The sequence below is a fragment of the Acetobacterium sp. genome (genome assembly GCF_030652775.1).
Lineage (GTDB): Bacteria > Bacillota > Clostridia > Eubacteriales > Eubacteriaceae > Acetobacterium.
Window position 1 is genome coordinate 1 of the sequence record NZ_JAUSPS010000096.1, and the last position, 52,466, is coordinate 52,466.

Here is a 52,466-nt window from a genome sequence, read left to right on the forward strand (position 1 = left end):
GGAAGAATTTCATCGCGGCTTTTTTAGATTTAGTGTTGGCATAGAAGATGTTGAAGATATCATTGCAGATTTGGAGCAAGCATTAGCTAAGACGGGATTATAATAAGATGAAATATGTTTAAAATCGGCGAAGGACGTTATCGCAGTTTATAAAAATGACTTAATAAAACAGAAATGTTTTATTAAGTCATTTTTGATTACAGCGTTTCGTTCATACTGCCGGTTCGGTAGCCTTTTAAATCAAGGCTGATATAAGTGAAACCAATGGTTTTAAAACGATCATGAATTTTATTTCGGTTATCCTTATCCAATAAGACATCAAAACCGGTTTCATCGGTTTCGATCCGGGCCAGGTCACCATGATAGCGAACGCGAACCTGATGAAAACCCAGATCAAGAAGATATTGTTCCGCCTGGTCGATCATGTGCAGGCGATCAGGGGTAATGTTCTCGCCATAGGGGAATCGGGAAGACAGACAGGCAAAGGACTGTTTGTTCCAGGTTGGCAGGTTCAATTCCTTTGACAGCTGACGGATCTCTTCCTTGGAAAGATTGGCAAATCTTAATGGACTTTTCACACCCAACTCGGTTACTGCTAAAAGACCCGGTCGGTAATCACCATCATCATCGGTGTTGGAGCCTTCAACAACGAAGTTTAATTTCTGAAGTGCCGCAATTTCTTTGATTTTGGTAAAAAGCTCAGACTTACATAAATAGCAGCGGTTTTTGGGATTATGGGAAAAACCCTCGATGTCCAGCTCTTCCGAATCAATAATAAAGTGATCGGCTCCCAATTCTTCGGCATAAGCGGTAGCTTCCAGTAATTCGCGCTTGGGAAAACTTTCAGACCGAGCTGTAACAGCGACTGCTTTTTTCCCTAAAACGTCATAGGCGACCTTGAATAAAAATGTCGAATCAACGCCACCCGAAAAGGCCACTGCGACACTTTCAAGTTCGGCTAAGTAGTCCTTCAATGCTTGGTATTTATTAGTCAGGTTATTCATAACACACTCCTTAAATGTAATCATAGTAACTATATATGATTAATATTTTATGATATTTTAAACTCGTTGTCAAGCTTGATTATGGGGAATAAATGGCATAAATCAGCGAACTATATAATGTTACAGCCAGCAGTTTAAGAACCAATGAAATAATTGCAAATGAAAAAATTAGAATTCAATTCTATTAACAGAGGTCATTTATAGTAGGATCAATGTGAATGGTCTTGAATTTCTTTCCCGATGTTGATAAAAACATTTAAACATGTATACTATAATCAATGGTTTAATGAATTGAACCATTGAACGGAGGATTAGACTTGAAAGACATGAGCAAAGAGCAAAAAGCACTCATCGAGAATTTTAAAGACTGCCAACCACTGCTCACCGCTATCGGTGACGATACACGGCAGCTCATTATTGTGGCAATTATGGAAAGTGGGTGCTACCCCGGAATTAGGGTAGGGGACATTACCAAAAAAGTCAATCTGTCCCGACCGGCAGTATCCCATCATATAAAAATTCTTATGGATGCAAAAATTGTTAATGTCAATAAGCAGGGAACCATGAATTTCTATTATCTAGATCCGGGAAAAAGTTGGTTGCTGGATTTAAAAACATTGGTGGAGCATATTGAACTGTTAATGGAGCAATGCAATTAGTCTTGAAATACGTGAACAATAAACAATAAAGGAGAAGAAGATGATATTTTATTTTACAGGAACAGGTAACTCGTTGTATGCGGCAAAGAAGATTGGTGATGAGCTGGGAGAAGACCTCATTGACATAACCGCTGCCATGAAAGAGAAATCATTTAGTTACAGGCTTTCAAGCAATGAAAAAATTGGTTTTGTTTTTCCCGTTTACTTTTATGGAGTGCCTTCAATTGTAGTCGACTTTATAGCTGAGTTAAAAATTGAAAAAAATCTGGAAGCTGGATTAAAACCTTATGTATTTGGCGTGATGACATGCGGTGGTGGTATGGGTGGAACCCCGAAAATGCTGCAAGAGCTGTTGGAAAAGCATGAATTACCTTTGACTGCAGCGTTTGAACTCAAGATGGCCAGCAACTACATTATGATGTACCAGCCAACTGGTCCTGACCTGCAAAAGAAAATACGGATCTCAACAGATAAAAAATTAGTAGATATTATCGCCGCCATTTCAAAAAACAAGAAGGAGGATAGTGGTAAGCGAAAAAAAACACTTTTGACCAGCGTAGCCTATCCGCTTTATCTGCATGGCCGAAAAACAAGGCTTTTTTATGCCGATGAAAAGTGTAATGGCTGTGGAAAGTGCACAAGAGTCTGTCCGGTTTCTGTCATTCAAATGGAAAATGACAAACCGGTTTGGATGGCGAAACAATGTACCCACTGCTCAGCCTGTATTAACCGCTGTCCTCAGGAAGCGATTCAGTATGGTAAGAAAACGCTAAAGTGGCGACGATTCGAAAATCCGATCCTAAAATAATTAAGAAACCATAAAAATATTCGTCTTCGTTCTTGACAGTTTGAACCATTACAAATAAAATGAGAGATATAGAATAAAATGATATTTAATTAAGACGGATTCTATATTGAGGTGTTTGTTTTTGGCAAAAAACAGAAAGTTCAAAACGAGGAAGAAAAATGGAAGCCAATATAAAAGATCGAATTAAAAAACTGTTAGCCCTTGGCAGAAGTCCCAATCCCAATGAAGCAAATTATGCTATTTTAAAAGCCAAAAAGCTGATGGTTGAATATAAATTTACAGAACGGGATTTATTAAGATATGATGAAAAGCCTATTAAGGTTGATAGTAATATTTATTATACCACCCGCCGGGAGCATTGGATGACTGGTTTGGCTGATGTCATTTCTGAGAATAATTGTTGTGTTTTCTATATGATCACGCCGCCTGAAACCCAACGGCACTACATCATTTTTCATGGATATGAAGAGGATGCCCTAATCTGCAGCAGTATTTTTGCCTATGCAGTTGATTGTGTGCGCTCTCAATTGAAGGCGATTAAGAAGGTTATGAAACTCGACGAAAAGCCAGATACCATTATTAACGAAGCCTGCGAAACTTATGGCAAAGGGTTTTATGAGGGGTTAGACGATGCTTATACGATTCAGGATTTTGAGCACCAGGAATGGGGTCTGGTGATGACTGTCCCGCCGGAAGTTAAAGAAATTCTCGAACCAATGGAGCATGCCCAACATAAAGAGAAAAACCATGAGGATCACTATTCTTTTTATGCTCAAGGCTATCGGGAAGGCAAAGTATTCACAGCCCTAAACAAATTGGAAGATGTAAAAGAAGATGTAGTGTAATTAGGTACTTAGTTAAAAACCAGTGGCACACTGAAAATATGTCACTGGTTTTTTCTATTTCATATTGATGGATTAGTATGTTATGTTAAAATAGATAAATATCGTCAGAAAATTAAAACTGGTGAGACAGAATAGGAGCTATATATGAGTAAAAATATCAAGAGCAGTGTTGTTTTCAAAAAGACGCGACTCGATAATCTACAGGAAACACTGATCATCCTGTTTGGCGAAATCAGAGGCCGACATTATTTTGACAAGGCTGCCTTTATTCTGGAAAATGAACTGAAAACCATGGATGATCGGGGTAGCAAAGCTATCAATAAACATTTAAGTACAGCAATTCTGCCTGGTTATGCCTGTTATCGAGGACTGATCGATTGTGGCGTTTCCAAAGAAGTTGCTTACGCTATTGTTGAAGAAGAAATTGCAGCGTCGGCGCTTCGAATGGGAACCATTTCCGAGCTGCTGAGAGGGCTGCCATTTGCCTATCCGTTATTTAAGCTATTGATTAAACCGATCATGAAACGGGGATATCCGCAGGAAGGATGGACCATTAACTGGAAAGAATTGAGCCGGGAGCGAATCTATTTTCACATTACCACCTGTTTATACTGTGAGGAACTTTCGAAAAGAGATGCTCTGGAGCTTTGTCCGGCATTTTGTAATTCAGATCATGTCGCCTATGATCCTTTAGCACCGAGAATTCATTTTCGGCGGAAATGGACACTGGCAACCGGAAATGAATTATGTGATTTTTGCTTTAAGAATGGAAAAATAGCGAGCAAAAAAGCCCGTAAATCTCGAAGTTAGAAGTGTTAGTCCGTTAGTAGCAGAAATAAGATACTTGCAATTTTTGTTTATCAGAGCGTTAATTGGATAAAAATAGAAGAAAAGCCAATAGATCTACCGATTAGGAGAATGATTGATGAAATTCAAGTATAAGATCGTAGCCCTATTTGTCACGGCCATTGTTTTTATCAACCTGGGAATCGGTATTTATGCGGTTAACAGTATGCAACAGAAAGTTCTGGGAGCTGCCCAGGAAAAGCTGTTAAGTGATGCCGCATTGGGAAATGCCCTGATAGAACAACAATTTCCTGGAGAGTGGGTTGTTAAAGAAGGGGCGTTATTCAAAGGCACCATTAAAATGAATGATAATTTCGAAATCGTAGATAAAATCGGTGAGTTGACTGGTGACACAGTGACGATTTTTCAGGGTAGTACCCGGGTATCGACCAATGTTAAAGATGAAGAGGGCAACCGCGCCATCAATACTCAAGCCACTGATGTGGTTAAAGCAACGGTGTTAAATGACGGAGAAACTTATATCGGAAAAGCAAATGTGGTGGGTGTCTGGAACCAAACGGTTTATCAGCCGATTCGAAATGCCAATAATGATGTTATTGGAATCTGGTACGTCGGGATACCAAATACAATTTATGACCGCTTGGCGGCGGATTTCAGAAATATGCTGATTTTATTTTCCGTTGTTGCAATTTTACTTGCAAGCATTGTGATATGGATTGTCACAGACCGGATGACCAAACCACTGGTGATGTTGGAAAATGTGACAAATAAGGTGGCCCAGGGTGATTTGACACAAAAAATCGAAGTCGTGAAAAGCAAAGATGAAATTGGTACTCTGGCATCGGCTTTTGAGCGGATGATCGGAAATATGCGGTCAGCTTTAACAAGAATCGCTAATTCTTCGGAAGAAGTAACCATGGGTGCTCAAAACATATCGACGGCCAGCACCTCATTGTCAATTGGAGGGACAGAACAGGCCAGCTCGATTGAAGAATTAACGGCTTCTATCAACGAGATTTACGAACAGACAAGAGTCAACGGCGAGAGTGTGGAGGCTGCCATTAGTTTGGTTGGCAGTGCTCAGATCAAAGTAAATAGCGGCGATCAAGAAATGCAAAATATGATTTTGTGCATGGATGATATCAACGAGTCATCGCAAAATATTGGAAAAATTATTAAGGTTATTGATGAAATTGCCTTTCAAACTAATGTCTTAGCCTTGAACGCCAGTGTTGAAGCTGCTCGAGCCGGGGAACATGGAAAAGGGTTTGCCGTTGTCGCCGGAGAGGTCAGAAGCCTTTCGATCCGAACAACGGATGCGGTCAAACAAACCAGCAGTTTGATTGAAGCATCGGGAAAGAATGTCAAAATTGGCATTGAGGTAGCTAATCGGATGTCAGAAGCTTTAGAAGAAATAAAGTCCAGCATGAAAGCAGTCGAAAATCGGATCGAAGCAGTTGGTCAGGCATCGGAGATGCAAACCCAGAGTATCCATGAAATTAATTCAGGCATCAACATTATTGCCGGTGTGGTTCACACTAATTCGGCAACCTCGAAACAGACAGCCGCTGCCAGTGAAGAGCTCTTCAATCAGGCAGAAATACTGAAAAAGCAGACCAGTCAGTTTAAACTCCAATAGACAATTATCAAAACTTAAAAAAGAGAGACTCAGAGATTGGATCATCTGAGTCTTTTTGTTTTGGTGATTTAAAACGTTATTTTAATTTTTCGACCATTTCCAGTACTTCCCAAAGTGATTTGCCCGATTCCTGAGCGATTTTTTTGACATCCTCATATTCCGGGGTAGCCCGGGTAATATCACCCTGCTGGGACATTTTGATGGTGACCTCACCGAGGGGGGTCGCTATCTTTTTAAAATGCCGGTGCATGCAGGTTCGCTCCACCGGAAATTTGCGAATACCGATGGTGGAGGTTTCTTTTAGAATGATTTCCTCAATCAGTGGTAACTTGGCTTCACTGCATAAGACGGTGAGATGAATGCCTGGGCGGTTTTTCTTCATATATACCGGGGTGTAGAAGGCATCGAGGGCGCCGTTTTGCAGTAAAACTTCCAATACATAGCCAGCCATTTCGCCGGTCATATCATCAACATTGGTTTCCACAACCATAATGGTGTTGGATTCGGATTTTCGCCCCTGAATGATCCGCAGGGCATTAAGTACCCCGAAGTCCTTTCCGCCAAACCCGTATCCAGTCTTTTCCGGGATAAAACTGGGGGTGGTGGCAGAGTAGGTAGCCAGCTCAGCCAGAATGGCAACCCCGGTAGGAGTGGCCGATTCGCCATCAATCGCCTTGGAATACATTTCAAAATTAGATTCGCAGAGGATTTCAGCGGTGGCCGGAGCAGGCACTGGCAGGAGTCCGTGGGCACAGCGAACCCAGCCACTGCCGACATTTATTTTGGAACCATAAACCAGATCCGGTTTTAGCGTATGGTAACAGATGGCGGCCCCGACGATATCAACAATCGAATCGAGAGCGCCGACCTCATGAAAATGAACCCGTTCAACGGGAACATTGTGAACCTTACCTTCGGCCACCGCCACCCGCATAAAAATAGCCAGCGCAGTGGTTTTTACCTCATCCGAGAGAGTCGATTTTTCGATGATTTCTTTAATATCGTTAAAGTGCCGATGATGGTGCCGGTCAGCTTCCAGGATGACATGACAGCGGGTGCCGGAAATCCCTTTTTTCATGGTGGCTTCTGCTTCGATGCGAAACCCGCTGAGATTCAGCTTTTTTAGTTCGGCGTCAAGGTAAAGCGGATCAATACCCAGATCAATAAAGGCACCTAAAACCATATCCCCACTAATACCGGAAAAACAATCGAAAAATAAAACCTTCATGGACAATTCTCCTTCTTTGGGCCACGCCCTGATGAAATACGATTATGTGATAATTCGTTTTTATAGATTATAGCTTGTTAATTTTTGACGCCATACAGGCAGCCCCAAAACCATTGTCAATATTGACAACACCAATCCCGCTGGCACAGGAGGTCAGCATCCCCAGTAACGCCGAGATGCCGCCAAAGCTGGCGCCGTAACCGATACTGGTGGGAACAGCGACGATGGGTTTATCGGTAAGACCACCGACCACTGAGGCCAGAGCCCCTTCCATCCCGGCAACCACAATAATCACCTTGGCATGATTGATAATCGGGACGTTGCCAAGTAGCCGATGGATGCCAGCCACCCCGACATCATAGAGCCGTTTGACCTGATTGCCCATGACCATGGCGGTAATGGCTGCCTCTTCAGCAACCGGAATATCTGAGGTTCCGGCAGTAACTACGAGAATGTAGTCATCGGTGGTTTTATATTCTTCCCGTTTGACAACGACCGAACGGGCTTCTTCGTAATAAATGGCATCAGGGGTAATGGATTTAATGGTGTCGAAGACATCCCGTTCTGCTCGGGAAGCGAGGATGTTACCGGTGGATCGTTCCATCATGTTTTCGACAATTCCCTTGATCTGGTTCAGGGTTTTCCCGGGACTGTAAATCACCTCGGGATAACCATTTCGCAGCTCCCGGTGGTGGTCCACCTTAGCATAGGAAAGGTCTTCGTAGGGCAGCGTTTTAAGCAGTTCCAGTGCGGTATGAATCTCGCATTCCTGGTTTTTGACGTCTTCCAATAATTTTGTTAATTGATCTACATTCATAATTGTCTCCATTACTGCTGATGAGTCAGCAAAATATTAAAAAATTTCGTTATAGGGTCTGAATATAATTGGTCATTTCTGCTAAGGTCAGGTAGTTGCGGATCAGGTTGGTATTCATTTTAATACCATAGGCCTTTTCGAGTTGATGGATCAGATCAATGAGACCAAGCGAATCACCGCCAAGATCAAAGACAAAATGACTGTCCAGTGAAATCATCGCCGGGGAAATCTTCAGAATACCTGCCCAGTAATCGGCCATCTCTTTATAAAGGCCTTCAAGTGTAGACTCCGAGATGCTGCCTAACGGGATGGCCTGATCGTAGTCACTATAGTCGCCGTTTTCCCAGGCAATAGCCAGAGCCAGACGGTTTGTTTTGCCCGAGGTGGTCTTGGGAATTTCGTCAATGATCACACCCCAGGTGATGGGAAGCTGCCAGGTGGCAGAAATGGCCTGGCCGGCGCAGGTTAAAATCTCTGGGTTTTTGGAATCACTAAAGAGAATCAGACAGTTTTCCTGAGCGATCCGATCTTTGCCCTGAACGACAATCAGGTTGGTATTTTCGGGTAAGGCCTGCTTGGCGGTCTTTTCCAGATCCGAGACCAGATAATTTTCACCGTTGACGATAATAATATCTTTGTAGCGGCCAAAAATATTTAACCAGCCGTTTCGAAAAAAGCCCAGATCGCCGGTGTTAAACCAACCATTTTGATCCACTCCGGTAGGGGTATTTTTGTTTTTTGAATAATAACTTTGCATGACATTGGTGCCGCAAATATGGATGAGACCCAGGTATTCCGGTTCCAGAATATTTCCGGCCAGATCTTTGATGACCACTTCGTTGCATTCATCCAAAACACCCACCGACATGCGGCCGATGGTATCATCATCGGGGTCACAGAAGAACAGCTTTTCGCCAATGGCGATGCCGCTGCCTAGAAAATAATCCATCCGGAAGGGCGAACCATAGGGGGTGTAGGCTACGCCCATGGTGGTTTCGCTGAGACCGTAGGCCGGTTTCAGGGTATCCCGGATCCAGCCCATTGCGGCTGTCTGAGCTTCGAAGGCGGTTAAGGAAAGGGGATTGACATCCTCGCCACCGCAAAAACAGATATAAACGGTGGCGAGATTCACCGCCCGATGCTGTTTAATGCCGACCTTAAGCAATAGTTCGATGCCAAACAGGGCCGCTCCGGTGACGGTGGCGGAAAACTGTGAGAGTTTTTCCAGCCAACGGTTGGGGTTTTGCACAAACTGCAGCGGGCTCATTAAATATTGGGGGAAGTTGTTGACAATCGGAACCAGATGATAGCCGACAAAACCAAAACAGTGGGATAGCGGCAGCCAGCTTAAATAGCGTTCCTGAACCTTTTCCCGGACGATGATACTGCTGGCAATGCCGCCTTCTAACAAGTTGCGGGTGGTTAGAACGGCGCCTTTAGGAGCCGAAGAGGTGCCAGAGGTAAACTGAATCATCCCGGGATCAGTGTCGCTAACGGAAACGATAGTTCCCGGGGAGGCTTCGGCCAAAGCCCGAAACATCAGCAGGTTATTTTCGAAGAGGGTGGTTACCCCTTCTAAATCACTGACAATAATGGGATTTTCCAGTGAGGACAGCACACTTTGCAGGTAAGCCCGGGATTTTTCATCCTGAGCCAGGGGCAAGATGGCAGGAACCATGCCGCCCAGGATGCCCGCCCAGAAACAGGTGATCTGGGCCTGGATGCTTTTTAGCTGAAACACCAACAATGATCCTTTTTTAAGACCATAAGACTGATAACCGCCGAGAACTTTTAGAGCATCCTCAAAAAGCGCGGCATAGGTCTGAGTGAACTCCTGGCCATCGGCCTCCAGATAAGTGATGGTCACATCACTGTTTTTTAGCTTGATAAACGAGTCTTGTATATTCATGGAAGTCTCCTCAACAATTCTGTCTGATTCGTACTAGATCATGGTATAGCCACCATCGATGGCAATGGTTTGCCCGATGATATAATCACTGCCCGACGAGCACAGGAAAGAAATAATCCCAAAAAGGTCTGCTTCGGTGCCCAATCGTCCGGCAGGGGTATTCTTAGTGTGTTCAGTGAGGGCATATTTGGGGAAGTTTGATTTAGCCATGTCGGTTTCGATAACACCGGGGGCAATAGCATTAACCTGGATATTAAGACGGGCAGCTTCCCGAGCCAGGGCTTTGGTAAAAGCAATGACGCCGCCTTTAGCGGCAGAATAATGGGTAAAACCCAGTCCCCCAACCCGGCCGGCGATGGAAGCAACATTAATAATCTTGCCTCGTTTCTGTTTTTCCAGGACTTTGTAAACTGCATGGGTGGCGATGAAGGTTCCGGTTAAATCGATGTCGATTACCGCTTTCCAGTCTTCTAAGGTCATGGCACTGAAGGTTTTGACCGGGAAGATCCCGGCATTATTGATCAGGACATCGATTTTGCCGTAGGTTTCCATGACAATGTTGACCATTTTGATGGCATCTTCTTCGGAAGATATATCGCATTGCACGGCAATGCATTTGGTGGGAAGTTTTTCGGCAGCGGCTTTGGCTGTTTCGATATTACGGCCGATAATGACAATATTGGCTCCTTCATTGCTGAGATATTCAGCAAATGAATAACCAATTCCCCGGGAGGAGCCAGTAATGATAATAACCTTATCTTGATGAATCCCTGCCATGGCCTTAGCCCTCAATTTCGCCGATGATCTGGCCGACCAGAACCCGGTCATCTTCTGCGGCCAATGTCGCAGAAAGAACCCCATCGGCTGGTGATTCGATATAGATGGAAATCTTATCAGTGGCTGCTTCGGCGATGTTATCGCCTTTTTTTACAGTGTCGCCAATAGCGACAAGCCATTGTCTTAAATTGATTTCTTCAGCGCCTTCGGCAAATTCGGGGATAGCAATTTCGTATTTCATTTTGGTTCTCCTTTAATTTTAAATTTAATTAAGCACCGCCACATGACTAGGCATGGGCTGGTACGACAGGGTGTTTTTGATCAATATTTAATTCGGTGATGGTTCGTCTAGACGTTTGGGTACCAAACATCTCATCAAAAGCCAGAATAAACTGATCTCGCAGATCAGGCAGGGTGACGGAGGGGCATCCGCAGACTGCCAGGGAGGTTATGCCCTTATCTTCAATTCCGCAAGGGATGATAGCCTTAAAATGTTCGAGGTTGGGGTTGACATTAATGGACATGCCATGGAGGGTAACCCCGTGGGATACCGCAATGCCTAAAGCGGATATTTTTCTATCCTCACCGGTCCCGGGTTCTGTCACCCAGACACCGCTGCGCCCTTTGATGCGTTTGCCTTTCAACTGATAATGGGCCAGCAGATTGATCACCACCTGTTCCAGACAGCGGACATACTGGTGAGCGCCCTTAACATACTGGTCAAAGTGCAGGATCGGCGAAACGATGAATTGACCGTTGCCATGATAGGAGATATCACCACCCCGGCTAACCGCGGTCAGGGCAATGCCCAGATCCAAAAGTTCAACAGGGGTCAGGAGCAGGTTCTTTTCATGAGTGCCCCGACCCAGGGTAATAATAGGATGATTTTCCTGGAAAAGCAGGGTGTCCGGCCAGGAACCGTCTACACATCTTTCGTGTAGCTGTTCCTGGACGATAAAGGCTTCTTCATAGGAAATCAGTCCCAGGTCAATCCAAGTGAGTTCCTTTTTCATGCTCTAATCCTCCAGGTGGTACTGTTTCATTTTGCGGTATAGGGTACTCCGGGAAATACCGAGGTACTCAGCCGCTTTCTTGCGTTCGGGAAAAAGCGCCAGGGCTTTTTTGATGGTGGTGAGTTCCATGTTTTTTAAATCCACATTGGGTTGCTCGGCGGTTATCTTAATAGTTTTTGGCGGCGGTGGGGGCTCTTCTTTCGGGGTCAGTTCGGCATTGAGATTCGGCAGATAACTGGAAATAAAATAGTTATCAATACGATTGGTTTCAGTGAAATTGACCGCCTGTTCGATGGCATTTTTAAACTGCCGCACATTGCCCGGCCACTCATATTCCTGCATGATGGCGATGGTGGAGGGGTGGAGCGGTTCAATGTATTTGCCGCAGGCCTGGGTGATGTCATTGAGAAAAAACTCAGCCAGAATCGGAATGTCCTTTTTTCGTTTCCGCAGTGGTGGAATATTTATTTGCAAAACATTCAGCCGATAGTAAAGATCTTGGCGAAACCTCCCCTTTTTAACTTCTTCGGCAAGATTTTTATTGGTGGCCGCAATCACTCGTACATCAATGGGAATATCTTTATCTCCGCCAATACGCTGAATATATCGCTCCTGTAAAACTCGCAGCAGAATGGTTTGGGTGTTGATGGGCATTTCGCCGATTTCATCGAGAAAAATGGTGCCGCCCTTGGCCAGTTCGAATTTTCCGATCTTACCGTGTTTACTGGCTCCCGTGAAAGATCCTTCTTCATAGCCAAAAAGCACACTCTCGATCAGGCTTTCGGGAATCCCGGCACAGTTTATGGCAATAAATGGTTGATCAGATTGACAAGCGTTGTGAATCGCCTGGGCAAACATTTCTTTACCGGTTCCGCTTTCGCCTTCCAAAAGCACGGTTGCGCTGCCTTTGGCGGCAATTTGAGAAAGATGGAGTGACCGCAGCAGATCCGAGCTGTCGCCGATGATGTCGTCAAAGGTAAAGCGGGTCCCTTTTCGCTTGGCCTTATCAGAAACCTGGATGGTCTTATCCATATCCTTCAGCGTTGCAACAGCTCCGGCAATGGTGCCATTGTCATGAAGGATCAGCTTGCTATTGATTAGGCAATTGATTTTTTTGCTTTTGGTAATAATGTGTTTATCTTTTTCTTCAAAGGCTGGCGGGACATTTCCGTTATGATCCAAAATCGTTTCGCCGTCCATAATCTCCAGAATGTTTTTTCCGTAAGATTCAAAGGTGGTAGTTTTTAAAATTTTGGCGCCCTGAGAATTGATACCGATGATTTTGCCCTTGACATCCACCGCAACCACGCCATCGGTCATGGAGTCGATCACTGTGCTCAGATAGTGGTTGGTTAAATCAACCTGGCGATGGGATTCGGCAATACAAAGCTGTCGGGATATCGCTTTGGTGGCGGCAACTACCATCCCTAAGGTATGGGGGTAGGCCATTTCTTTGGGCCCGGCCATATCCATAACGCCCAGCAGTTTGCCGTTGGCATCGAGAATAGGTGCGGCTGAACAGGTCAGTTCGTGATAACATTCATAGTAGTGCTCAGCGCCGATAACCTGAATCGGTTGAAGGAGATCAATGGCTAAACCGGTGGCATTGGTTCCGGCCATGTGTTCGTTCCAGATACTGCCCCTGACCAGATTTTTGGTGAAGGCTTCCCTGAGAATAGCTTGATCGCAAATCAGTTCCAGAATAACCCCATTGGGATCGGTGAGGGTTGTCGAAAAACCAGATTTGTTCACAAATTCCTGTAATTCAACCATAAAGGGAATACTGACATCCAGAAGAATATGATTCTGTTCCAGTCGCTTTCGGAAGTTCTCTTCACTGACTGTTGGGGTACGATTCAAAGCCCGGGGATCAAGCCCAGCTTTATGACAACGCAGCCAGGAATCAATGATCGGTTTGCGGACATGATTGCCGATGTTTCCGGAAAACACAAAGTCTTCCCAGGTTCTTTTGATTAGATCAAAGTCAGCAGACAGTTTCAAAGCGTTCACGCTCCTTTGTTAGAGTTGTTTTTTATTTAGAAGCTGCTTGCTGTTGCTGAAAAGATAAATAATCGGCATCAGGGGAGCGACCCCTGATGCCGGTTGGAAAATCTATTTACCAGCAGCCAATTTCTGAAGATCAGCATTGAGTTGAGCGAAAATATAAACTGGCGCACAGCCGGGGTAATAAGTAACTGATTTGGCTAGCGCAGCTCCTTCTTTTACCTTATCAACAGAGGGGAAGAGTTCCCAGCAATCGCCGCAAATAAAGACGTTTTTGCCAACACAGATTTGCGGATCGAAATCGGGTACGCCGCCAGCGATAACGACTACTTCACCAGATTTTGCCAGGAATTTGTTCATGTCAATACCACTTAAAGCAAATGAGTCGAGAGCCCCACGAACATTAACAAAACAGCCGGGACAGGTTTGCTGCATTACACAGGTTAAACCGGCATACATACCAATGGGGTCGCCACCGGGACGTCGGAAATGTTTCATAACCGATTCGATCGAGTTACCAACAACATCGATTTTGGCTAAATCGATTTCGCCCTGGCCTTCGGTTCCGGCACAGCGAATGGCAGGAATTTCCATCGGTTCAAAGCCCATAATCGAACAGGCAACCGAGTCAACGGCAACGGTATCGGTTCCGGCGATCATTAAGTTCATTTCAATGGGCGAACCAGCGTGAGGTCCCTGACCCTCCATCCCGATAACCGAGTCAACAATGGTGAGATCGGCATGACGGATTCTGTACATATCAGCCATTTTCTGGCCCAGTTCGATCCGATGAGCACCTTGCTGTTGATCATTGGGATGACAGTTAGGGATGATCCCATTCCAGTTTTTAAGGCCTAAGGTAACGGTTCCAGCTAAATGAACCTTCATTTTTGGTAGGTTGATGACCACATCGGCATCCAGGAAAGGTTTAAAGACCGTGGCATGTTTAAATAATTTTGCCCCTTCGATTTCCACCGCAACAACATCATGTTCATCAAAATAGATGACTTCATCAGCACCGCCAAGTTTGGCTGCTTCTTCCATTTTCGAATCTTTGAAGGCAGGTTTGGCTCGGCCAACATGCATCCCTAATGATGGATTATCACCAACGACTACTTTTCCGGCCTTGGAGTTTTTCTTTACATAAGAAACAACAGCTTCAATGGTTCGCGGATCAACGACGGCGTGGCTTTCTGGCGGCGCCTGGAAAGCAAGGTTTGGTTTAATTAAGACAGTATCGCCTTCTTTGATGATAGTATCAAGGGAACCTATTGCTAATTCAACTGCTTCGGCAACAGCGGCTTCAATTTTTCGAACATCCTCTTCAATACGAACATATTTTCCGCCCATGAATGAGGCATTGCCTTCTGGTTGTGCAACCTTTACAACAGATACTTTTGTTTTACTCATGATAATCTCCTTTTGGTATAGTCACCATATATTTGTCCATAAGCATGGACGTACAGTTATATACCCGCAATAATCATGCCAAAACAATGTGTCCCAGAAAAAACCTAAAACCGAGATTCTTAATGTGTTATTGGTGTGTCATGTGTCAAAATCGGACATAGTAGTGTGTCATTATAACACGTGACACACGAATTAAGCCTTAATCAAAAAAGAGATGGTAAACTGAGTTTCAAATTAGTAGTATTCGATGGGAATGTTTTTTGTTATAATCTTATGATATGAGGTATTATATACTAAGTAGAAAAAATTACCGATGCGAAAGTTTGGCGTTTGGTTCATAATACTTTTGTAATTTAATTAAAATAAGAAAGTGAGGATAATATGCGTAAAGTTTTATTGTTAAACGGTAGCCATAAATCCGCTAAAAGTTTTACCATGATCATAGCCGAGCAATTTGTATCAGGGCTGATTGAATATGATCCGGAGACGGTGGTCGAAACCGTTGATTTAATCCAGAAGAATATTAATGCATGTACGGCGTGCCATTCCTGCTGGACCACCACACCAGGTGAATGTGTTTTCCAGGACGACATGACGGAACTTTTTCATCAATATGAGGATGCTGACATTGTGATCTGGGCCACCCCGCTCTATCATTATGGGATTTCCAGTGCCATGAAAAAATTTATGGAGCGAACCCAACCAGCGCTGCTGCCATTTATTGACAATGAGGGTGGCGGAACCTACGGACATCCGTTCCGGAATCCGGAAAAAATGGAGGCTAAAAAGCATGTGCTGATCAGCACTTGTGGCTTTCCGTCGACAAAAAACAATTATGAAGGGGTGGAAGAACAGTTTAATAATCTCTTCGGAAAAGACAAGTGGGAAAAGATAATTTGTGTCGAAGGTGAGCTTCTGGGTATTCATCAGTTAGATAACCTGACTGGTCCATATCTGGATTTGGTTAAAATTGCCGGTAAGGAATATGGCGAAAATCTGAGCATCTCTCCAAAAGTCCGGGAAGGTCTGTCAAAACCATTTGTTGAAACACCGACCTATCTCCAGACAACGAACCTGAGTTGGGGAGTCGACGATACCCGCATGAAGGATTCTGACGGCGGGCTGATTGCCTGGAATTATATGAAAGAAATTCATACAGCCTTCAACCCCAAGGTACGTCCAAAAATGAATGCGGTTCTGCAGATTGATTTTACTGATATTAAAGAACGCTATCAGTTTGTAATTAAAGACGAAACCTGCACTCTGCTGCGCAATGATTTTGCCAGAGAAACAACCGTCATTAACATCAATCTCACCACCCTGGAGCGGATTTTAGAAGGTAAGATAGACGCCGCCCAATCGTTGCTGGAGAAAAAATATTCGGTTGTTGGTGATATGCGATTGTTTAACGCCTTTCTCGATGGACTTTTTGGTCCGGTTAATCTGAATCCGGAAAAGAAAAAAAAGCTGGTTCCGATCAGTTTTAAGAATACCCCTTATTGGTTTTTTCTGGCCTTGTGCCCATGGATTTTCTGTTTTCTATTAGCAGATTACAGTCCGCTGATGGGGGTGGTAATTCCATTGATGCTCAGTGGAATTTTATGCGGCATCAAGCGGGGCGCCGATCTGGTTTATTTTGAACGAGCCACCCTGTTGACGTTTTCGCTGCTGGGTTTAACAGTGGTGACCTTTGGGTCGGATTATCAGGGAAACACCTTTGCTATTATCGGGTATTTTGCCCTGGCTCTGATCTGGGTAATTTCTACCCTAAAAACAGTTCCCTTGACAGCCGATTACACCCATTATTTTAATGGCCGTAATGCCCTTAAGAACGTTTTGTTCTTGAGGACCAACCGATTGTTATGTTATGTCTGGTCGCTGGTCTTCCTGGCTCAGGCGGGACTGGCCTTATGGCTCAATACAACGGTGCTGATCAATTTCGCAGCGATGATTCCGATCCTGTTAAGTGTACCAACCTTTGCGTTTTCGCTCTGGTTTTTAAAATGGTACCCCAGCGATATGGCTAAACCCAGATAAGCGTTTCACGGAAATTTTGTCGTGACACCATGGATTCAAAATAGGAGTTGAAATGTTAACACTGGATAAAATATACCACGCATCATTTACACTAAAAAAATATATTCGCCCGACGGATTTGATTCACGCCCCTAAAATATGTCCGGACAGCGATATTTATTTAAAAACAGAAAATTTGCAGATAACCGGCTCGTTTAAGGTTCGAGGAGCTTGTTATAAAATATCCCAGCTCAGTGAAGCAGAAAAAGCGAAGGGGGTGATTGCCTGCTCCGCTGGCAATCATGCGCAGGGGGTGGCCATGGCGGCAGCCATTAATCATATCAAAGCCCTGATCTGTCTGCCCGACGGAGCTCCAATCTCCAAGGTGGAAGCGACCAAAGCCTATGGTGCCGAGGTCTGTCTGGTGGAAGGCGGCTATGACGAGGCCTATGCAAAAGCTTTGGAACTTCAGGCTGAGCGGGGCTATACCTTTATCCATCCCTTTGATGATGAGTTTGTTATCGCTGGTCAGGGAACCATTGGTCTAGAATTGCTTGAAAGTTTGCCGGATCTGGATGCGGTGATCGTTCCGATTGGCGGCGGCGGATTGATTTCTGGCATTGCCTATGTGCTCAAGTCCTTAAAACCCGATGTGAAAGTTTATGGGGTGCAGGCCTGTGGTGCTCCCAGCATGCAGCAGTCGATTTTGGAGAAAAAAATCTGCCGACTGCCCCGGGTATCAACTATTGCCGATGGAATTGCGGTGAAAGAACCGGGAGAGCTGACATTTAGTCTGTGCAGTGACTTCGTCGATGAGATTGTCACTGTCACCGAAGACGAAATATCAACCGCTATCCTGACCTTAATCGAACAGCAAAAACTTATTGCTGAAGGAGCAGGAGCGGTATCAGTGGCTGCTGCCATGTTTGGTAAACTGCCGATTAAAGGTAAAAAGACGGTTTGTATCGTATCCGGAGGGAATATTGATGTAACAATTTTGTCACGGATCATTAAACGGGGTCTATTGACCTCTGGCCGCACCTGTTCCTTTAATATCGAGCTTTTAGATAAGCCGGGACAGTTAAAAAAGGTATCTCAGATTATCGCCGACCTCGGTGGAAATGTCATCTCGATCCACCATGAACGGAGCAACGAAGGCTCAGATATCAATGGCTGTTTTTTGCGAATTGAATTGGAAACAAGAAATTACGAACACATTCGCGAAATTCGGGAAGGTCTGGTTCAAGGCGGATTCAAATTACAGAATTAAAATGAAAAATTATGTTTTATTATTGATTGGTTATAAAAAAACGGGGTATAATTCAACCGATAAGTGTTTAGCATCTGTTTATCGTTGGTGTGCTTTTGAATCAAGGGGGAATCTTTTGAAAAAGAGCACACTGAGATAAATCTGATCGCAACTCAGCAATAAAAATTAGTTCATTATATTTTAAAACAGGAGGAGAAAAATGTTAACCAATATCAGTGAAGATTTAAAGAAAATATTTTTGTTTGGCGTCGGAGCGGTGGCAGTAACAGCCGAGAAATCCAAGGTTCTTATTGATGAGCTGGTGGAAAAAGGTGATCTCACTGTCCAGCAGGGGAAAATTCTCAATGAAGAATTAAAACATAATATCAAAGAAACCATTAAAGATACCGTCACGGTCAACGTGGTTAAGTCAGAAACACCTCCCTCAGCGGATACCGTTGTGGAAGGTCTGGATAAGATGACGCCTGAAGAGATTCAGAAAATCAAAGACAAGCTGGATGCCATGACGGCAGCACAAACGGCGGAAAAAGAGATCATCGAGGTTTCAGATTTAGAAGAAAATGTCAGTGAAAAGGAAATCGATGAACTTAAGTGATTCTGGTACACGAGTAAAAGATATAGCAAAAAATCCAATGGATACTAATGGAAAACGGCTGAAGAAAATAGTATCTATCCTGGTAAAACACGAAATAACCAAAGGGTTGACCCCGGAAAAACTTCGACTCATCATTGAAGATCTGGGGCCAACCTTTATTAAAATTGGCCAAATTATGTCGATGCGCCGGGATATTTTTCCCAGCGACTATTGTATTGAACTTGAAAAACTGCGGTCACAGGTGACGCCGATGCCCTTTGATGAATTCATCCGAATTATTGAAGAGGAGTATGAATGCCCGGTGAACGAAGTTTTTCGCACGATTAATCAAGAGCCGCTGGGATCGGCTTCGATCGCTCAGGTGCATGCCGCCGATTTGCTCGATGGCGCTAAGGTAGTCATCAAGGTTCAGCGCCCGGGGATCTATAAGGTCATGGCTCAGGACGTGGTGCTGTTAAACCGAGCCACCGGGATTCTCAATGTCGCCAGTGGCATTGGCGACGTGGTGGATTTTAAAATGATCCTTGATGAAATGTGGAGCACCGCTCAGCAGGAAATGGATTTTCTCTTCGAGGCCAAAAATGCGCAACTGTTCAGCGAACTCAATGCCGAAATAAAATATATTGGCTGTCCCAGAATTTACAATCAGTTTACCACCGCCAAGGTTCTGGTCATGGAAGACATTGTCGGCATTGAAATTGATGAAAAGAAAGCACTGCAGGAGGCCGGCTACGATCTCCAGGAAATTGGCATCAAGCTGGCCGAAAATTATGTTAAACAGATTATTGATGATGGCTTTTTTCACGCTGATCCCCATCCCGGAAACATGTTTATCCGGGATGGCCAAATCGTTTGGATTGATCTGGGGATGATGGGAAAACTGTCCAAACGGGAGATGGGGCTGTTAAGGCGCAGTGTCAAAGCCGTGGCGATCCGGGATGTTGAAAGTCTGGAAGGGGCGATTCTTTCTCTGGGTGTCCACAAAGGCAAGCGAATCAACCATTCGCTTTTATATGAAGCCATCGATCGGATGCTGGATGTTTATGGCACTGAAGAACTCAGCAACATCAATATGGGGCGATTCCTGGAAGAAATATTGCGGATTGCCGCCGAAAATCACATTGGCATGCCCCGCGGCATCAGTATGCTCAGTCGCGGGATGATCACCATTGAAGCGGTGATTGCGGAAATATCTCCCGATGCCAATTTTGTCCGGATTATGGCCAACCACATGGCCGGACAGCAGGTCGCCAATTTTGATCTGAATAATTTTATGGAAACCAACAGACGGAAAATACTAATCTCCGGAGAAAAAGCCATTAGCGTACCGGGGCAGATTTCTGATTTTTTAAGTCTGGCCAATAAAGGACAATTGAAAGTGAACCTCGAAGTCATGGGTTCGGACGAGCCCCTGGCCGAAATCGATCAGATGGTGAATAAGATCGTGGTTTGTATCATACTGGCCGCCCTTTTAATCGGCTCCAGTTTCATTGCCACCACCGATATGACGCCCCAATTTATGGGAATCCCGGCGTTAGGAGCATTGGGTTATTTCACCTCGATTATCTTAAGTCTGGCATTGATGTTTTCCATCCATCGAAAGAAACGAAAACGCTGAATAGTGGCATGCTTATTTTAAATAGATGATTTAGATAAGATCAACAACGTAAAGAATAAAGCTCAAAATATTGTTCGAGGAGTACTCGCGAATCATACTTAAAATGATTTTTTGTTGTTTCTTTATAAATTTAGATTAGAATGGTTTGTTTTGGGTAAGAATATAATAAGTTCTAAAATGAGCTAATTTATTTTTATCAAGAAGGAGAAGAAAATGAAAAGAAATGTAATTTTAGGATTGTTGCTAGTTCTTGCGATACTGATTTCAGGTTGTACGCAAACTTCGACAACCACAGAAAAAAAGGATTCAGAAACAACAGACGTTGTCACCACCGCCTCGGTTGTCAATACCGAGGATGCCTTTATTAAAGCCATCAGTAAGGATGGAACTTGGATTATTGCCACCCTCGGTGATTTAAAAATTGATTCCGATCTGGTTCTGGATGGTGACTTTGTCAATGGTAAGAAAGATGATGCCGGAAATGACATTGTACAGCGAAAGATTGGTCTCTATACTCAGGATGAAGCTCGAAATGTCACTGCCAGATTCACCCTGACGGCACCTAAGATCACCATTAATAGTCCCAAAGCTAGTATTGAACATGGTACTTTTGTCGGTGATGTTTACGTAACAGCCTCTGATTTCCAGCTTAAAGACCAAAAAATCGAAGGGAATTTGTATTTTACAAATCCCGAAGCCCAGGCGACCTTTAAAATGGATGCAACAAGTTCAGTTACTGGCGTTCAGGAATTAAAGCAATAGTAGTAATTGTTTAACATTTCACAATAAAAATTTTGGGTGCCTCTAAATTGAAGTGTGAAATACATCAATTTGGAGGCTTTTATTTAGTTAAGCAAAAAATTATTATGAGAATAGTAAAAAAATGCATTGTGAAATAAAGAAATCAAATGCGAGATTTATTTGAAATAATAAGTAAAATCCGGAGGTGCATTATGGAAAAGAATATTATTATATTAGGAGCCGGATATTCGGGGATTCTAATTGCAAAAAAGCTTGCCAAACGTTTAAAAAGCCAGACGGATATTAAAATTACCTTAATCAACAAAAAAAGCTATCATACCATGCTTACTGAGCTGCACGAGGTGGCCGCAAATCGAGTTGAAGAAGATAGTATCCGAATCAGCATAAAACGTATTTTTGAAGGCCGAAATGTTGATGTAAAAGTGGATACGATCACAGCGATTGATTATGAAAAGAAACAATTAACGGGAAAAAAATCCAGCTATAGCTACGATTATCTGGTTCTGGCTTCCGGTTCACAGCCAACTTTCTTTGGTATTTGTGGGGCTGAAGAGTATACCCATCAGCTATGGTCCTATGAAGATGCAATTAAGCTAAAAGGACATATCTTTGAAATGTTCACAAACGCTTTGCAGGAAACGGATCAAGCAGAAAAACAGAAACTGCTTAGTTTTTATGTTTTAGGGGCAGGGTTTACCGGCGTTGAAATGGCCGGAGAACTTGCTGAATGGGTACCAATACTCTGTAAAGAATTTGAAATTGATCGTGAGATGGTAAAAATTACCTTGGTCGATATGATGGACAGAGTCGTCCCTAATTTATCAGAGGCACTTTCAGAAAAAGCAAAAAGACGATTGGAAAAAATGGGCGTGGAAGTAAGGTTGAAAACAGCTGTTGATTGCATTGGAGCAGACTTCATTGGTCTCAAACAAGCCGAACAGCATGTTGAATTACCGACAAACACGGTGGTCTGGGCGGCTGGCATCGAAAGTTCAGACATTGCCAACCAGGCTGTTCAGCTTACTCAGGTTGGCCGCGGCCGAATTAAAACCGATGAATTTCTCAGAGCTGAAGGAAAAGATGACGTTTTTATCGCCGGGGATAATATGTTCTATATTCCTGAAGGTGAATCGTCACCGGTGCCGCAGATGGTTGAAAACTGCGAACAATCGGCAGCTACTGTCGCCGATAATCTAACCAGTGTCATTACCGGAACCGGGAAGATGGAAAAATATACCCCCCATTTCCACGGCGTAATGGTCAGTATCGGCGGACGTTATGGGATTTCTTATGTCGGAACCGACAAAAAGAAATTTGCCTTACCTTCGTTCCTTTCGCAATTTGTGAAGCATTTTATTAATATAATTTACTTTATCCAAATTTTGGGATGGAATAAGGTCTTTAGCTATATCCGCCATGAGTTCTTTACCATCCGAAATTGCCGGAGTTTCGTTGGTGGCCATTTTTCAAATCGGACGCCCAGTTTTTTATTAGTGCCCCTGCGAGTTTTCTTAGGTGCATTTTGGGTCTATGAGGGCATTAAGAAAGTCAATGAAGGTTGGCTCCAAAAGCCGATGCTGACACCGTTTTTTAAAGGCGCAAATGATTTGTATTACTCGATTCTCCAGGCTGGTACTGGCGGCGGCGATGCGGTATCAAGTGCCACTGCGGCCGGATCGGGTGCTGAAGTGGCCGGAAATCTGCTCATCAATTGGAATATCCTAGGGCTCTTTAAAATTATTGTGATTCAGACATCGGATATTGCCATTAAATTGCAAATGGGTCTTATGGATTGGTTTACAAGCACAGTGATTTTAAGTAGTGCGAGCTCAGAAGTGTTTTTTCAGTCCGTGATCGTCTATTCTGAAATACTGATTGGAATCTTGCTGATTGTAGGTCTGTTTACCACCATTACCGCCTTATATTCAATCATTCTCCAGGGGATGTTTGTGACAACTACAGGGCTTTATCTGAGTACATGGTGGATGATTTTTGCTGCAGTGGCTGTTATTTTTGGCGGAGGGAGCGTATTCGGACTTGATTATTATGCAATACCCTGGTTAAAAGAGCACTATAAGAATATCAAAATCGTCCGAAAACTATATATTTATCATGATTAAGAGAGAATTATCACCAAGATTAGACTACCAATCTTCCCTTGAAGCAGTCAGACTATTGATCAATGAGACCTTATTAGATACCGATGAATTAATCCAGGCGATGATGCAACACTTGACATTGGGAGTTGGAAAAAATTTAAGAGCGATGTTATTACTGGGGTCGGCAATGGATGAAGAAGGATTCGTTTCACAGGATGCTGTTATTGCTGGAGCGGCAGTCGAAATTCTTCACCTTGCCACCCTGGTTCATGATGATATCATCGATGAGGCGGATATCAGACGGGGACAAGCCAGTCTGCAAAAAAAGTTTGGTAAAAAAGAAGCGGTAATCTGTGGCGATTACCTCTTTTGTATCGCGATTGCCATGGTGTCTGAGATTTCAAACCATTATCCCGAAAAGCTGAAAGAATTTACCCACGCCATGACAAAAATATGTTTAGGCGAACTGCGTCAATTTAAACATAATTCAGATACTGATCTGAGTGTTATAAATTATCTGAAAATAATTGCCGGCAAAACTTCGGCGCTCTTTTCGCTGGCGATGTATTCCGGAGCCATCATTAATGGAAGCAGTGATAAAGAAGCCCGTTTTATGGGGCGGATTGGTCACAATATGGGACTGGCTTTTCAGATCTTGGATGATTGTGCAGATTATGAATCCGATGTTGAGGTAACAAAAAAATCGGTTAAGCATGATCTGGCCGAAGAAGTCATAACCTTACCGTTAATTTTTGCTTTTTTAAAAAAACCGGAACTCAAGCATCAGATCCAGAAGCAACAATTGACCGTGGCGGAAATTAATGAAATTATTGCTGAGGTGGTCAATGTCGGAGGGGTATCAATGGCCCATGATGTAGCTGAAAAATATTATCGCAAGGCAAAAAAAATGATCGATACCCTGCCGAATAAGCATCAGCGGTTATTAATTGGTGAGATCCTGGGGAGAATATGGAAAGTTGAGAATTAACAGATGATCCAACGGTTTTTAAATTATGTCGAAATTCGGACAAAAATAGCCAGTCTGCTCCCCTTTTTACTTGGTTTGACTTATGTACTATATGCCTATCAACAGATAAATATTTTAAATACGCTGCTGTTTTTTACATCGATGCTAAGCTTTGATATGGCAACAACCGCCTTAAATAATTACATCGATGTGAAAGCAAATGACAAGATATTGGAATTTTCTCAAAAAAACGCGAAACAAATACTGTATTTTCTTTTGTTTCTGGCCACATTATTGGGGCTGGCGCTAGTATTTTATACCGGGGTGATTGTTTTGGTTTTGGGAGCTCTATGTTTTGGCGTGGGGATTTTCTATACCTTCGGGCCAGTACCTATTTCCCGGATGCCGCTGGGTGAAATTTTCTCAGGGTTATTTATGGGCTTGATTATCCCCTTTTTAGTGGTTTTTATTAATGCTCCTGACGATAGTCTTATTTATTTTACTTTTACAAACTGGCTTCTGCAAGTATCATTCAATACCTTGGATCTGCTGAAATTAGGAATTATTACAATCCCGGCGATAACCGGGATTGCCAATATTATGCTGGCTAATAATATCTGTGATCTTGATGAAGATGTTAAAGTAAACCGCTTTACCCTGCCTTATTATACTGGTGTAAAAAACGCCCTGAATATTTTCGCAGCACTTTATTATCTGGGATTTGTGGCCATTTTGATAATGGTACTGTTTGGATTAGTGCCGATTTATGGATTAATTGCAATCGTTGGTTTAATCCCAATTCATAAAAATATTTCAAAATTCAGAAAACTGCAGTCCAAGACAGTGACATTCCCTTTGAGTGTGCAAAACCTGGTGATCGCATTGGTTCCGGCAATCATTGTTTTGGCAATCGGAGTTATTCTTAATTAAATTAATTTTAGCAATGAATTAACAGACTCTTAATACAATCTTTCCATGCCGTTAACATATGGTATTGCAGAGCATGTTAGACTTTTAACAGCGATGAAGAAAACAGGGAAACCTGTCATCTTTACCGCTGTTATTTAGTTTATCAATGCTTCAATAGTATAAATCAACAGCTGATGGGGAGAAAAGTTAATGAAATGGTTTTATAATTTAAAAATAGGCCGAAAAGTAATTTTGGGATATCTAATCATTGCCGCCATTGCCGGGGGGATTGGCGCTATGGGACTGGTTGGGATTCAGAAAATCAGTCAACAGGATGTTTATCTTTATGAGAAAATGGCCAAACCGCTGGGTGAACTGGTTAATATCGTCGACTCTTTTCAAGGCATTATCGGCAGCATTGATGATTTAATCCTGGCAACAACGCCAGAAGACATTGATGCCATTGAGAAAGGAATCCTCAAAAAGAATTCCCGATTTGACTCCAATCTTAAAACTTTTCAAACGACCTTGATGGATCAGGAGGCCATTAAAATTGCCGATGAAACCTATTTGCTGAAAGATCAATTTGATGCGATAGTTACCGAAATGATTGAGTTGGTTCATCAGGGAAAATCAGCTGAAGCGGCTGTTTTAGCAAAAAGTAGCGAGTTTAAAGCGATATACACGCAAATAGAAGTCAACTATCGGGAAATGATGGAGCTGAAACTGGTGATTGTCAAGGATACCGCTAAAAGCAATCAAGCCATTGCGTCAGCCGCTACAATGATGACGATTATCTTACTGGTGGTGGGTCTGATCCTCTCGTTGTTGCTGGGTTTTCTGATTGCCTCAACCATCACCAAACCCATTGCCAAAATTAATAAGATGATCAAAGAAATGAGTTTGGGTCATCTGGGGATGCGTCTGAACATGGATTACCAGGATGAGGTTGGCGAAATGGCCGTGGCGATGGATCATTTTGCCGATGATCTACAGCATGTAGTTATTGAAACGATGCATCAAATTTCGGCTGGAGATGTCTCGGCTGACATCGAACCTAAGGATGATCAGGACGAAATAACCCCGGCGCTGAAGCAAACCATTGGAACCATTCGGGGGCTGATTGCCGAGTCTGTTATGATGTCCCAGGCCGCCGTTGAGGGGCGGCTGGAAATCCGTAGTAACGCCGATGATTTTGAAGGCGGCTTTAAAGAAATTCTGGTTGGTTTTAATCACACCCTGGATGCCCTGGTCGTTCCCTTGAATGTGGCGGCTGAGTGTGTCAGTCAGATCGGCTGCGGGATTATTCCAGAAAAAATTGAGGACACCTACTATGGCGATTTTGAAACCTTTAAGAACAGCATTAATGCCTGTATTGATGGTTTGGCAGCATTGAAAGAAGGAAACCATGTATTGGGACTGATGAATCAGAATGATTTTAGCCAGTCGATTCAGGGTGATTATCTGGGCATTTATGCAGAAATCGCCGAATCCATTAATGGCATTCGCAGACTGCTCCTGACGATTACAAAGATTGCCGGAAATATCAGCCAGGGCAATCTCAGTGATTTGCCGAACCTGCAACAGGAGGGGAGACGCAGTGACAATGATCGTCTGATGCCAACCCTGGTGGCGATGATCGAGAATATCAATCTGTTGGTGGCAGAAACCGAAACCATGGCTCAGATAGCGGTGGAAGGGGATTTAAGTCATCGTGGCGACAGCAGTAAATTCAGAGGTGAATATGCCACGGTCATTGAGGGCTTCAATCAAACCCTGGATGCCGTCATTGAACCGATTCGGGAAGCTTCAAATGTCCTTCAGGATTTGGCTCAGGGCAATCTTCAAACGATGGTCATGGGAGCTTACAAAGGCGATCACGCCAAAATCAAAGAGGATCTTAATCAGACCGTCGTATCCCTGGAAGCCTATGTCGGTGAAATTACCGGTACCCTTGAAGAAATGGGACGCGGGAATCTTAATCAGGAAATTACCGCGGAGTTTAGAGGCGATTTTGCAGCGATTAAAAATTCATTAAATGACATCAACCGGCAGCTTAGCACGACCCTTTCAGATATCGATGAGGTTTCAGCCCAAGTGGAAATGGGAGCCATCCAAATTTCTGACAGCGGTCAGGCGCTGGCTCAGGGAACAACCGAACAAGCCAGCTCGATTCAGGAACTGACGGCATCGATTGAAGAAGTGGCAGACGAAACCAAATCCAATGCTGTTCGGGCAAACGAAGCCAATGAACGTGCCATGGCCGTGCGTGAGAATGCGGCGGTCGGCAACCATCAAATGGGAAAAATGGTTGCTGCCATGGCAGAAATCAACGAATCCTCCCAAGATATTTCTAAAATCATCAAGGTAATTGATGATATTGCTTTCCAGACTAATATTTTAGCGCTCAATGCTGCAGTAGAAGCGGCTAGAGCGGGACAGCACGGCAAAGGATTTGCAGTGGTCGCCCAGGAAGTGAGAAATTTGGCCGTTCGTAGCAGTGCGGCAGCCAAAGAAACGACCAGTCTTATTGAAGGATCCATTAATAAGGTGGAAATTGGTACCCGCTTCGCTGATGAAACAGCGATCAGTCTCAAAGAAATACTTAGAGAGATTGAAAAAGTGACCGACTTAGTCAAAAACATCGCCCAGGCATCAAGTGACCAAGCTAGAGAAATTGAGCAGATTAATCAGGGCATCGATCAGGTATCGATGGTGGTTCAAACCAATTCAGCCACAGCAGAACAAAGTGCGGCGGCCAGCGAAGAACTCTCTGGACAGGCGCAGCTGCTAAAACAAATGGTTAGCGCTTTTGAGATTAAAGCGGTTTAATCGCTTAATGGGTTAGTACACAGGATATGAGGAAACGAGCCCGAAAGGGTTCTTTTTTTTATTTTAATTAATAACGCTTGACAATTAAATCAAATAGTATTATTGTATTAATTAAGTAATACAATAATACAAAGGAGGACAGCGATGAAATGGTACATCGATTCCGATCGCCCCATCTATAAACAGTTGGTGGAACAGATAGAGCTCAGAATCATCTCTGGCGTTTACACACCAGGAGATAAACTTGAATCAGTGAGAGAGATGGCAATGGATGCCGGAGTGAACCCCAATACCATGCAGAAAGCATTGGCAGAACTGGAAAGAATGGAACTCGTTTTTGCACAAAGAACTAGCGGCAGATTTATTACGGAGGATTTGAAAGTGATAGAAGAAGCGAAAAAAACCTTGGCAGTTCAGGAAATTGGCGCATTTCTTGAAAAAATGAAGAAGTTGGGAATAGGCCGTAATGAAATATTGGCATTGATGGAAAAGATCGAGGAAGGGGAAAAAGCAGATGACCATATTAAGCACTAAAAACTTGACCAAAAGCTATGGCAAAAAAACAGCTTTATCCCAAATAAATATGGACATACCGCGCGGACGGATCATTGGGTTATTGGGACCCAACGGTAGCGGCAAGAGTACCTTGATCAAGCTGGCCGCCGGGTTGCTGGTTCCCACTTCCGGGGAAATCACCATTGACGGGCTGGCTCCGGGTGTCGATACCAAAGCAAAGATTTCTTATCTGTCGGAGCGCAGCTATCTTAGCGACTGGATGCGGGTCATTGAAATCATTGCTTTTTTTGAAGATTTTTACCCGGATTTTAATCGCATCAAAGCAGAAAACATGCTTAAAGATCTGAATATCAATCCGGATGATCGCCTTAAAACGATGTCCAAAGGCACCAAAGAAAAGGTGCAGCTGATTCTGGTGATGAGCCGGCAAGCTCAGCTTTATCTTCTCGATGAGCCCATTGGCGGGGTGGATCCGGCCGCCCGCGACTATATTTTAAATACCATCATCACCAATTATAAAGAAGATGCAGCGGTGATTATTTCTACCCATCTGATTGCGGACATTGAACAGATCCTCGATGATATTATTTTTATTAATCAGGGTGAACTGGTGCTGAGTTCCAGCGTGGATGAAATACGGGAAACGCATAACAAATCGGTGGATGGATTATTCAGGGAGGTTTTTAAATGTTAGGAAAACTAATTAAACACGAAACCAGAGCTACCAGTCGAATTTTTCTGCCGCTGTACGGTGCCCTGCTGATTTTAACAATTTTCACAAAATTGGCATTAGCTTTTGGCGCACCCGATTTTTTCACAGATAATGTGGCGACTAACCCCATCATTGAAGTTGTTCTGGGAATCAGCTTCACACTTTATTTTATTGCAGTCGTTGCTTTGTCAGTGATGACGCTGGTGATGATTATCCAGCGCTTTTATAAAAACTTGTTCACCGACGAGGGCTATCTGATGTTCAGCTTGCCGGTTAAAACCTGGGAACTGGTTCTATCGAAGCTGATAGTGGGGTTGATCTGGTCAGCGGTCTGTACCCTGATGATTGTGATATCATTTTTTATACTCTCACTGGGTTCATTCTCAATGATGGATCTGACCCAGGGGATCAGCTTGGCATACACTGAATTTTATAGCACCTTTGGAACAAGTCTTAATGTTTTCATTTTTGAAACAATGATGCTTATTGTCGTCAGTACAATCTCCTCAATTCTGATGATTTATGTTTCCATTGCCATTGGACAACTGTTTAATCAGCACCGGATTGTGGCATCCTTCGGAGCTTATATTGTCATTACCATTGCGCTTCAGATCATCGGTTCAATCCTGATGGCCATTTTTGCCCTCGGAAATCTGGATATTGTTATTTCCCAAGGCAATGACGGCGAGGCTATGCAGATGATCCATTTACTGATCAACGGTTCGACTTTGTGCAATGTGGCTTTATGTATTGGCTTCTATTTAGCCACCCAATATATCATGAAAAATCGTCTAAATCTGGAATAATTTACCATGATTGGTGTTGATTTGTGTTATAATAATCAGCAATTGATTGGTTTAAACCAGAGAACAGTAAGAAAGAGGGTCGATCTAAATTTTTATTCAAGTCAGAGATTTGCACAAAGATTTCAAATTGGGGAAAGAAGACATCAACATCCTCAAGGGAATCAATCTGGATATTGAACAAGGGGAAATGGTGGCCCTGCTTGGCCCTTCGGGATCAGGCAAATCCACCTTTTTGAACGTGCTGGGGGGGTTGGTTCCGCCCACCTCAGGGAATATCATGATTCGGGATTATCGGATCAGTGAAATGACGGAGAATGAGCTTTGTCTATTCAGACGGGAGCACCTCGGTTTTATTTTCCAGTCCTACAATCTGATATCCACGATGACTGCCATGGAAAATGTCGCCTTGGCTTTGACCTTTGCCGGCGTCAAAAAAGAAATCCGGAAAGAACGGGCAATCGAAGCCCTGGAAGTGGTGGGGCTGGTCGATCGGATGGGGCATAAGCCCAGTGAGCTTTCAGGGGGACAGCAGCAGCGGGTGAGCATTGCCAGAGCGCTGGTGAACCATCCCGAAATTATTCTGGCTGATGAGCCCACCGGGAATCTGGATTCAAAAACAAGTGCGGATATTATGGAAATGATCTATCGCCTGAACCGGGAAGAGAATCAGACCTTTGTCATTGTCACTCATGATCCGGATACCACCAAATACTGCACCAAGGTTATTCATATGCAGGATGGCCTGATTGAATCCGAAGTCAGCCAATAAGTATTGATGAGGATCGAAACTCAAAGAAATGGAGAAATTATGAAAGAAAGATCAAAAATTACCATTAAGACAAAATCCCTGCTTTCAGTCTTGATGGTAGCGATGCTATTATTATGTCTTACACCAACAGCCCTAGCGGCACCGGAACAACCCTTGCTTCAAATCAGTTCAGTTGCCTTCAATCCGGCGACAGTGTCACCTGGTAATGAATTCAAGATGGTGGTTACCCTGACCAATCACGGCGACTACGATGCTCATAATGTGACCCTGGATGTATTATCCCAGTCAGGCGCCAGCGATCTGGGGGTCTTTTCCATGGTCGGCAGTGGCAGCCATTTTTATCGCGAAGAGATTCCTTCAGCGGAAAGCACGACCATTGAAATTCCCATGGTTACCTCTCCCAATTCTGAGGCAAAAAACTATAACTTGAATCTCCAGATTAATTGTGAAAGTAGTGGTGGAAGTGTCTATAATTTTACTGAAACCGTGGGTGTTGTGATTAATGAAAGCGAGTCGATGTCGATTATTGCACCAGATCGTTTTGTTTTAACCGAAAATGACAAGGGCGTCACACCGATTGAGTTCGAAATTGCCAATTTTGGTTCCAATCCGGTTCGTGGCGTTCAGGTCAGCATGTCGGCTGAAGGTGTTGATTTCTCCAAAGACTATAATTATTATGGCACCTTTGAAAAAGATGATAATGATAATTTTTCAGCTGATGTCACCACTGCGCAAACTGGTGAATTTCCGGGGAAAATAACCGTAAAATACATGGACAGTTTCAATAACGAACGAGTGATTGAAAAAGCCATTACCATTGTTTCTGAGGAAGCGACCACCCAGACGGTCGAATCCGGAGAAGAAAACTTTTTCCAGAAATTTCTCAGAGTAGTCTTTGGCATTGGCGCTTAGAGGGGTGAGGGTGTGAATAAGCAAGAACTCCTTCGGTTATCCTGGGAGAATCTCTGGCGCATGAAATTTCGAACCATTCTCACCATTATCGGCGTAGTCATTGGAACTTCATCCATCATTGTGATGGTTTCGATCGGAAATGGGGCTCAGAAAAGTATCACCGATGAGCTTTCGGGGATTGGTTCAGTAACGACCTTGCAAGTTTATCAGGATCTTTCATCGATGGGGATGACTTCCATGGGCGGGGGAAAAACTGATGATAAAGCAATCCTTAATGATGATGCCATCAAAGATCTGAAAAAAATCGATGGCGTCGTGGCTGTCACCCCCGTGGTTAACCTCAGTGGCGGCGAGATTGAGGTTGATCGAGAGCAGTATGGGGTTTCGTTGATGGGCGTGGACTATGCTGTTTTGGAAGACATGCGGTATGTAACGACTAGTGGTAAAAAGCCTGGTGCCAATGATGAAAACAGTGTCATCCTTGGCAAGGATGTTTTAACCAGCTTTACCTATACAGGCGCTTCGACCCAGCTAACCGAAAGTGAAGTTAAACCGGAAGATCTCATCGGCCAGAACATTACCATGACCATCAAACGCACCAATGCCAATGGCGAAGAAGAGATGAAGACTCAGAAGTTGAAGGTGACCGGCGTGCTGGAATCTACCGGTGGCAATGAGGATTATTCGATCATCGCCGATTATAATCTGGTGACCGAGCTCAACGAATGGCAGACTGGGAAGAAAGCCAATGTCAAGAAGCAAGGTTATAGTCAGGCTTTGGTGACTGTGGAGGATTCCGCAGTGGTTAATGCCGTCACCACGGAAGTTGAAGCCATGCAGTTTACGGTCTTTTCGATGCAGCAAATTCTTGATTCCATGGGCTCGGTGTTCCAGATGCTGCAGATTCTGCTGGGCGGCATCGGTGGGGTGGCTCTGCTGGTTGCCTGTATTGGCATTGTCAATACCATGACCATGTCCATTTATGAGCGTACCAAGGAAATCGGGATTATGAAGGTCATCGGCGCTTCCATTTCGGATATCCGCAACATGTTTATTGCCGAATCCACGATGATTGGACTAATCGGCGGACTGGTGGGGATTGTCATCAGCCTGGTGCTTTCGCTGCTGATCAATTTCATTGCCGGCTTTTTTATCGGTGGTGAAGGCGGGGTGACGATTTCCTTTATTACCCCGGGTCTGGTTATTTTTGCCCTGGTGTTTTCAGCTTTGGTAGGGCTTTTGTCCGGGGTACGTCCAGCTATTAAAGCCGCCAATCTCAGCTCATTGGATGCGATCCGAAGTGAATAACGAAGCAAACCGAAAAAAATAAAATTTGAAATAAGAATAACTGTGGATGCGATTTCGTAAGTGTGAATGAACAGTTGCCGAAACAGTAAATGAAAACTTAAACGAGAAGGAGTAAAGATGAACTATTTATACCTATTAATTAATCCTGTTAAATTCTTTAAACAGGTTGCTGAAAAAGAAAAACGGTCACTGTTAATCCCGATTTTGATTATTGTCATTATCGGGGGGTTAACTGGCGTGATTGCCGGTAACGTGGTGGGTAGCATGGATCTTCCCGCTGATCAGATGGGCATGGTTAAAACCATCAGTATTGTCACTGGGATTATCTCCGGTGTTATCAGTGTGGCTGTTGCGATGGTGGTGAAGGCAGCTATCTTTAACCTGGTGTTAAAGAAAATGGGTGGAGAAGGCTCTTTTAAAACCGCCGTATATATCGTGGGGCTTAGCTATTTCCCTAAAATATTCCAAAATATTCTCAATATTTTCTTTCAAAAACCGATCGATATGACTAAGGTTTATGAAATGGATTGGATCACTTTTTTAGGAAGTATTTTCAGTGTCTTTAACATCTGGCAGATTGTGCTGACCATTATTGGCTTGGCCATCGTCTATGGCGTAAGTTATAAAAAAACTGCCATTCCAGTTCTGGGACTGGAAGTAGTGGCAGCTGGACTCAGTCTGGGAGTATCGCTGATCAGCCTTAATTCGATGGCGGGTTTGTCCACGACCGGCATCAGTTAAAAGAACAGGAGGATAAGGATAAGGATGGGAATTGGCATTGATATAGGCGGCACTGCCATCAAAGGCGGGATTGTTGATCATAACGGCGTCATTCTGGAAGAACGGATGGTAAATACTCAAAACCAAATGGGTTATGCCCAGGTTTTAAGCGATCTGGTTTTATTGATTAAAGAGCTGCATCATTTTTCGCCAGAGGAAACCACAGTAGGAATCGGTATACCCGGAATCCTGTCGGCGGATGGCGCAACCGTGGTTTCCTGTCCTAACCTCAATTGGAAAAACAGGCCATTAAAGAAGGATCTCGAAAAAGAGCTGTCGCTTGAAGTCCTGCTGGTTAATGACGCAACCGCTGCCTGTATAGCCGAAGCGGCTTTCGGGAGCACCCGGGGCCGGAGCAGCTCAGTAATGCTGACCTTGGGCACCGGGGTGGGCGGTGGCGTGATCATCAATGATCGGGTTATTTCTGGTGCTCATGGGGTGGCCTCAGAAGTCGGCCATATGATCATGGCCGAAAATTTTTACAATTGTAATTGCGGAAAAAACGGCTGTCTGGAGACTTTTGCTTCAGCAACAGCACTGATCCGTTACTGTCATAAACGGCTTGCAGAAGGCGTTGAATCTGATTTGAAAACATCTGAAAATTTTGATGCGAGACGTATATTCGAGGCTGCCAAAGCCGGCGATTCACTGGCTTTAGCGGCGGTTAATCGGCTGGCCCGATACCTCGGCTGGGCCATTGCCAATATTAGTGATTTGATTGATCCCGAAATTTTCACCATTGGTGGCGGTTTGTCCGGCGCCGGAGAATTTTTGCTGGAACGGATCAAAGCCGAGACTAAAAGCCGTTTAACCTATCCCGCATCTGCAATGCCCGAAATTGTGCTGGCCAGTTTTAGAAATGATGCTGGCGTTGTTGGTGCCGCAAACCTCAGCCGTTTCATTTAAATCGATTCTTTTTTATGATGATAAATAATTATGAAATAATTGAATAATCTAAAAAAAACATTGAAATAAAAGTTAGAATGATTATAATAGAGTTATGTCATATTAAAATAAAGGAGAATTCAATGCAAAAATACGAATGTGATGTCTGTGGTTATATATATGACCCAGAATTAGGGGATCCAGACAATGGGGTAACTGCAGGAACTGCGTTTGCAGATATTCCGGAAGATTGGGTCTGTCCTGAATGTGGCGTTGATAAAAGCTCATTTTCAGAAGTTTAAACAAAGTCAAGAAAAAAAGAATAACTAACAGAAGCATTACGTCAGTAATTGCTTCATAAGTGTAAAATTTAAACCAAATGAGGTTTGAATTTTACACTTATTTTTTTTGATGTGAGTATTTCTTTTAACCATCGGACACTACATACATAAAAATACCTAAAATAGCAATATTGTACCTATTATTTGTTAATGAAATGTTATACTCTTAGTTATAGAAGTGTTTATACGATTACAATTTGCTGCGTAAAGGGGGCGGAATGGTGAACGAAACGTTTACTAACAAAAAATGTGGAAGCATATCCAGCCGTGCACATTTAATCCAACTGGTGGACAAAGAAATTATTATCAAAATATTAGATGCATTTACCAATGTAACTGGATTAACTGCTAATATCGTTGATGTTGAAGGTCACTCCATCTTTTCCAAGAAAGATGCCCAGAAAAATTGTGAATTTTGCCACATGATCTGGAAAATGGAAAAACAAAAAGGGATCAGCCGCTGTGTGGGGGCATATGCCCGGGCCGGAAAACAGGCTGCTATTTTTGACGAACCCTATATTTTCCGTTGCCCGGCCGGGTTGATTGAGTGGGCTGCACCAATTATTTTTGATGAAGAACATCTGGGCACGATTATTTGCGGACAGGTTTTGATGTGGGAGCCGGAAGAATTTTTTTGGATTGAGCTTGAAGAAATGAATCGTTTTTTGACTGATGATTTTAAAGCGCTGTTTGAGGCAGCTAAGAAGCTTCAGGTAGTGTCAGGGGAAAAGGTGCAGGGGGCGGCATCGTTACTTCATGTGATTGCCAACTACATTATCAAAACCGGTGGCGAAAGTCTGCACCAGAAAAAAGAAATTGAATTGCAGCAACTTCTGTTGAATGAAGAAATTCAAACCCGCAAGAATCTGGAAGAAAAGCTCAATAGTCAGAGCCTTAACTTTTTTTTAGAAAAAGAAAAAGCACTGATCGGAAAAATCAAGCTCAGTGATCTGGATGAGTGCCGAAAACTATTCAAGGTCATGCTGGCCGATATTTTCTCCTGTGACGGAGAAAAACTTCTAATTATGAAGGGGCGGGTTTATGAATTGGTGGTGGTCATGTCCCGAGCCTGTGTCGAGGCTGGGGTTGACATTGAAAAATCAATGGGATTCAATGCCAATTTATTACAGGAACTGAATAACTGTTATAGCATCCGGGAAATAAATATTGTTGCAAATTCTCTACTGGAACGATATTTGGATGAAATTCACCATCACAGCAAATCGAAAAATCGGTCTGCTGTTGAAGGAATTAAAGGCTTTATCCGAAATAACTATGCTAAAAACAATTCGCTGGAAGAAATTGCCGATTCAGTCTATCTGAGCCCTTTTTATGTCAGCAGAATCTTTAAAGAAAGTCAAAATATGACAGTGATGGATTATGTCACCAAGGTCAAGCTGGATGAGGCGAAAAAAATGCTCAGTAATCCCCGTTATAAGATTGAAGAAATTGCCATGTCTCTGGGTTATAGCGACGGCTCTTATTTTTCCAAGGTCTTTCGTCGTAATGAGGGAATGACACCAACACAATTCAGGCAAAATCTCTAAAAGGAGAATCACAATGGAAGGTTATTTAAAAGAAATTCAAGACGGGTTAATTAATGGTGATGCCGAAGTGGTCAAAAACGCAACAGAGCTGGCACTGACTATGGGGATTTCGGCGGGAGTGATTATCACCAACGCCCTTATTCCGATGATGGAACAAATTGGCACAGAGTTTAGGACCGGCAATATCTTTATTCCAGATGTGCTGATGTCCTCCCGAGCCATGCATGCAAGCTTGTACGTTTTAAAACCGCTACTTGTTGAATCCAACCTCAACCGAAAAAAAGGTTTGATTATTATAGGAACTGTTGCCGGAGACCTTCATGATATTGGTAAGAATATGGTATCAATGACCCTTCAGGGCGATGGCTATGAGGTCATTGATCTGGGTATCGATGTGCCAGCCTCATCATTCATTTCAGCGATTCAGCGGTATAAGCCAGACATACTGGCGATGTCAGCACTACTCACCACAACCATCGGTGAATTGAAACATGTGATTCAAGCAATTGTCAACGAAGGGATCCGGGATCGGGTTAAAATCGTCGTTGGCGGCGGACCAGTCACCCAGGATTATGTCGATGAGATCGGCGCAAATGGTTATGGCAAAGACGTTTTCGGAGCAATTGATATTGTCAATCAATTGCTGGGAAATAAAGCCGGGTATTTCAATGTGTGATAAAAATCACAAATTATTGAAAAGCCGGCCACCGATAATTTTATTTACTGGTTTTTTGGGTTCAGGTAAAACAACGATGCTGCTTAAAACCATTGAAATGCTATCAGCCGCAGATAAAAAATGTGCGATTATCATTAATGAGATCGGGGATGTGGGGATTGATAATCGGCAGATGCGGATGCTGGGTTATGAAGTGCTGGACTTGTTTGGTGGTTGTGTCTGCTGCACGATGAAGGTGACACTGGAAGCGACCATCAATCATCTTCTGGAAGGATATCAAGATCTCGACTATATTCTCTTTGAACCTTCTGGAATGGCCAATCCATTGTCGATGTATCCGGCTATGATGAATTGTGGGTATCGGGAAGAAGAGATTCAGAACGTTTTTATTTTTGATCCAACTCGTGTTGTTTTATATGAAAAACGGATGAATCAGTTGTTTAATGATTCGATCAATCTGGCGAGATGTGTGGTAATCAATAAGCTTGACGAGGTCGGCCAGCGTGAAATTGAAGAAGCGGTAAAGATGGTTGAAACCATAAGACCAGGGTTAAGAACATTTAAAATGAATTTAAAAAATGAATTATGTCAGGAATTTCATCAATATTTGTGAGAAAGCAGGTAAAAAAATGTATCAGGAAGAATTTCTACCGGTCGTTTTCAATGTCCGGTTTTCATCGAACCAGGCTTTGCCTATCGAAAAATGGCGTTCCCGGATTCATGATGTATTGCATCTTTATGTAGATCAAATTTGCATAAGTGATGAGCGGGTGATTGGCCATATCAAAGCGCTGGCACAGATCGACGAAAAGGATTTTATTAAATACAGTTGTATCAGCAATTCAAATGCCATAAACAGCAATTTTCATGGCAATCATCAGGATCTCTTTGATATAAATGTAATTATCAATTCGCTGGTTTCGAATATCAGTGAAAACGAAAGTCGGGTTTTTCTTGAACGATCATGCCAAGCGTTGATAAAACAAGATTCTGGGATTCAGATTCTAATCAATAAGAATCTGAAACAGCCTGATAATCATCACCATCATCATGGCGATGGGGATGATTGCCCAATCTGTAATGGCTATCATCATTGAAAGCGACAATTCTAAAATGCATAGTTTATATTATTTGCGATTAATAATATAAAATATGCTTATTTTATGCCTTTAATAATACTAAAAAGCAATATAGTACCAATTATTGCAAAAATCGTCTAAAGACGAATTGACAAAGTAAGCGTATGATTAGAGTATAAATAAATTTTAGCAATCCTGCAGGTGCTGAAATCAAATAACGAGGAGGAAAAAATGGCAAAGAAGTTTAATAAATTAGCATACACGAACTTGGATGATTTTGTTTACGGCTCCTGTCCCAATCCGGTGACGACTAAAAGTGGTATGGTTATTGGGGGCGGCGTGGTTTATCCAGAGATTAACTTCACATTACCAGGTATGGATATTAATGATGTGACCATGCCAAAAGCTGCCACGATCTATTCCAATATTATTGAAGGGGTTTTAAAACGGGCAGCGGAACTCTATGCACCTGGCGTTTTGGTTGAATTTGAAACCCTGCCCGACTTTACCGAGCATCCCAAATACGGGATTGAGATTAATCGGATTCTATTAAATGGCATGAAAGAAGCCGCCGAAAAATATGGCTTAAAAACAGCGATTCGAACCACCCCCAACGATTTGCGGGAGTTCAGCCGGCCACCTATCATGCGCAGTGGAAAATATTGGGAAACGATGTTGGAATTGTACGAACAATGTGCCAAAGACGGGTCTGATTTCTTCTCGATTGAATCAACTGGCGGGAAGGAAATTCATGATACTGCGCTGGTCAAAGCGGATATCCGAAAAGCTGTTTTTGCCTTGGGTATTTTAGGTGTCAATGATATGGAATTCTTATGGAAACATCTGGTCGATTTAGCTAATGCTAACGATTGTTTTGCCGCTGGCGATTCAGCCTGTGGTTTTGCCAATACCGCCATGGTTTTGGCTGAAAAAGGTTTTATCCCTCATGTATTTGCGGCCGTTATTCGGGTAACTGCGGTTCCCCGAGCATTGGTAGCCTTTGAACAGGGAGCAGTGGGACCCAGTAAAGATTGTGCTTATGAAGGGCCGTACCTCAAAGCGATTACCGGTAGTCCCATTTCGATGGAAGGAAAAACCGCAGCAGGTGCGCATTTGAGTCCAGTTGGCAATATCGCCGCTGCCGTTGCCGATACCTGGAGTAACGAATCAATTCAACAAGTTAAGCTATTATCCGAAATGGCGCCGGTGGTGGCAATGGAACAACTGATCTATGACTGTCGGCTGATGAACGCCGCAACCGTAAATGGACAGCAGCTGATGTTTCGCGATTTACTGGTTCAGTCCGATTCAGCGCTCGATGTTCAGGCCTATGTGTTGCGACCAGACGTGGTCATGCGAATCAGTGCGGAGCTTGTTAAAACCCAGGATAACTTCCTGAGAACTAAGTTAGCAGCCCAACTGACGGTGGCAGAACTCAAAAAAGCAATTGTCGAAGGCAAGGTAAAAAGCGATAAGCGTGATATGAAGTGGTTGGATAAAATGGAAAAAGCGATTGAATCGATTCCCGATGATCCCAATGAATTCTATCATCAGATGAAATCGGAGTTGGATATGGACAAATTCATCCCCAGCGAGTACGGCCTATAAGCCAACTATCAAAAAGAAAATTATGTGAGAATGATTAATATCCGAAAATAAACAAGCAGAAAATGAGATAAAACTTAGGAGGTTTACGATGGCAACTTTAAATGATGTATCCCAATGTGTTTTAGATGGTGATTTAAATGGAATAAAAGTATTGGTTCAGGCATTGATTGATGATGGAACAGATCCCATTGTGATTATCAATGATGGTTTGATTGCCGGAATGAATATTGTGGCGCCCCTGTTTAAAAGCGGCGAAATGTTTGTTCCGGAGGTTATGGAATCAGCAGATACCATGAACGAAGGGATGAAGCTGGTAAAACCGCTGATAACGGATGATGATATTCCCAGCAAAGGAAAAATAATTATTGGCACGGTAAACGGTGACTTGCACGATATCGGCAAAAATCTACTGGTGATGATGATGGAAAGCCGGGGATATACCGTGATTGATCTTGGTGTGGATGTTAAGGAAGAAGCTTTTTCGGCAGCCGTTAAAGAGCATAAACCAAATATTGTGGGGATGTCATCGCTGTTGACTACAACCATGATGAAGATAGAATCGACCATTAAACAACTGGTAGCTGATGGGGTGAGAAATCAGGTAAAAATAATTATTGGTGGCGCACCAGTTACCCAGGAATTTGCCGATGATATCGGGGCCGATGGTTACTCAGAGGATGCATCCACGGCGGTTGAATTGTGTGATCAGATGATGAGTGACCAGAGCTGTCCAGAAGAATTGAGTGCATAAGTGCATAAAAACAGGAGGAGACAACAATCATGCTGACAATCGTAGGTGAATTAATTAATACAAGCCGACCCGCTGTCAAGGAAGCGGCTAAGAATCGGGATAAAGACATGATCATTGATCTTGCCATCCGTCAGGCCAAGGCTGGGGCTACATTTATTGATGTAAATTGTGGCAACATGATCAATAACGAAGAAGAAACCATGGAATGGCTGGTAAATACCATTCAAAGTGAGGTCGAAGTACCATTATGTATCGACAGTCCCAGCGCAACCGCACTGGATGTGGGACTGAGCCTCTGTAAGTTTGGCCGTCCAATGATTAATTCCATTTCGGATGAAGATGAGCGCTATGATACGGTATTGCCGCTGATAAAAAAATACAACGCCAAAATTGTGGTGCTCTGCATGGACAGTACCGGAATGCCGGTTACATCGGATGATCGCATGAAGGTTGTCCATATACTCCACGACAAATTAGCCAGCGAAGGGGTCAAAGATGACGACATGTATTTTGACCCACTGGTGAAACCGGTAAGCAGTGTGGGAACGGCTGGGATTGAAGTGCTGGAAACGATCAAGAAAATAAAAACAGATTATCCGGATGTGCACTTCATGTGTGGACTCAGCAATATTTCCTATGGTTTACCCAATCGAGCGATCCTGAATCGGCTCTTCGTTGTCGAAACCATGACCCTGGGAATGGACGGATACGTTCTGGATCCAACCAACGATAAAACCATGGCTGATATTGTCACCTCCAGGGCATTACTGGGCATGGATAATTACTGCGGCGGCTACATTAAAGCCCATCGCAGCGGTCTGCTTGGTTAACATCTAACATCTATTTATTAACTCCAATTATTGTAAAACAAAAGCCGGCATTTTTGCCGGCTTTTGTTTGTTTTAAAGTCCCAGTAACCCCATCAACCAGATAAATAGAATCGGCATAAAAACCGCCGGCAGCAGATTGCCAACCTTGAACTCTTTAATTTTCAGCATATTCATGCCAATAGCCATAATCAGAACGCCGCCAACGGCGTTCATTTCGGTGATCATCTCTGGGACGAGCAGGGTTTTGATGGAGCCGGCCAACAGCGAAATACTGCCCTGATAGAGCAGAATCGGAATCGCTGAAAAGATAACGCCAATCCCTAAAGTGGATGAGAGAATCATTGAGAAAATGCCATCCAAAAGCGATTTGCTTAAAAGAATACTGAAGGTTCCGGTCAGTCCGTTTTCCAGAGCCCCCATAATGGCCATCGAGCCGGTACAGAAAAGCAAGGAGGCACTGACAAAGCCTTGAGAGATATTATTGTTATTGTTTTTCATCTTTGATTCCAGGCTATCGCCGATGCGTTTTAACTGTTTTTCAATATTAATCAGTTCTCCCAGGATTCCGCCAAACAATAGGCTCAGTAGCATCAGCATGATGTTGTCGGTTTCGATGGTCATCGTGATGCCGATGACCACGACACCCAAACCCAGTCCTTGGGTGATAGTTTCACAGAGACGCTGGGGCAAAGCCCGTTTAAATAAAAGTCCGATGAAGCCGCAAACAACAATGGCGGTGGCATTGATAATGGTTCCAAGCACAGATTTTTCCTCCTGATGTGATATCTTTAACCATTGTAACATAAAAGCGAAAGAGCAGAAATCATAACTGCCCTGACAAGCTGATTTACTGAAAAAAATCAGAGTTTCGACGAGTTTTAACATAATTTTTTTTAAAATTGTGATAGAATAGAAAAAAGAATGTGAGGTGACGTTTATGATAAAGCGGTTTTCTGTTATTTACATTGGCTCAATCCGATGCGAACTGATTGTGGGACAAAGGGGAAAAGGATGCATTAAAATATTAGATCGAGCCATGTTTCCTATAAATTTTGGGAGTCAGAGTTTTACTAAAGGTGAGATTTCATTTAAATCCGTTTATGCATTGTGCCAGACAATTAACGAATATATCGAAATGTCTAAAACATACGGAGTTGAATCCATTAAGATATTTGGAACAACGGCCCTCCGGGAAGCGAAAAACCGGATTTATATTCTTGAACAAATAAAAATCAATACTGGTTATGAGGTTGAGATTCTCGATAAGGAAGAAGAGACCCATCTTATTTATCGGCATATGGTGTTAAAATGTGATCCGGAATTTAATATTCTTAATGAAACCAAAGAAGAACAGATGCTGGCTTCTATTTCCAGCGGGAATGTGTCGGTTGCCCTGTTAAAAAATGGAGTTATCGACTATCACCAAACCGCCGAACTGGGTTATCTTAAAATGAAGGAAATCCTGAAATCTATCGAAGAAAATTCCGAGCGATTTGAAACCCTGTTGATGGAGTTTATTTCGATCAATACCCAGGACATCGTCGAAAACATCAGAAAGCGACGCATTAAACGACTGTTTGTATCTTCCCATGAAGTGGATGTAATTGCCCAGCTTTGTGGCTATACTGACCGGCAGGATTATTATGTGATCAATGCTGAAGACTTTGGTAAGCTGTGTAAGGTGGCCGGGGATCTGACCGTTAATCAATTGCTGAAAAAGTACCCGCTGTTGGATCAAAGTGAAGCCGAAACCCTGAATCATACCTTGATGCTTTATTTAAAGCTGCTGGCAGAAACCGGGGTTGAAACCTTTATTTTAATTCCGATGATCATCGGAGATGCCTTTCTGGATTTTGAATTTCAGATCACCAAAAAGCAACAATTGATTGAATGGATTGAAGAAGGCAGTTACCTGTCAGCAAAAACCATTGGCAAAAAATATCACACCAGCCAAAGGCATTCAGAATTTGTCGAAAAGATCAGCCTCAAAATTTTCGACTCCTTAAAAAAATACCATCAACTGGGAAAAAGAGAGCGACAGCTTTTATCGATGCTCTGTTATTTAATGGAAGTGGGAAGCTTTATTGATCATAAGAATTTTTGGGTTCAAAGTCGCTATATTATCGAAACCACCGACATCATTGGCGTAAACCAGGAAGAGAAAGCTGTAATGGGGATGGTGGCCGAGGCGGTTAAAACAAACTTTATCAAAGTTGAAGAAAAAATTCATTCAAGTGATGAAAAAGAGCAACTGCTGGTTGCCAAACTGGCGGCGATTCTAAAACTGGCCATTGCTTTGGATAAAAGTTATCAGCAAAAAATCCAGAACCTGTCCTGTCATGTCAAAGATGAAAAGTTGATTATTGGTTTGACAACGGGGAAAAATTTTCAATTGGAAGAGTATTTTTTTAAGGCAAGCCGGACAACCATGGAGAATGTATATGGCATTAAACCGATACTAAAGATTAAGAGGGTTGAATCATGAAAAGTAATTTATTTATAAACAGAGAGATCAGTTGGTTGGATTTTAATTACCGGGTCTTGGACGAGGCCTATGATAAATGTAACCTGGTTATGGATCGTCTGAAATTTTTGGCGATTACAGCATCTAATCTGGATGAGTTTTTTATGGTTCGGGTGGCCGGGATCATGGATCAGATTAATGTTGGTTACAACAAAAAATCGGTGGATGGATTAACCCCGATTGAACAATTAGAAACCCTGAACAGCATGACCCAGGAAATGATGGCCAGGCAATATAATTGTTTATCAAAAACCATCATCCCGGAGCTTAATCAGAATAAGATCTTTTTTTTGCGTTACGATGAGCTGGATGAAGAAGGTAAGGATTTTGCCCTTCACTATTTCAGACACGAGTGTTACCCGGTTTTGACCCCTCAAGCCATTGATAACAGCCGTCCCTTTCCGCTGGTGAAAAACAATCAGGTTTATCTGTGCATTATGCTCCATGATACTGAAGCAAAGGTTAAGGAAGAAAAAGATTTTATTGCGATCCTTGAAATTCCCAAGGTTCTGGATCGGATCATTGCGCTGCCAAAAGCCAAGGACTCCCTGGCACTTAATTATATTTTTGTGGAGGATCTAATCAGTCCCTTTGTCAATGAGCTTTTTACTGGTTACGATGTCAAGCAGGTTAGTGAGTTTCGCATTACTCGTAATGGTGACCTGGCTATTGATGAAGATGAAGCTGAGGATTTGCTGATTGAAATTGAAAAATCTATTCAACAGCGTAAATGGGGAGCCAGTATTAAACTGGAAGTCACCAGAGACATGAGTAAAAAAATGAAGAAATGGCTCATGAGCGAATTGGAAATTGTCGAAAGTGAGCTTTATGAGCTCAAGGGCAATCTCGATCTGAACTGTTTTATGAAATTTCAGAGTCGTAGCGAATTTAATGAACTCCGAGAACCCCGGTATACCCCCCTTATTTCCAATGAATTTTATGAAGTCGAAGATATATTTGAAGTCATCCGTGATAAAGATCGGCTACTTCACCATCCCTACCAGTCCTTTCAAACCGTGGTTGACTTTGTCAGAGCCGCATCGGTTGATCCGGATGTGCTGGCGATCAAGCAAACGCTTTACCGAGTCAGTGGGGATTCTCCGATCATTGAAGCATTAATCCAGGCCGCTCAGAACGGCAAACAAGTTACCGTGCTGGTCGAACTGAAAGCACGCTTTGATGAAGCCAATAATATTGTCTGGGCGAAGAAGTTGGAGCAGGCCGGGTGCCACGTCATTTATGGTCTGGCAGGTCTTAAAATCCACTGCAAAATGATCCTGGTGGTACGAAAAGAGTCGGATGGGATCCGGCGCTATGTCCATCTGGGCACCGGTAACTACAATGATGTGACCGCTGGTCTCTACACCGATTTGGGAATGTTTACCGCCAAAGAAAACTATGGATCTGACGTTTCAACACTGTTTAATCTGCTTTCGGGTTACAGTCATTATACTTTATGGAAAAAGATCGAAGTCGCCCCCAAAACCCTTAGGAATGCCTTTTATATAGCTATTGACCGGGAAATAGAAAATATTAAGATGGGCGAAAAAGGCAAGATTATTGCAAAAATGAATTCGTTGGTAGATGAGGACATTATCAAAAAGCTGTATGAAGCATCCCAGGCCGGGGTTGAAATTCAACTGATTGTCCGGGGGATGTGCTCGCTGATACCTGGTTTGCCGGGCGTCAGTGAACACATCACGGTTCACAGCATTGTCGGAACCTTTCTGGAACACAGCCGGATCTACTATTTCTACAACCAGGGCAAGGAAGATATTTTTCTTTCCAGTGCGGACTGGATGGAACGAAACCTGAACCGGCGAATTGAAACCTTGTTCCCGATTGAGGATGAGAGCTTGAAGAAAAGATTGAAACATATATTGGATATTACCTTGAGAGACACCATTAAAACGCGGTTAATGACCGAAACCGGAGAATATATCCGGATTGACAAACGCGGCAAAGAACTGCTTTCCTGTCAGGACTACTTCTGCAAAGAAGCGGAAGCAGAATTTGAACAAGCTAAGAGCAAAGCAGTTTTAAAACAAAACATTGGAGGAAAATAAGATTGGATAGACGAAATATCGGGGTTATCGACATTGGCTCAAATAGTGTGCATCTGGTTATTGGCGAATACTACAACAATGAATATTTTCAGATTATAGATGACGTGAAGGTGAATGTCCGTTTAAACGATGGACTGGCAGAAACCGGAAAACTGCAGCAGGATCGGATGGATTTCGGGATTGAAACCCTGGCCATGTTTGTCAGTATGTGCGATGCCTACGGCATTGAAAAGGTTATTGCTGTGGCAACGGCAGCGGTTCGAAAAGCATCAAACGGAACAGAATATGTTGCTCGAATCAAAGCTGAAGTCGGTCTGGACGTCACCGTTATTCCCGGGGAGGTGGAGGCTTCGATGGACTATCTGGGAGCCATCAACACCCTGGATGTCAGGGATGCTCTGCTGATGGATATAGGCGGTGGGAGTACCGAATTTGTGCTCATCAAAGACCGCAAAAAAGTGGAGGTCGTCAGTCTGCCCTTTGGCTCCATCGATTTGGCTGAAAAGTTTGATTTAACAGACGTGGTTTCAGAAAAAAAACTGAAGGCCCTGGATGAATTTTTGAAGGAAGCCTTTAGTAAAACCCCAATCCTGAAAAAGGCCATCGGTCTGCCGGTGATTGGGGTTGGTGGAACCATTCGAAACGTTGGGCGGATCCACCGCAGCTTCAATGATTATCCGATGGAGATTGCCCATAATTACAAGATGGGTTCAAATGATGTTAAGCGGATCTGTGAAATGGCTGCCAGTATGAATTTAGCGGAACGCTCAAATCTTAAGGGCCTGTCAAAAGGACGGATTGATATTTTTGTCGGTTCCAGCCATACCCTGGAGCGGGTGATGAAACACATCGATTCGCCAGAACTGATTATCAGCAATGCCGGCTTGCGGGACGGTATTATCTATGATTATTTTGGTTATAATGAGGATAATCTGGTTTATGATATTTTTGAGCTGTCACTGGTTAACATCATGCTCAACTTTAATGTCAATATTCCTCATGCATACCATGTACTTAAGCTGACCGAAAACTTGTTTGAGCAGCTACGCCCGCTGCATGGCATTAAAGAGGATGCCCGGAAGATGATTCGTGCTTCAGCCATGCTCCACGATGTGGGTATTAAGCTCCAGTTTGGAAATCATCATGAGCATAGTTTTTATATCATTTTAAACTCAGGACTATTGGGCATTGAGCAAAAAGAGCTGTTAATGAGCGCTTTTATTGCCCTCAACCATCGAACCAACAAAAAAATTCATATCTCCGAAGAGTATTTTGGATTGCTTCAAGATGAAGAACGACATTTGATCGATCAACTCAGCTTATTTCTGCAGATCTCCGAATATCTGGACCGTAGCATGGATGGTGTCGTAAAAGATGTGAATTGCGTGATTATGGAAAAAGAAGTCCAGCTTAATGTCCTCACTACCGGACATTCGGTATTTGATAACATGATCATCAACGAATGTGGCAAAAAATTCAAACGGGTCTTTAACAAAACCCTGACTATTAATAATAAGGTCATTATTTCACGGCGATAAAAAAACTCCAATTATTCAATTTTTGAATAATTGGAGTTTTTCTTATTTGTTTCTGTGGCTTTTGCCCAGATATGCTTCTTTAATACTATCATCAGCCAGTAATTCCCGGCCAGTACCTTCTTTGGTTATTTTTCCAGTTTCCAGCACATAGGCATAATCGGCAACACGGAGTGCCATGTTAGCATTTTGCTCAATCAGAAGAATGGTCATTCCTTCTTTATTAAGGGTTTCGATGATATCAAAAATACCCTGAACAACCAGCGGCGCCAGACCCAACGATGGCTCATCCATCATCAGTAGTTTTGGTCGGCTCATCATCGCCCGACCTACCGCCAGCATTTGCTGTTCGCCACCAGATAAGGTTCCGGCTTGTTGCCAGGAACGTTCTTCCAGACGGGGGAAGAGTCCGTAAATCTTTTGAATGTCTTCATCCAGATTATCCTTGCGCATATAAGCGCCAATTTTCAAATTTTCCAGCACTGTCAGATCCGGGAAAACATGTCGTCCTTCCGGAACCAGGGTGATGCCCTTATCGACAACCTTTGTGGTGTCCAGGCCCAGCAGTTCGTCACCGTGATAGGTAATGCTTCCAGCTTTTGATTTAACTAGATTGACGATAGCCCGGAGGGTGGTGCTTTTTCCGGCACCGTTTGCTCCGATCAGGGTTACAATTTTTCCTTCCGGCACTTCAAGATCGATACCCTTAACGGCTTCAATGCCGCCATAGGCGACCTGTAAATTACTAATCTTCAACATCGGCGTCTACCCCCAAATATGCTTCAATAACCTTCGGATTATTCTGAACCTCATCTGGGGTTCCTTTTGCGATGGTACATCCAAAATCCAATACATAAATATGATCAGAAATTTCCATAACCAGATCCATATGATGTTCAATCATAAAAATGGTCAGATCAAAATCAGTTTTCAGTTTAAAAATCAGATCTGTTAATTCATCTGTTTCCTGAGGATTCATCCCCGCTGCGGGTTCATCAAGCAGCAGCAACTGCGGCTTGGTTGCCAGGGCCCGGGCGATTTCCAGATGGCGTTGTTGGCCATAGGGCAGTGACGAGGCTTTTTCATTTTTAAGATCGATAAGGCCCAGCCGTTCCAATAAAAATTCGCAATCCATTTTAGCCTGACGTTCGCCTTTTCGGGCTTTTGGTGCTCTCAACATGGCCGACAGAAAACTATAATCGGCATTCAAGTGAGTAGCAACCAGGACATTTTCAAGAACCGTCAGTTCTTTAAACAGCCGGATATTCTGAAAGGTTCGGGCAACGCCCATACCAGTTATTTTGTCCGGTTTCTTGCCGGTAATATCAATCTCGGTAGTGGCACCACTTTTATCGGTTGGGGTAAAAAGTACTTTTCCGCCAGTCGGTGTATAGACCCCGGTGATGACATTAAAGGCGGTGGTTTTACCGGCGCCATTCGGTCCGATCAGAGCGGCTAGTTCACCTTTTTTTATATCGATATTTAAGTCGTTGACGGCAACAACACCACCAAACTGCATGATGACATTTTCGGTTCTCAGAAGACTCATTAATTGCCACCTCCTTCAGTTGATGTCTTTTTTCCGCTCAGTTTTTTCTTGATGGATCGGTATTTCTGAGCAATGAAATCCCAGGTGAGCTCATTGGTACCCATTAAGCCCTTTCGATAGAAGAGGACAATGACCATTAGCAGAAACGAGAAGACAACCATTCTCAGACCAGGTCGAAAGATCGGCAGATCCAGCCCGAAGGCCATTGGTTCATCCAGAAAACGCAAGGCTTCCTGACCCAATGTGACCACAAAGCTGGCAATGACGGTTCCGGAAATACTGCCCATACCGCCAAGGACAATGATCAGTAAAAAGTTATAGGTCAGGGTGAAATAGAATTGCTTAGGGTCAACGGTACCTAAAAGAGCGGCAAATAAACCACCGCCGATACCGGTGAAAAAGGCACCGATCAGGAATGAGGTCATCTTTGTTTTAAAGAGCCCAACTCCCATCGCTTCAGCAGCTATTTCGTCTTCACGGATCGATTTAAAGGCTCGTCCATAGGTTGAGTTAATCAGCAGGACAGTTGCGATTATGATCAGTATGGCAGTCCCGAAGGTCCACCAGAGACTGCTAATGGTGGGAATGCTCTTAATGCCCAGGGCGCCATTGGTAATGGACTGGGTATTGGTGAAGACAATTCGGATAATTTCGGAAAAACCAAGGGTGGCAATGGCCAGATAATCGCCACGGAGCCGTAAACAGGGTGAGCCGATAAAAAAGGCCACGAATGCCGAAGCTAAACCACCCAGAATCAACGCCACAATAAAGGGCAATTGAATATTGGCTAGAAATGGTGCCATTGGTTCAAGATAAAAAATCGCAGCTCGTGATTCGATGGGAACTGTGAAAACCGCCACGGTATAAGCTCCAATAGCCATAAAACCAGCTTGTCCCAAAGAAAATTGTCCAGTAAATCCGTTAACCAGATTCATTGCCAAACTGACGATGACATAAATAGCACACAAATTCAAAAGTCGGCGCAGATAAGAATCGACAAAAATGTCGGCTACACCGATCCCAACGAGGAGAACAACTAAGAATACGGCTGTTTTCCAGTGGAGCTTTAAGTAGGCACCGATGCTGTTTTGAGTTTCTTTCATTTCTGGTACCTCCTCTAAACCTTTTCCACTTGTTTCTTACCAAGGAGTCCATTGGGAAGAAATAGCAGAATTACAATCAAGATGACAAATGCGATGGCGTCCCGATATCCGGTAAGAGCCGGAAAGAAGGCCACCATCAGTACTTCGGAAAAGCCCAGGATCAAGCCGCCAAGAACGGCACCCTTAACGTTACCGATCCCGCCGATAACGGCAGCGATAAAGCATTTAAGTCCCGGAACAACGCCCATGAGGGGTAACACCGATGGGTATTTCATACACCATAAAATAGCGCCAACTGCGGCCAGCGCCGAGCCGATCGCGAAGGTGGAAGAAATAACCCCATTGATCTTAATGCCCATGAGTTTGGCCGTATCATAATCAACCGCTACCGCCCGCATGGCCATCCCAATTTTAGTTTTATTAATAATAAAAAGTAGTGCGGACATCAGGATAAATGCAACAATTGGAATAACAATAGAAACTGGCTGAAAAGACAGTCCGCCAATAAAAAAAGGTGTTGTCATCAGTGGAAATTCTGGGAACGCTTGTGGTTTTCCAGAAAATAAGTAGGTGGCAACATTTTCCAGTAAAAACGAAACCCCGATTGCTGAAATCAGCAGTGATGTCTTGGGTGCATCCCGCAGGGGACGATAAGCGACCCGCTCAATGGTGACACCCAGGAGCATGGTTAAACCAATCGTGATAATAAATGTGACATACCAGGGAAGAAAAAATACCGCAATCCCAAAATATGTAAAATAGGCAGCCATCATAAAGATATCGCCGTGGGCAAAGTTGATCAGTCTTAGGATACCATAAACCATGGTATAGCCTATGGCAATCAAGGCATACAAACTCCCGACTGATAAACCATTGATAAGTTGCTGTAAGAATGTTTCCATTGTCATTCCAACGACCATAATTAAAACCTCGTCATATCATTTAATTTAAATTGAGGGTATCTGATAACAAATACCCTCAATGTTTGTTTTAGACGGGTACGTAAACTAAATACATGACTGTATTTAGTTACGCACCCTTGCGTATAAAAGAGAGTCGTACTAAACAACGACCTCTTTATGTAAAGCTATTGTAATAAACTAGTCAATCGTTACAGAGTCAAGGTAAGTGAATTTACCATCTTTGACTGTTTTGATGATCGCTTCGTTCTTTGTGGCATCGCCGTTGGCATCAATAGTGATCATCCCGGTAGCGCCTTCAAAATCTTTGGTAGCAGCCAATGCGTCACGGATAGCAACTGGATCAGCAGATCCGGCACGTTCGATGGCATCCAGAGTCATCATGTAGCCGTCATAACCAAGAGCGGTTACAGCTGCAATGTTTTCACGGTCTGGATAGGCTTTTTTGTATTCAGCAACAAATGTTTTGCCAGCTTCAGTCAGTGGGTTGGTGTCATCAAAGAATGTTGACATAACAGCGCCTTCTACATCAGCACCACCAACAGTGATAAATTCGTTGGTTTCCCAGGTATCGCCACCGATAAATGGAGCAGTGATGCCAAGGGCACGAGCTTGTTTGATGATTAAAGCTGACTCAGTAAAGTTACCAGGAGCAAAAATTACATCTGGGTTAGCAGCTTTGATATTTGTTAAGATACCATTGAAATCCTGGTCGCCAGTGTTGTAGTTACCAGTTGCAACGATGGCATTTGGATCGCCAGTTAATTTGACAAATGAATCGGTGAAGAATTTAGCCAAACCAACAGAGTAGTCATTGGATACTTCCTGAATGATGGCAACTTTTTTAGCATTCAGTTTTTTGGATGCATAGTTAGCCATTACCGTACCCTGGAAAGGATCAAGGAAACAAACGCGGAAGTAGTAATCATTTCCGGCAGTTACCTGTGGGTTGGTAGCAGAAAGTGCCACAGCAGGAATCTGGTTGGTTTTAACAACATCACCAGCAGCGATGGAGAGTGAAGATCCCCAGGAACCTAAGATTGCAACAACCTTATCTTTTTCAATTAAACGAGCGGCAGCAGTTGTTGCTTCAGCTTTGTCTGATTTGTTATCAGCAATAACTAGCTCAACTTTTTTGCCTAATACTTCGGGACGTAATTGGTTAGCCAATTCAACCCCTTCAACTTCCAGTTCACCGCCGGCTGCGTTAGCACCGGTTAATGGTTCGAACACACCAATTTTAATAACGTCACTGTCAGCG

General features: G+C 43.3%; 49 protein-coding genes. 34 read left to right on the forward strand and 15 right to left on the reverse strand.

Translation table 11 applies throughout. The features are described from left to right. Nucleotides 1-103, forward strand: a 103-nt coding sequence (locus tag Q7J41_RS16770) for a PLP-dependent transferase (protein WP_304889632.1), incomplete at its 5' end; no start/stop codon positions are given. 94 nt (nucleotides 104-197) lie between these two features. On the opposite strand, the gene larE is transcribed toward Q7J41_RS16770, so the two are convergent. Continuing rightward, nucleotides 198-1,004, reverse strand: a complete 807-nt coding sequence (larE, locus tag Q7J41_RS16775) for an ATP-dependent sacrificial sulfur transferase LarE (protein ID WP_304889589.1) — start codon at nucleotides 1,002-1,004, stop codon at nucleotides 198-200. 326 nt (nucleotides 1,005-1,330) lie between these two features. Here larE and Q7J41_RS16780 point away from each other — a divergent pair, with 326 nt between their 5' ends. From Q7J41_RS16780 to Q7J41_RS16800, 5 genes are all read left to right on the forward strand, one after another. Further along, the gene (locus Q7J41_RS16780) at nucleotides 1,331-1,663 is read left to right on the forward strand and encodes a helix-turn-helix transcriptional regulator (RefSeq protein WP_304889633.1); all 333 of its coding nucleotides are present in this window, start codon (nucleotides 1,331-1,333) and stop codon (nucleotides 1,661-1,663) included. Between the two features lie 40 nt (nucleotides 1,664-1,703). After that, nucleotides 1,704-2,471 (forward strand): EFR1 family ferrodoxin, encoded by a 768-nt coding sequence (locus Q7J41_RS16785; RefSeq protein ID WP_304889590.1) that lies wholly within the window; start codon nucleotides 1,704-1,706, stop codon nucleotides 2,469-2,471. 158 nt (nucleotides 2,472-2,629) lie between these two features. Beyond that, nucleotides 2,630-3,316, forward strand: coding sequence for a DUF2786 domain-containing protein (locus Q7J41_RS16790; RefSeq protein ID WP_304889591.1), 687 nt, complete (start codon nucleotides 2,630-2,632; stop codon nucleotides 3,314-3,316). 144 nt (nucleotides 3,317-3,460) lie between these two features. Next, a complete protein-coding gene (locus tag Q7J41_RS16795; RefSeq protein WP_304889592.1) occupies nucleotides 3,461-4,126 on the forward strand; it encodes an L-2-amino-thiazoline-4-carboxylic acid hydrolase in 666 nt (221 codons plus the stop codon). A gap of 115 nt (nucleotides 4,127-4,241) precedes the next feature. Beyond that, nucleotides 4,242-5,762 carry a methyl-accepting chemotaxis protein gene (locus Q7J41_RS16800; RefSeq protein WP_304889593.1) on the forward strand — a complete coding sequence of 507 codons (1,521 nt, stop codon included), beginning with the start codon at nucleotides 4,242-4,244 and terminating at the stop codon, nucleotides 5,760-5,762. Between the two features lie 76 nt (nucleotides 5,763-5,838). On the opposite strand, the gene larC is transcribed toward Q7J41_RS16800, so the two are convergent. The 8 genes from larC to Q7J41_RS16840 all read right to left on the reverse strand — a co-directional run bounded on the left by larC (nucleotide 5,839) and on the right by Q7J41_RS16840 (nucleotide 14,920). Continuing rightward, nucleotides 5,839-6,990: a nickel pincer cofactor biosynthesis protein LarC gene (larC, locus tag Q7J41_RS16805; protein WP_304889594.1), complete on the reverse strand. Its 1,152-nt coding sequence runs from the start codon at nucleotides 6,988-6,990 to the stop codon at nucleotides 5,839-5,841. Between the two features lie 67 nt (nucleotides 6,991-7,057). Next, nucleotides 7,058-7,807: a nickel pincer cofactor biosynthesis protein LarB gene (larB, locus tag Q7J41_RS16810; RefSeq protein WP_304889595.1), complete on the reverse strand. Its 750-nt coding sequence runs from the start codon at nucleotides 7,805-7,807 to the stop codon at nucleotides 7,058-7,060. A gap of 49 nt (nucleotides 7,808-7,856) precedes the next feature. Further along, on the reverse strand, nucleotides 7,857-9,716 hold the full coding sequence (locus tag Q7J41_RS16815; protein ID WP_304889596.1) for a non-ribosomal peptide synthetase: 1,860 nt from the start codon (nucleotides 9,714-9,716) through the stop codon (nucleotides 7,857-7,859). A 33-nt stretch (nucleotides 9,717-9,749) separates the two neighbouring features. Continuing rightward, entirely contained in the window at nucleotides 9,750-10,493 is a 744-nt protein-coding gene (locus Q7J41_RS16820; RefSeq protein ID WP_304889597.1) for an SDR family NAD(P)-dependent oxidoreductase, read from the reverse strand. A gap of 4 nt (nucleotides 10,494-10,497) precedes the next feature. After that, nucleotides 10,498-10,734, reverse strand: coding sequence for a biotin/lipoyl-containing protein (locus tag Q7J41_RS16825; protein ID WP_026393813.1), 237 nt, complete (start codon nucleotides 10,732-10,734; stop codon nucleotides 10,498-10,500). 46 nt (nucleotides 10,735-10,780) lie between these two features. Then, nucleotides 10,781-11,506, reverse strand: coding sequence for a lipoyl(octanoyl) transferase LipB (lipB, locus tag Q7J41_RS16830; protein ID WP_304889598.1), 726 nt, complete (start codon nucleotides 11,504-11,506; stop codon nucleotides 10,781-10,783). Between the two features lie 3 nt (nucleotides 11,507-11,509). Further along, entirely contained in the window at nucleotides 11,510-13,507 is a 1,998-nt protein-coding gene (locus Q7J41_RS16835) for a sigma-54-dependent Fis family transcriptional regulator (RefSeq protein ID WP_304889599.1), read from the reverse strand. Nucleotides 13,508-13,618: 111 nt separating this feature from the next. Next, nucleotides 13,619-14,920, reverse strand: a complete 1,302-nt coding sequence (locus tag Q7J41_RS16840) for a DUF362 domain-containing protein (protein ID WP_304889600.1) — start codon at nucleotides 14,918-14,920, stop codon at nucleotides 13,619-13,621. A 381-nt stretch (nucleotides 14,921-15,301) separates the two neighbouring features. Between Q7J41_RS16840 and Q7J41_RS16845 the strand changes: the two genes are divergently transcribed. The 25 genes from Q7J41_RS16845 (at nucleotide 15,302) to Q7J41_RS16965 (ending at nucleotide 41,508) form a co-directional block, all read left to right on the forward strand. Continuing rightward, a complete protein-coding gene (locus Q7J41_RS16845; RefSeq protein ID WP_304889601.1) occupies nucleotides 15,302-16,957 on the forward strand; it encodes an NAD(P)H-dependent oxidoreductase in 1,656 nt (551 codons plus the stop codon). 52 nt (nucleotides 16,958-17,009) lie between these two features. Further along, nucleotides 17,010-18,206: a threonine ammonia-lyase gene (ilvA, locus tag Q7J41_RS16850; RefSeq protein ID WP_304889602.1), complete on the forward strand. Its 1,197-nt coding sequence runs from the start codon at nucleotides 17,010-17,012 to the stop codon at nucleotides 18,204-18,206. 199 nt (nucleotides 18,207-18,405) lie between these two features. Next, complete coding sequence (locus Q7J41_RS16855; protein WP_304889603.1) at nucleotides 18,406-18,801, forward strand: phasin family protein; 396 nt, start codon at nucleotides 18,406-18,408, stop codon at nucleotides 18,799-18,801. Between the two features lie 37 nt (nucleotides 18,802-18,838). Beyond that, nucleotides 18,839-20,419: an AarF/ABC1/UbiB kinase family protein gene (locus tag Q7J41_RS16860; protein ID WP_304889604.1), complete on the forward strand. Its 1,581-nt coding sequence runs from the start codon at nucleotides 18,839-18,841 to the stop codon at nucleotides 20,417-20,419. 213 nt (nucleotides 20,420-20,632) lie between these two features. Next, nucleotides 20,633-21,181, forward strand: coding sequence for a hypothetical protein (locus Q7J41_RS16865; RefSeq protein WP_304889605.1), 549 nt, complete (start codon nucleotides 20,633-20,635; stop codon nucleotides 21,179-21,181). A 191-nt stretch (nucleotides 21,182-21,372) separates the two neighbouring features. Next, a complete protein-coding gene (locus Q7J41_RS16870) occupies nucleotides 21,373-23,301 on the forward strand; it encodes an FAD-dependent oxidoreductase (RefSeq protein ID WP_304889606.1) in 1,929 nt (642 codons plus the stop codon). A gap of 55 nt (nucleotides 23,302-23,356) precedes the next feature. After that, entirely contained in the window at nucleotides 23,357-24,268 is a 912-nt protein-coding gene (locus tag Q7J41_RS16875) for a polyprenyl synthetase family protein (RefSeq protein WP_304889607.1), read from the forward strand. Between the two features lie 3 nt (nucleotides 24,269-24,271). After that, nucleotides 24,272-25,177 carry a 1,4-dihydroxy-2-naphthoate polyprenyltransferase gene (locus Q7J41_RS16880; protein ID WP_304889608.1) on the forward strand — a complete coding sequence of 302 codons (906 nt, stop codon included), beginning with the start codon at nucleotides 24,272-24,274 and terminating at the stop codon, nucleotides 25,175-25,177. Between the two features lie 189 nt (nucleotides 25,178-25,366). Further along, complete coding sequence (locus Q7J41_RS16885) at nucleotides 25,367-27,988, forward strand: methyl-accepting chemotaxis protein (RefSeq protein ID WP_304889609.1); 2,622 nt, start codon at nucleotides 25,367-25,369, stop codon at nucleotides 27,986-27,988. Nucleotides 27,989-28,132: 144 nt separating this feature from the next. Further along, nucleotides 28,133-28,522 (forward strand): GntR family transcriptional regulator, encoded by a 390-nt coding sequence (locus Q7J41_RS16890; protein WP_304889610.1) that lies wholly within the window; start codon nucleotides 28,133-28,135, stop codon nucleotides 28,520-28,522. After that, on the forward strand, nucleotides 28,503-29,198 hold the full coding sequence (locus Q7J41_RS16895) for an ABC transporter ATP-binding protein (protein WP_304889611.1): 696 nt from the start codon (nucleotides 28,503-28,505) through the stop codon (nucleotides 29,196-29,198). Before Q7J41_RS16890 ends, Q7J41_RS16895 begins: the two co-directional genes overlap by 20 nt. Beyond that, nucleotides 29,192-30,022, forward strand: a complete 831-nt coding sequence (locus Q7J41_RS16900) for an ABC transporter permease (RefSeq protein WP_304889612.1) — start codon at nucleotides 29,192-29,194, stop codon at nucleotides 30,020-30,022. Before Q7J41_RS16895 ends, Q7J41_RS16900 begins: the two co-directional genes overlap by 7 nt. Nucleotides 30,023-30,110: 88 nt before the next feature. Beyond that, nucleotides 30,111-30,791: an ABC transporter ATP-binding protein gene (locus Q7J41_RS16905; protein WP_304889634.1), complete on the forward strand. Its 681-nt coding sequence runs from the start codon at nucleotides 30,111-30,113 to the stop codon at nucleotides 30,789-30,791. A gap of 39 nt (nucleotides 30,792-30,830) precedes the next feature. Next, on the forward strand, nucleotides 30,831-31,703 hold the full coding sequence (locus Q7J41_RS16910) for a COG1361 S-layer family protein (RefSeq protein ID WP_304889614.1): 873 nt from the start codon (nucleotides 30,831-30,833) through the stop codon (nucleotides 31,701-31,703). 60 nt (nucleotides 31,704-31,763) lie between these two features. Then, nucleotides 31,764-33,011, forward strand: a complete 1,248-nt coding sequence (locus Q7J41_RS16915) for an ABC transporter permease (RefSeq protein ID WP_304889615.1) — start codon at nucleotides 31,764-31,766, stop codon at nucleotides 33,009-33,011. A 117-nt stretch (nucleotides 33,012-33,128) separates the two neighbouring features. Then, nucleotides 33,129-33,752 carry a Yip1 family protein gene (locus Q7J41_RS16920; RefSeq protein WP_304889616.1) on the forward strand — a complete coding sequence of 208 codons (624 nt, stop codon included), beginning with the start codon at nucleotides 33,129-33,131 and terminating at the stop codon, nucleotides 33,750-33,752. A 24-nt stretch (nucleotides 33,753-33,776) separates the two neighbouring features. Next, nucleotides 33,777-34,697, forward strand: a complete 921-nt coding sequence (locus tag Q7J41_RS16925) for an ROK family protein (RefSeq protein WP_304889617.1) — start codon at nucleotides 33,777-33,779, stop codon at nucleotides 34,695-34,697. Nucleotides 34,698-34,819: 122 nt separating this feature from the next. Continuing rightward, nucleotides 34,820-34,978, forward strand: coding sequence for a rubredoxin (gene rd / locus Q7J41_RS16930; RefSeq protein WP_304889618.1), 159 nt, complete (start codon nucleotides 34,820-34,822; stop codon nucleotides 34,976-34,978). A 257-nt stretch (nucleotides 34,979-35,235) separates the two neighbouring features. Beyond that, nucleotides 35,236-36,564 carry a PocR ligand-binding domain-containing protein gene (locus Q7J41_RS16935; RefSeq protein WP_304889619.1) on the forward strand — a complete coding sequence of 443 codons (1,329 nt, stop codon included), beginning with the start codon at nucleotides 35,236-35,238 and terminating at the stop codon, nucleotides 36,562-36,564. A 13-nt stretch (nucleotides 36,565-36,577) separates the two neighbouring features. Beyond that, nucleotides 36,578-37,240, forward strand: coding sequence for a B12-binding domain-containing protein (locus Q7J41_RS16940; RefSeq protein WP_304889620.1), 663 nt, complete (start codon nucleotides 36,578-36,580; stop codon nucleotides 37,238-37,240). Further along, complete coding sequence (locus tag Q7J41_RS16945; RefSeq protein ID WP_304889621.1) at nucleotides 37,233-37,853, forward strand: GTP-binding protein; 621 nt, start codon at nucleotides 37,233-37,235, stop codon at nucleotides 37,851-37,853. Before Q7J41_RS16940 ends, Q7J41_RS16945 begins: the two co-directional genes overlap by 8 nt. 16 nt (nucleotides 37,854-37,869) lie before the next feature. Beyond that, complete coding sequence (locus Q7J41_RS16950) at nucleotides 37,870-38,337, forward strand: hypothetical protein (protein WP_304889622.1); 468 nt, start codon at nucleotides 37,870-37,872, stop codon at nucleotides 38,335-38,337. Between the two features lie 213 nt (nucleotides 38,338-38,550). Then, nucleotides 38,551-39,927: a methyltransferase MtaB domain-containing protein gene (locus tag Q7J41_RS16955; protein ID WP_304889623.1), complete on the forward strand. Its 1,377-nt coding sequence runs from the start codon at nucleotides 38,551-38,553 to the stop codon at nucleotides 39,925-39,927. 88 nt (nucleotides 39,928-40,015) lie between these two features. Continuing rightward, the gene (locus Q7J41_RS16960; protein WP_304889624.1) at nucleotides 40,016-40,678 is read left to right on the forward strand and encodes a B12-binding domain-containing protein; all 663 of its coding nucleotides are present in this window, start codon (nucleotides 40,016-40,018) and stop codon (nucleotides 40,676-40,678) included. 32 nt (nucleotides 40,679-40,710) lie between these two features. Continuing rightward, entirely contained in the window at nucleotides 40,711-41,508 is a 798-nt protein-coding gene (locus Q7J41_RS16965; protein ID WP_304889635.1) for a methyltetrahydrofolate cobalamin methyltransferase, read from the forward strand. A 72-nt stretch (nucleotides 41,509-41,580) separates the two neighbouring features. Here the strand turns inward: Q7J41_RS16965 and Q7J41_RS16970 are convergent, their stop codons facing one another. Further along, nucleotides 41,581-42,270, reverse strand: a complete 690-nt coding sequence (locus Q7J41_RS16970) for a DUF554 domain-containing protein (RefSeq protein WP_304889625.1) — start codon at nucleotides 42,268-42,270, stop codon at nucleotides 41,581-41,583. Nucleotides 42,271-42,445: 175 nt separating this feature from the next. Between Q7J41_RS16970 and Q7J41_RS16975 the strand changes: the two genes are divergently transcribed. Genes Q7J41_RS16975 through Q7J41_RS16985 form a run of 3 tightly spaced genes read left to right on the forward strand, consistent with a single transcriptional unit; the run spans nucleotide 42,446 to nucleotide 47,636 of the window. Beyond that, nucleotides 42,446-43,993 carry an exopolyphosphatase gene (locus Q7J41_RS16975; protein WP_304889626.1) on the forward strand — a complete coding sequence of 516 codons (1,548 nt, stop codon included), beginning with the start codon at nucleotides 42,446-42,448 and terminating at the stop codon, nucleotides 43,991-43,993. Continuing rightward, nucleotides 43,990-46,098 (forward strand): RNA degradosome polyphosphate kinase, encoded by a 2,109-nt coding sequence (locus Q7J41_RS16980; protein ID WP_304889627.1) that lies wholly within the window; start codon nucleotides 43,990-43,992, stop codon nucleotides 46,096-46,098. Before Q7J41_RS16975 ends, Q7J41_RS16980 begins: the two co-directional genes overlap by 4 nt. Nucleotides 46,099-46,100: 2 nt before the next feature. Beyond that, the gene (locus Q7J41_RS16985) at nucleotides 46,101-47,636 is read left to right on the forward strand and encodes a Ppx/GppA phosphatase family protein (protein WP_304889628.1); all 1,536 of its coding nucleotides are present in this window, start codon (nucleotides 46,101-46,103) and stop codon (nucleotides 47,634-47,636) included. Nucleotides 47,637-47,678: 42 nt separating this feature from the next. Here Q7J41_RS16985 and Q7J41_RS16990 read toward each other — a convergent pair whose 3' ends face one another. From Q7J41_RS16990 to Q7J41_RS17010, 5 genes are all read right to left on the reverse strand, one after another. Beyond that, the gene (locus Q7J41_RS16990; RefSeq protein WP_026393786.1) at nucleotides 47,679-48,392 is read right to left on the reverse strand and encodes an ABC transporter ATP-binding protein; all 714 of its coding nucleotides are present in this window, start codon (nucleotides 48,390-48,392) and stop codon (nucleotides 47,679-47,681) included. After that, on the reverse strand, nucleotides 48,379-49,182 hold the full coding sequence (locus tag Q7J41_RS16995; protein ID WP_304889629.1) for an ABC transporter ATP-binding protein: 804 nt from the start codon (nucleotides 49,180-49,182) through the stop codon (nucleotides 48,379-48,381). The genes Q7J41_RS16990 and Q7J41_RS16995 overlap by 14 nt, the downstream gene beginning before the upstream one ends. Further along, a complete protein-coding gene (locus tag Q7J41_RS17000) occupies nucleotides 49,182-50,285 on the reverse strand; it encodes a branched-chain amino acid ABC transporter permease (RefSeq protein WP_304889630.1) in 1,104 nt (367 codons plus the stop codon). Before Q7J41_RS17000 ends, Q7J41_RS16995 begins: the two co-directional genes overlap by 1 nt. 14 nt (nucleotides 50,286-50,299) lie before the next feature. Further along, the gene (locus tag Q7J41_RS17005) at nucleotides 50,300-51,193 is read right to left on the reverse strand and encodes a branched-chain amino acid ABC transporter permease (RefSeq protein ID WP_304889636.1); all 894 of its coding nucleotides are present in this window, start codon (nucleotides 51,191-51,193) and stop codon (nucleotides 50,300-50,302) included. Between the two features lie 192 nt (nucleotides 51,194-51,385). Continuing rightward, a partial coding sequence (locus Q7J41_RS17010; protein WP_304889631.1) for an ABC transporter substrate-binding protein occupies nucleotides 51,386-52,466 on the reverse strand: 1,081 nt, incomplete at its 5' end.

What these genes read in the sequence shown, in the direction of transcription:
- larE (WP_304889589.1), bottom strand. Translation starts at nt 1,004, where the DNA reads ATGAATAACCTGACTAATAAATACCAAGCATTGAAGGACTACTTAGCC.
- Q7J41_RS16780 (WP_304889633.1), top strand. Translation starts at nt 1,331, where the DNA reads ATGAGCAAAGAGCAAAAAGCACTCATCGAGAATTTTAAAGACTGCCAA.
- Q7J41_RS16785 (WP_304889590.1), top strand. Translation starts at nt 1,704, where the DNA reads ATGATATTTTATTTTACAGGAACAGGTAACTCGTTGTATGCGGCAAAG.
- Q7J41_RS16790 (WP_304889591.1), top strand. Translation starts at nt 2,630, where the DNA reads ATGGAAGCCAATATAAAAGATCGAATTAAAAAACTGTTAGCCCTTGGC.
- Q7J41_RS16795 (WP_304889592.1), top strand. Translation starts at nt 3,461, where the DNA reads ATGAGTAAAAATATCAAGAGCAGTGTTGTTTTCAAAAAGACGCGACTC.
- Q7J41_RS16800 (WP_304889593.1), top strand. Translation starts at nt 4,242, where the DNA reads ATGAAATTCAAGTATAAGATCGTAGCCCTATTTGTCACGGCCATTGTT.
- larC (WP_304889594.1), bottom strand. Translation starts at nt 6,990, where the DNA reads ATGAAGGTTTTATTTTTCGATTGTTTTTCCGGTATTAGTGGGGATATG.
- larB (WP_304889595.1), bottom strand. Translation starts at nt 7,807, where the DNA reads ATGAATGTAGATCAATTAACAAAATTATTGGAAGACGTCAAAAACCAG.
- Q7J41_RS16815 (WP_304889596.1), bottom strand. Translation starts at nt 9,716, where the DNA reads ATGAATATACAAGACTCGTTTATCAAGCTAAAAAACAGTGATGTGACC.
- Q7J41_RS16820 (WP_304889597.1), bottom strand. Translation starts at nt 10,493, where the DNA reads ATGGCAGGGATTCATCAAGATAAGGTTATTATCATTACTGGCTCCTCC.
- Q7J41_RS16825 (WP_026393813.1), bottom strand. Translation starts at nt 10,734, where the DNA reads ATGAAATACGAAATTGCTATCCCCGAATTTGCCGAAGGCGCTGAAGAA.
- lipB (WP_304889598.1), bottom strand. Translation starts at nt 11,506, where the DNA reads ATGAAAAAGGAACTCACTTGGATTGACCTGGGACTGATTTCCTATGAA.
- Q7J41_RS16840 (WP_304889600.1), bottom strand. Translation starts at nt 14,920, where the DNA reads ATGAGTAAAACAAAAGTATCTGTTGTAAAGGTTGCACAACCAGAAGGC.
- Q7J41_RS16845 (WP_304889601.1), top strand. Translation starts at nt 15,302, where the DNA reads ATGCGTAAAGTTTTATTGTTAAACGGTAGCCATAAATCCGCTAAAAGT.
- ilvA (WP_304889602.1), top strand. Translation starts at nt 17,010, where the DNA reads ATGTTAACACTGGATAAAATATACCACGCATCATTTACACTAAAAAAA.
- Q7J41_RS16855 (WP_304889603.1), top strand. Translation starts at nt 18,406, where the DNA reads ATGTTAACCAATATCAGTGAAGATTTAAAGAAAATATTTTTGTTTGGC.
- Q7J41_RS16860 (WP_304889604.1), top strand. Translation starts at nt 18,839, where the DNA reads ATGGATACTAATGGAAAACGGCTGAAGAAAATAGTATCTATCCTGGTA.
- Q7J41_RS16865 (WP_304889605.1), top strand. Translation starts at nt 20,633, where the DNA reads ATGAAAAGAAATGTAATTTTAGGATTGTTGCTAGTTCTTGCGATACTG.
- Q7J41_RS16870 (WP_304889606.1), top strand. Translation starts at nt 21,373, where the DNA reads ATGGAAAAGAATATTATTATATTAGGAGCCGGATATTCGGGGATTCTA.
- Q7J41_RS16880 (WP_304889608.1), top strand. Translation starts at nt 24,272, where the DNA reads ATGATCCAACGGTTTTTAAATTATGTCGAAATTCGGACAAAAATAGCC.
- Q7J41_RS16885 (WP_304889609.1), top strand. Translation starts at nt 25,367, where the DNA reads ATGAAATGGTTTTATAATTTAAAAATAGGCCGAAAAGTAATTTTGGGA.
- Q7J41_RS16890 (WP_304889610.1), top strand. Translation starts at nt 28,133, where the DNA reads ATGAAATGGTACATCGATTCCGATCGCCCCATCTATAAACAGTTGGTG.
- Q7J41_RS16895 (WP_304889611.1), top strand. Translation starts at nt 28,503, where the DNA reads ATGACCATATTAAGCACTAAAAACTTGACCAAAAGCTATGGCAAAAAA.
- Q7J41_RS16900 (WP_304889612.1), top strand. Translation starts at nt 29,192, where the DNA reads ATGTTAGGAAAACTAATTAAACACGAAACCAGAGCTACCAGTCGAATT.
- Q7J41_RS16910 (WP_304889614.1), top strand. Translation starts at nt 30,831, where the DNA reads ATGAAAGAAAGATCAAAAATTACCATTAAGACAAAATCCCTGCTTTCA.
- Q7J41_RS16915 (WP_304889615.1), top strand. Translation starts at nt 31,764, where the DNA reads ATGAAATTTCGAACCATTCTCACCATTATCGGCGTAGTCATTGGAACT.
- Q7J41_RS16920 (WP_304889616.1), top strand. Translation starts at nt 33,129, where the DNA reads ATGAACTATTTATACCTATTAATTAATCCTGTTAAATTCTTTAAACAG.
- Q7J41_RS16925 (WP_304889617.1), top strand. Translation starts at nt 33,777, where the DNA reads ATGGGAATTGGCATTGATATAGGCGGCACTGCCATCAAAGGCGGGATT.
- rd (WP_304889618.1), top strand. Translation starts at nt 34,820, where the DNA reads ATGCAAAAATACGAATGTGATGTCTGTGGTTATATATATGACCCAGAA.
- Q7J41_RS16935 (WP_304889619.1), top strand. Translation starts at nt 35,236, where the DNA reads ATGGTGAACGAAACGTTTACTAACAAAAAATGTGGAAGCATATCCAGC.
- Q7J41_RS16940 (WP_304889620.1), top strand. Translation starts at nt 36,578, where the DNA reads ATGGAAGGTTATTTAAAAGAAATTCAAGACGGGTTAATTAATGGTGAT.
- Q7J41_RS16945 (WP_304889621.1), top strand. Translation starts at nt 37,233, where the DNA reads ATGTGTGATAAAAATCACAAATTATTGAAAAGCCGGCCACCGATAATT.
- Q7J41_RS16950 (WP_304889622.1), top strand. Translation starts at nt 37,870, where the DNA reads ATGTATCAGGAAGAATTTCTACCGGTCGTTTTCAATGTCCGGTTTTCA.
- Q7J41_RS16955 (WP_304889623.1), top strand. Translation starts at nt 38,551, where the DNA reads ATGGCAAAGAAGTTTAATAAATTAGCATACACGAACTTGGATGATTTT.
- Q7J41_RS16960 (WP_304889624.1), top strand. Translation starts at nt 40,016, where the DNA reads ATGGCAACTTTAAATGATGTATCCCAATGTGTTTTAGATGGTGATTTA.
- Q7J41_RS16975 (WP_304889626.1), top strand. Translation starts at nt 42,446, where the DNA reads ATGATAAAGCGGTTTTCTGTTATTTACATTGGCTCAATCCGATGCGAA.
- Q7J41_RS16980 (WP_304889627.1), top strand. Translation starts at nt 43,990, where the DNA reads ATGAAAAGTAATTTATTTATAAACAGAGAGATCAGTTGGTTGGATTTT.
- Q7J41_RS16990 (WP_026393786.1), bottom strand. Translation starts at nt 48,392, where the DNA reads ATGTTGAAGATTAGTAATTTACAGGTCGCCTATGGCGGCATTGAAGCC.
- Q7J41_RS16995 (WP_304889629.1), bottom strand. Translation starts at nt 49,182, where the DNA reads ATGAGTCTTCTGAGAACCGAAAATGTCATCATGCAGTTTGGTGGTGTT.
- Q7J41_RS17000 (WP_304889630.1), bottom strand. Translation starts at nt 50,285, where the DNA reads ATGAAAGAAACTCAAAACAGCATCGGTGCCTACTTAAAGCTCCACTGG.
- Q7J41_RS17005 (WP_304889636.1), bottom strand. Translation starts at nt 51,193, where the DNA reads ATGACAATGGAAACATTCTTACAGCAACTTATCAATGGTTTATCAGTC.